The sequence below is a fragment of the Acidovorax sp. GW460-11-11-14-LB4 genome (genome assembly GCF_059423685.1).
The window spans coordinates 1-56,779 of record NZ_JBWKYJ010000011.1 but is presented as its reverse complement, the minus strand read 5'-3'; the positions used below and the strand labels follow the sequence as shown (position 1 = coordinate 56,779).

The following is a 56,779-nucleotide window of genomic DNA, read 5'->3' as shown; positions in this document are numbered from 1 at the left end:
GTCGCACAGGTCGGTCACCACATCCAGGCCAAACGCCTTGATGCTGGCGGTGTCGTCCCCAAACGCCTGCAGCCGCAGGCGGATCCAGCGCGGAATCTCGGCACCGCAGGCATCCGAAAACCGCATCAGCTGCGTGGAGCTGGAAATCGGCATGATGCCCGGAACCACCGGTACGTCGGCACCCAGCTGGTGAGCGTCTTCGACGAAGCGGAAATACGCGTCGCTGTTGTAGAAGTACTGGGTGATCGCGGAGTCCGCGCCCGCACGCACCTTGGTCACATAGGCCTGCAGGTCTGCCTCGGGCGACCTGGCCTGGGGATGCACCTCGGGGTAGGCCGCCACCTCGATGTGGAAGTCCCGGCCGGTTTCGGCGCGGATGAAGGCCACCAGGTCGCTGGCGTACTGGAACTCGCCGCCCGCGCCATAGCCGCTGGGCAGGTCGCCGCGCAGCGCCACCAGGCGCTTGACGCCCATGGCCTTGAGTGTGGCCAGCTGCTCGCGCACCGACTGGCGCGTGGCCCCGATGCACGAAAAGTGCGAGGCGGCACCGACGCCTTCGGACAGGATCTCACGCACCGTGCCGAAGGTGCCTTCTTGCGTGGAGCCCCCTGCGCCATAGGTCACCGAGCAGAAGTCGGGGTGCAGGGCATACAGCTGCTGGCGTGCCACGCGCAGCTTGTCGGCACCTTCAGGCGTCTTGGGCGGAAAAAACTCGAAACTCACCGGGAACCCGGTGCCTTGCGCGTGGGCTGCATTCATGCGGCTCTCCTTGCGTGTACAAAAAATTCTCGGTTGCCATCGCCGCCCTGGATGGGGCTGTCAATCCACGCCAGCACTTCCAGGCCCAACGTGGCGCAGCAATCGCTGATGCGCTGCTCCACCACCGCATACAAGGACTCGTCGCGCACGATACCGCCCTTGCCCACCTGCCCGGGTTGCAGCTCGAACTGCGGCTTGACCAGCATGACCAGGTCGCTCTGGGGTGCCAGCAACGGCACCAACGCAGGCAACACCAGGGTGAGCGAGATGAAAGACAGGTCACCCGTCACCAGCGCAAAACTGGGGGTGATGTCCACATCAGCGCACTCGGGCCGGCGGCGGCGCTCCACCGGCAGCGTTCCCTGGGCGCGCTGCGCGCGCTCGGACTTGAAGGCCTCGATGTCCTGGTCCTTGGCGTCGTCGCTGTCGTCGTACGCCTCGTCCACCAAGCCGCCATTGCGCATCCAGCTGTAGGGGGCCTCGGGTTGGGTCTCGTTGTCTTCTTCGGGCACGATGACTTCGGACAAGGCCATCTCACAAGCCTGCACCAACGCATCGGGCGTGAGCGAGCGGGCATTGACGCCCTCCACACACACCACACGCAGATCGCTGCGCAGCCGGTCGTGCAACTGGGCGTGGCCCACGTCCACCCCAATCACCTGGGCGGCGCCCTGCTGAAGCAGGCAGTCAGTAAAGCCGCCTGTGCTCTGCCCGACATCCAGGCACCGCAGGCCAGCCACCGACAGGCCCAGCGCCTTGAGCGCGCCTTCCAGCTTGAGCCCGCCGCGCGAGATGTACTTGGCTTCTGCATCGTCCAGCAGCTGCACCTCGGCCACCGACGGAATGTCGTCGCCGTTCTTCACCACCTTCTGCCAGGGCGCCAGCGGCGACAGGCGCCACTGCACGCCCGAGGCAATCAGGCGCTGCGCCTGCGAGCGCGTGGCAGCGTGGCCACGCTCCACCAAAAATACGTCTGCGCGCATCGCGCCCATCCTTTTAGAGTCAAATCGGCTGGTAGCGCTAGTGAATCATGCGCCAGCAGCTATCAATTAGAGAGCAATCAGACATTGCTCCGCGCAACGGCGCCAGACCACCGTGCGCGCGCCCCGTCGCCGGGGCGCGCTGCACAGGGATCAGTAGCGGTAGGTGTTGGCCTTGTAGGGGCCTTGCTTGGACACGCCGATGTAGGCGGCCTGCTCGTCAGTGAGTTCGGTCAGCATGGCGCCCACCTTCTTGAGGTGCAGGCGCGCCACTTTCTCGTCGAGGTGCTTCGGCAGCACATAGACCTTGCCAGCCTGGTACTCGTCCTGCTTGGTGAACAGCTCGATCTGCGCGATGGTCTGGTTGGCGAAACTGGAACTCATCACGAAGCTGGGGTGGCCAGTGGCGCAACCCAAGTTCACCAAGCGGCCCTTGGCCAGCAGCGTGATCTTCTTGCCGTCAGGGAAGATGACATGGTCCACCTGGGGCTTGATCTCGTCCCACTGCAGCTTCTCCAGCGAAGCCACATCGATCTCGTTGTCGAAGTGACCGATGTTGCACACGATGGCTTCGTCCTTCATGGCGGCCATGTGCTCGTAGCGGATCACGTTCTTGTTGCCGGTGGCCGACACGAAGATGTCGCACTTGTCGGCAGCGTATTCCATCGTCACGACCTTGTAGCCTTCCATTGCGGCTTGCAGGGCATTGATGGGGTCGATCTCGGTGACCCACACCTGGGCGCTCAGGGCACGCAGAGCCTGGGCAGAGCCCTTGCCCACGTCACCGTAGCCCGCCACGCAGGCGACCTTGCCGGCGATCATCACATCGGTGGCGCGCTTGATGGAGTCCACAAGCGATTCGCGGCAACCGTACAGGTTGTCGAACTTGCTCTTGGTCACCGAATCGTTCACGTTGATGGCACGGAACATCAGGCTGCCCTTGGCGGCCATTTCGTTCAGGCGCAATACGCCGGTGGTGGTTTCTTCGGTCACGCCGATGATGTGGGCGCTCTTGCGGCTGTACCAGGTCGGATCCACGGCCAGCTTGGCCTTGATGGCGTTGAACAGGCAGGTTTCTTCTTCGCTGGTCGGGTTGGCGATCAGTGATGCATCCTTTTCGGCGCGCTTGCCCAGGTGCATCAGCAGCGTGGCATCACCGCCGTCGTCCAGGATCATGTTGGGACCTTCGCCCTCGGTGCCGGCAGCGCCGAAGTCAAAGACGCGGTGGGTGTAGTCCCAGTATTCCGCCAGGGTTTCGCCCTTGATGGCGAACACGGGCGTGCCAGCGGCAGCAATCGCGGCCGCGGCGTGGTCTTGTGTGGAGAAGATGTTGCACGATGCCCAGCGCACTTGTGCACCCAGCGCCTGCAGGGTTTCGATCAGCACGGCGGTCTGGATCGTCATGTGCAACGAGCCGGTGATGCGCGCACCCTTGAGCGGCTGCTTGGCGGCGAATTCTTCGCGGATGGCCATCAGGCCAGGCATTTCCGTTTCGGCGATGCGGATCTCTTTGCGGCCCCATTCGGCCAGGCCGATGTCGGCAATGATGCAGTCGGTGTTGACGGGGGCGTTGACGCGTGCGTTCATGATGGTTTCGTGCTCCAAAGCATGTTTGAAAAGCCACTGCGCGAAGGGGATGGTCGATACGACTCACCGCACGCGAAGTGGATGAGCGTCGTTGCTAGATGACTCCGAGCCTCACGCCCCGCCTGTGCTGGGGACGCTGCAACGCTCCTCGGATCGGCGGATTATAAAAGCAAGTGCTCGCCCGGCGCTACGCCAGCGGGGCAATCCATCCCCGAGCCTTGCACGGAACAGTAAAATCCCGCGACTGCAGACCTCGTGGCCTCCCCGCAGGCCCTGCCCCCAGATTCTTGTGCAGGGCACGCTGCCCCGCTCCATCCCATTCAGGAACCCCTGTGTCCTACGCCCCAGAAACCCGGCGCCGCCGCACCTTTGCCATCATCTCCCACCCCGATGCGGGTAAGACCACGCTGACCGAAAAGCTTCTGCTGTTCTCGGGCGCGATCCAGATCGCCGGCGCCGTGAAGGGCCGCAAGGCCAGCCGCCACGCCACGTCAGACTGGATGGAAATTGAAAAGCAGCGCGGCATCTCAGTGGCCTCGTCGGTCATGCAGATGCTCTACCGCGAGCACGTGATCAACCTGCTCGACACACCCGGCCACAAGGACTTCTCGGAAGATACCTACCGCGTGCTCACCGCCGTCGATTCGGCGCTGATGGTGATCGACGCCGCCAACGGTGTGGAAGCGCAGACGCGCCGCCTGATCGAAGTCTGCCGCCAGCGCGACACGCCCATCATTACCTTCGTCAACAAGATGGACCGCGAAGTGCGCGACCCGCTGGACATCATGGACGAAGTGGAGCGCGAGCTGGGCATGCCCTGCTGCCCCATGACCTGGCCCGTAGGCCAGGGCAAGGCCTTCGGCGGCATCATCAACCTGCGCACCAAGACCATGACGGTGTTCGAGTCCGGCAGCGAACGCCGCCCGCAGGACTTTGAATCCATACCTCTGTCGGATGAAACCACACTGCGCGCGCGCTTCGGCGCCGAGTTTGACGCCGCGCTGGAGAGCATGGAGCTGGCCGTGGGCGCATCCCCCGCATGGGACCACGAGGCCTTCCTGGCCGGCAAGCTGACCCCCGTGTTCTTTGGCTCCGGCGTGAACAACTTCGGGGTAATGGAGGTGCTGGACGCACTGGTAGACATGGCACCGCCACCCGGCCCGCGCGTGAGCACGCTCGAAGTCAACAAACAGCCCGTGGTCAAGACCATCCAGCCCGAAGACGAAGGCTTTGCTGGCGTGGTGTTCAAGGTGCAAGCCAACATGGACGCCAACCACCGAGACCGCATCGCCTTCGTGCGCGTGGCGAGCGGCAAGTACACGCCGGGCATGAAGCTCAAGGTGCAGCGCACCGCCAAGGAACTGCGCCCCACCTCGGTCGTGACCTTCATGTCCCAGCGCCGCGAGGCCGTCGAAGAAGCTTATGCAGGCGACATCATCGGCTTCACCACGCACGGCGGCGTGCAGCTGGGCGACACCATCACCGACGGCGCCAACCTGCAGTTCACCGGCCTGCCGTTCTTCGCACCCGAGATGTTCATGACCGTCGTGCTCAAGAACCCGCTGCGCACCAAGCAGCTCCAGCAGGGCCTGGCCCAGCTGGGCGAGGAAGGCGCGATCCAGGTCTTCAAGCCCGATGCCGGCGGCAACATGCTGCTGGGCGCCGTGGGCCAGTTGCAGTTTGAAGTGGTACAGCACCGCCTGAAGGCCGAGTACGACGCCGATGTGCGGCTGGAGGGCTGCCAGTACACGGGCGCGCGCTGGATCACGGCCGACAATGCCGCCGACCTGCGCGCGTTCACCGACGCCTACCCGCTGCGCCTAGCGCACGACGCGGCCGACACACTGGCGTACCTTTGCACCTCGCCCTACGACGTGCGGCTGGCGCAGGAGCGGTTTCCGAAGATCCATTTCCATCCTCTGCGGGAGCATGCGGGGTTGGCTTTGCAGGCCAGCGCATGAGCGCCCCGAGTTCCATGAAGGCCCACACGGGGGTGCCATCCCCAGCCACCCACCCGGGTAACAACTTCGACGCGATCCGCATCGTGGCCGCGACGATGGTGCTGTACAGCCACCACTTCGCGCTCACCGGCCAAATGGAGCCGTCTTTCTTTGGCATCCACAGCCTAGGCGGACTCGCGGTCACCGTCTTCTTCGTGCTCAGCGGCTATCTGGTCAATGCAAGCTGGCAGAGAGACCCCCATCTCTGGCGATTCGGTCTTCGACGCTTCTTGCGCATATGGCCAGCCCTTACCGTCGCTGTTGTACTGACCGCCTACGTGTTGGGGGCCTTGGTCACTCAACTTCCGCTGAAGGAATACCTGACACACCGCGCAACGGCCAACTACCTGCAGGCACTGGGGATGAAGATCCACTTCGTACTGCCGGGCGTGTTTGAAAACAACCCCTACCGCCTGGGCGTGAATGGATCGCTGTGGACCATTCCCATCGAAGTGCGCTGCTACATCGCGCTGGGCCTAGCGGGGTTGATTGGTCTGTTGAAGTACCGACCCGTGCTGCTTTTGAGCATTGCGGTTCTTATCGGCTGGTTTCTCACCCGTAGCAATCCCGACGTGACCGGCACGGTTCACCACGGTCGTGAGCTGAGTGCGTTCTTCTTGGCCGGCGCCGCGCTCTACACCTTGGAGCCGTACTGGCGCCGTCGGCCTGTGCTGTGGGGCGGAGCCATCGCCCTTGCAACTGCCTCCGTGTGGATGGCGGGCTGGCGGCATAGCGCTTTGCTGCTCGGGCTGCCGTTTTTCATCATTTATTCCGGAACGCAAACCACGGCATACATCCGGCGCGCTGGCCGGTGGGGAGATCCTTCGTATGGCATTTATCTGTTCGCATTTCCCATCCAGCAAACCGTCATTCAGTATGGCTGGCCCCAGCTGGGATTCACAGGAACGCTCTGCATATCGCTTGCCATTACCGTGGTGCTGGCCTACGCCAGTTGGCATCTGGTGGAGAAGCAAGCTTTGAGATTCAAGCCGTCGTCCTCGCAGGAGTGGTTTGGCGCGTCTGCCGTGCGCGCCGTCAAAACCCGCTTTCTGGCGCTGTCCGAACTGCAGTACTTCGCCTTCGTCTTGGCGTTGATTGGCGTCGTGTATGCCGCCTGGCTCGTCGCCTCCTGGCCCGGAATTCTGGGGCAAGACAGCCTTGCCATCATGCTGGAGGTCGATACCGATCGCGTGCACCAAGCCAACAAGCCGGCATTCTGGTATCTCTATGCGCTGCTCACCTACGGCGCAACAGGGCGGGTCGAGGTTCCGATCGCTTTGCAGATGCTGATTTGTGCAGCAGTGTGCGCACGCATACTGGCCTGGATGCTGGCGCGCCGCATGTGGAAGAGCTTTGCCTACTGCCTCATCTTTGTCGCACTGGCGCCCAGTGTCGTGTACTACTCCAGCAGCTTCTACTCGGACGGTATCTATGCGATTGCGCTCAGCGGCATGATGTTCGAAGTGTGGAGGAGCATCCGCAACCGCAGCGTGAATCTATCGTCGTTGCTGATCTTCTTCGTCACCATACCGTTTGCAATCTTCGGGCGACCCAACGGCGTGTTGAATCTAATACCGCTTGCGGGATTGACCTGGGTACTGTCCAAGCCCTACAGAATCCGCATGAGCTTGGTCATCGTCCCTTGGCTTATCGTCGGCTTTGGCAGCCAGTTCATCTACAAGTACAAGAACCCTATCGGTTCGATATTCCCGCTCGCACTGTATGAAACGGTGGGTTTCCTGGAGCACCGGCCTATGGGACTGTGGGAACACGACCAACCGCGCGTCACAGCCAAAACAGTCGATGCGCTGACCTCTACGGGCCAATCGCTGGACAAGATCCGCGAGTTCTACGACCACTACTACTGGGACCCATTGATCTTCTTTCCCACGGGCCCCGCTCTTATGTCGCTCTCAGACAAATCGAAAAGAACCATCCTCAAGGAGTTCTTCAAATACAACCTGTGGCACAACTTCCCCGCCTTCATGGCCAGCCGTGTCAATATCTTTCTGTACGCGGCGATGGCCAATGGCGGCATCCCCGGCCCCTCCGAGACCGGCAAGATACTGCCATACACCAAATCCATATCCAGTGTCCAGCCCTTGAAGTTCTCGCTGCGCAAACATCTCCATGCCTGGTATGACTTTTCCATCCAGCATCGCGCAATCCTGTGGACACCCTGGGGCGGGCTCGTATTGTTGGCAGTGGCGCTTCGCCGCACGATGAAACAACGCGACAAGGTCGTTGCACTGATTGCAGGAACATATGCCCTGCAACTGGCCGCCGTTTTCATTTTTTCGATCGCGGGAGAATACCGGTACCTTCTGGCGTTTTTCACTGCACCGCTGGTTTTGCTCCCCATCATTTGCCGGACATCGGAGCAAGAAAATGCCTAACGTCACCATAGCGCTCACGCTGCTCTGCGTGCTGTCCATCAGCGTTGGGCAAATCCTGTTCAAGAAAGCGGCCGGAGCGTTCTCAGCGCCGTTGACATGGCAGGCGTTTGTCTTCAATGGCTGGCTCATCGCGTCGCTGGTTCTATACGGCCTCACAACGCTGGGCTGGGTATGGATTCTGCGCAATGTACCCCTGCATCTTGCCTACCCCTTCATGGCCCTGGCATTCCTCATCGTTCCAACGCTGGCCTGGATGTTCCTTGGCGAGCCTCTGCATTGGCGCACGCTGGCTGGCGGTGCGCTGATCATGGCAGGCGTGGCGTTGGCTTCCACCAGCTGAGAAAACGAAAATGCGCATTGCTGTCGCCATTCCCTGCTACAAGGTATTGCAGCATATCCTCGGGGTCATCTCCGCCATTGGGCCCGAAGTGAACGTCATCTACGCTGTAGACGACGCTTGTCCTGACGGCAGTGGCCGCTTTATTGAAGAACACAACTCGGACCCTCGCGTCCGCGTACTTTACAACCCCGAGAACCGGGGCGTGGGCGGTGCCGTAGTAACGGCCTACGAAGCCGCTATCGCCGATGGGATGGACATCGTAGTCAAGATTGACGGTGATGGACAAATGAATCCAGCGCTGCTGCCATTGTTCGTACGACCCCTCATACGCAGGCAAGCCGACTACACAAAGGGCAATCGCTTCTATCGGCCCGAATCCCTGCGCGGCATGCCCCCAGTGCGGCTGTTTGGCAACGCGGTGCTATCTTTGATGACCAAGTTCAGTTGCGGCTATTGGTCTTCAATGGATCCGACCAATGGCTACACCGCTATTCATACAGCGGTTTTACGCCAACTACCGCTTGCGAAACTGGAGCGCCGGTATTTTTTCGAAACAGATATGCTTTACCACTTGAATACCATTCGAGCGGTCGTACACGACGTTCCCATGGATTCAGTCTATGCATCCGAAGAGTCGAATCTAAAGGTCTCCAAAATACTGCCTGAATTTTTGGGCAAGCATATTTCTCGGCTTATCAAGCGCTACGTGTACCTGTATCTCCTGCGGGATTTCAATATCGGTAGCCTATACAGCGTCCTAGGCGGATTGTTGTGCCTAATAGGCATCACCTTCGGTGGCTTTCATTGGCTCCACGGAATGGCCACCGGAGTTCCCGCTTCCAGCGGAACTGTGATGTTCGCCGCGCTGCCACTCATTATCGGCATTCAGTTTTTGATTGCTTTTTTGCACTATGACGTGAGCAACGTGCCGCGCGAGGCTCTCAGTCCCGAGTTATCCGATGAGGACTGATACCGCTGTCAAAACCGACCTGCACTGGATCCAAGCCCTGCGTGGCATTGCTGCGCTGATGGTGCTCTTCTTCCACATGCACCCTCATTGGGATCTGTCGCCGATATTGTCTGCAACCAGCACGATCACACGGTGGGGCTTCTCAGGGGTAGACATTTTTTTCACACTCAGCGGGTTCGTGGTCTACCGCTCGGCCCTGCGCACCATTCCTGAGAGCGGCATCAAGCCTTTCGCGATGAAGCGGTTGCGACGCATCTATTTGGGTTATTGGCCCGTCCTGCTGCTCATCGCACTGACGACAGTCTGGACATACCAGGAGAGCCTGCCACCACTGCAGAAGATAATTTTCAGCACACTGCTGCTGTACCCCAACATTTGGGACAACTGGCTGCCTCCAGCATGGTCGCTGACGATGGAAATCTACTTCTACCTGTGGATCATTCCCATTGCAGTCGTTCCGACGCGATATCGGATTAAAGCCATCATTTTGATAATGCTGGTACTCGCGGCTTGGGGCATCGCATGGGTCACCATCGACCCGCAACGTGTGTTTGAAGGCAACCAACCGCTACGGTATGGGCTCACCGGACTGGGGCTGGAGTTCCTGGCAGGAGCACTGGTCGCCCACGCCTATGACAGGCGCGCTCCAATCTTTCGAACACATCAAACCACCATCCCGCTGTGCCTCCTGCTGATAGCCTCGGGCTTTGCGGTAGGTTCCATGTCGCCGTTTTTTGATCGTGTCGAAGTCATGCGGGCGGCGAGCTTCGGGGTGGTGGGCGTTGCCACTCTGGTCATTGCCCTATGCCTCGAGCAAACCAGGTTTTCACCACCCGCTTGGCTGGTCGCAGTGGGCGATGCTTCCTACAGCTTGTATTTACTTCACACCTTCCTGCTGGACGCCAGTGGTCGAATGCGCATGTCCCTTGGTATTTCGGAACCCCATTCGTTGCTGTTTTTCCTGCTAGGTCTGCCCATTGCAATTGTTGTCATCAGCATGCTGTGGTTCCGCTGCATCGAGAGGCCCCTCCTGCAAGCTGCGCGCTGATCATCGGACCAGAACACTTTCTGCATCTGCCACATGCTGCCCCTGCCTCACTGGAATTTGGCCGCTCGCTCCACCATCGCGGGAATATTCACCGACATCGACGACACCCTGACCACCGAGGGCGCCATCACGCCCGACGCACTGCAGGCGCTGGCTGACCTGAAGGCGGCGGGCCTGGTGGTCATTCCCATCACCGGACGGCCGATTGGCTGGTGCGAGCCTTTCATGGCGGGGCCAGCCGGTTCGACCTGGCCTGTCGATGCCATGGTGGCAGAGAACGGTGCCGTGGCATTTACCCGCAGCTCTGGCGCTCAACCAACCCTGGTCAAGCGCTACCAGCAAGACACCACCACGCGCAGCGCGAACCAGGCGCGCATGCGTGAGATCGCCGCCCAGGTCGCTGCGGAAGTGCCAGGCGTCGCCCTCAGCCGCGACAGCGCCGGGCGTGAGACGGACCTGGCCTTTGATTACGCAGAGTTCGACCGGCACGCGCCCGACACCGTGGAGCAGGTGCTGGCTGTGCTGCAGCGCGCTGGCATGCAGACCACGGTGAGCAGCATCCACATCCATGGCTGCTTTGGGGACTTCAATAAATGGCAGGGTGCCAACTGGATCGTGCGTGAGCTGCTGGGCCGCGACCTGGCGCAGGAGCTGGACCGCTGGGTGTTTGTAGGCGACTCGGGCAATGACCAGGCGATGTTCCAGCACTTCACCCACAGCGTGGGCGTGGCCAACATCGCGCGGTTTGCCCCGCAGCTCACACATCTGCCACGTTATGTGACGCAGGGCGAACGGGGCGCGGGGTTTGCCGAAGTGGCGCGGGCGATCCTGGCGGGGCGCTGACTGTCAGCGAAGCAAGCGCAGCAGGCAACAGGGCGCAGTCGCCACAGCCCCTGGCTGATCGACGCAACGGGGCCAACGCCCCCGTGACGGGACAGTACACACAAGACCGCCAGAAAGCAGTTTTGACGGAAAACGCCTGCTTGCGCCAGTGGAATATACCGTGATAGCTATTATTTCAATAGCACGGCCATCAAGCCTTGAGGAAGATATCGGTATCCGGCGCAAAACACGCATGCAGCGGCAGCAGCGCTCCGCCCAGCGCGCGGGCGTCCGAGCCCATGGTGCCCAGCTCCAGCCGGGGGGGCTGGTGCAGGCCTTCCCAGTTGTAATCGGCCAGCGCGTGGCGAGCGCCCTCGCACAAGGCCTGCAGCAGTTCGGGGGCGGCAGCGCCATCGACCACCACGGCATCCAGATCCAAAAACGCCGTGGCCGAGACGATGCAATGCGCCAGGCCGGCCGCAGCGCGCGCAATCCAGCCCCGGCTGTGTTCCAGCCACGGGGCCTGCAGCACACGCTTGTCGTAGGCGGCCATGGGGTCGAGGCCGTGTTCGCGAAAGCGCTGCTCCAGCTCCCACAGCGAGGCCTGGCTGATGAGCTGCGCGGGCGCCTGGCCCGGCTGGGCGGGTGACAGCGGCAGCGAAGCCACCGCACCCGCGTTGCCATGCAGACCGCGATGCAGGTGCGAGTTGATAACCAGCCCGCCGCCCACAAAGGTGTCCATGAACAGGTACAGAAAACTCGGGATGTCGCGCCCGCGCCCCTGCAGCAGCTCGGCCACGCAGGCGGCGGAGGTGTCCTTGGCAAAACTCACGGGCAGCTCGGTCATCTGCTGCACCTGCTCGGCCAGGTCGATGTTGTTCCAGGCTTCCGACTGCGCCTCCGTGAGCCCCAGCATGCGGTGCCAGCCGCCGAGCTGGAACGGCGCTGCCACGCCCACGCCCACCACGCGCGAGCGCAGCGGGCCCAGGCCGTCGAGCAGCTGGTTCAGGTGCGTGCGGATCGCGGGCAGCAGCACGTCGATGTCGGGGAAGGCATAGTCGAGCACGATGCGCTCGCGCACATGGCCGGTGAAGTCCACCAGCAGCCAGTCGGCGCTGCGGCGGCCGATCTTGATGCCGATGGCGAACGCGCCGTCCGGGTTCAGGCCGATGGGCACCGAGGGCTGGCCCACACGACCGCGCACGGGCGCTTCGCGGCGCAGCAACTGATCTTCGTCGAGCCGGGCGGTGATGAGGCCGATGGTCTGCGCCGTGAGGCCGGTGACGCGCGCCATCTCTGCCTTGGCGAGGCTGCCGTGGGTGCGCAGCGCCTGCAGCACCACACGCTCATTGAACTGGCGCAGCCCCACGTGGTTGGAGCCGCGCTGGCGCAGCAGCGCGGGGCTTGCGGCAGCGTTGTCAACGGCGGAGGGAGAAGCGTCGGTGTCCGGCATGGTGATGAAACAGTCAGGCGCTCAGAGTGTCGCCGATGACGCCCTTGCGCAGCAGGAAGTTGCCCCAGGGCTGCAGCTCGCCGGTGACGACGATGGCATAGGCTTTTTTGACGCGCTCGTAGAACGCAAAACGCTCCACGCCCTCGGCCTGTTCGCTGGCCACGCCCTCGCGCGCCAGCACGTCCATGGTTTCGCGCTGCAGGGCCGAGCGGTAAGGCACCTCGGTGCCGCCCACCTGCATGTAGGCCACGGGGTGGGCCACGTCCTGCGCCAGAGGCAACACGCTGACCACCGCTTGCACGGCGCGCGCCATGCCAATGCCGGGCAGGCGCAGCACGGGCTTGCCCGCGCCCAGACTCATGGCGGTGAAATTGGCATCGGCCAAAACAATGGCGTCGTCATGGCCCATCTCGGCCAGCACCTTGAGCAGGTCGGGGGTCAGCAGGGGGTCAATGTTCTTCAGCATGGGGGCGTTTCAGGCAAGGCATTCAGCGGGCAGGTCGGACGCCGCCATGGCACCGGTCATCACGGCCACGGTGTCGCTCATGCTGATCTTCTTGGGGTTGACTACGGCGGCGCGCTTGCCCAGGCGGGCGATGTGGATGCGGTCGGCAATCTCGAACACATGGGGCATGTTGTGGCTGATGAGGATGACGGGCAGGCCCTTGTCGCGCACGCGGCGGATCAGCTCCAGCACCATGTTGCCCTCCTTCACGCCCAGGGCGGCGGTGGGCTCGTCCATGATGACCACATGGCGCGCAAAGGCTGCCGCGCGCGCCACGGCCACGCACTGGCGCTGGCCACCCGAGAGTGTCTCGACCGCCTGCGTCATGGAGCGGATGCCGACCTTCAGCTCGGCCATGCGGGCCACGCTTTCTTCCAGCATCTTCTTCTTGTCGAGCATGCGCAGTGCGCTGCCCAGCAGTCCGGGGCGGCGCAGTTCGCGGCCAAGGAACAGGTTTTCGGCAATCGTCATGGCCGGGGCCACGGCCAGGTCTTGGTACACGGTTTCGATGCCCGCGCGGCGCGCATCGATGGGGCTCTTGAACTGGATGCGCTGGCCGTCGAGCAGGATCTCGCCTTCGTCGGGCACGGTGGCGCCCGACAGCGCCTTGATCAGGCTCGACTTGCCCGCGCCGTTGTCGCCGATCACGGCCAGGATTTCACCGGCGCGCAGTTCAAAGTCGGCGCCATCCAACGCGGTGACCTGCCCGTAGCGCTTGACCAGGCCCTTGGCCTGCATGACCAGCGGGGCGTTCGTGGTGTGCGGGGAGGTGGTCATGATCAACGCACTCCTTTGCGCGAGAGTTGGTCAGTGGCCACGGCCAGGATCACGAGGATGCCGGTGACCAAGATTTGATAGACCGACGACACGCCCATGAGCGTGAGCCCGTTGCGGAAGACGCCCACAATCAGCGCACCCACCAGCGTGCCCAGGATGACGCCACGCCCGCCAAACAGACTGGTGCCGCCCAGCACCACGGCGCTGATGGCGTCGAGGTTTTCGGTCTGGCCCGCATTCGGGTCACCCGCGCCAGTGCGCGCCACCGACAGCAGCGACGCAATACCGTAGAACAGGCCCGCCAGCACGTACACGCCCAGCAGCACCTTGTCGGTGGCAATGCCGGTGAGTCGTGTTGCCTCGGGGCTGTTGCCCACGGCGTACACGTGGCGGCCGGGAGCGGTCTCGCGCAGCGCAAACCAGGTGACGAGGTACAGCACCAGCATGAGCACCGCGCCCCAGACGATGGCGGTCTGCCCCAGCTGGAAGGTGTTGCCCAGTGCGGTCATGCCAGCGGGGATGTCGGTGATGGTCTGCGCGCCCGAGTACAACTGCGTGGCGGCAAACGCGATGTTGAGCGTGCCCAGCGTCACGATGAAGGGCGGCAGCTTGATCTTCGTGACCAAGAGGCCGTTGATCAGGCCGAACAGCATGGTCACCGCCATACCGCACGCAATCGCCACGGGGGCCGAGAGGCCGTAGTCCGCCGCCATCTTGGTCATCACGATGCCGCCCAGCGCCATCACCATGCCACACGACAGATCAATGCCCGCCGTGAGGATGACCAGCGTCTGGCCAATGGCGATGACCGCCACCACCATGACCTGCTGCAGGATGAGTGCGAAGTTCTGCGCCGACAGAAAACGCTCGCTCTGCGTGGCAAAAAAGGCGCACGCCAGGATCAGCGCGATGAACGGCCCCAGCGTGGCCAGTGGCGGTAGTTTGGAAGCGGTCGAGGACATGGCGGCTCCGTGCGGGTGGACAAAGGGGGCGCTCAGGCAGGCCCGTTGCAGCTTGCCTGGCGCCAATTCAGCAGAGGCGGCTTACTTGGCGCCCCAGCACAGGTCGGTGCCGGTCTTCACATCCTTGCTGTCCACGCCCGCCATGGGCTTGGCAGCGATCAGCGTCACGCCGGTGTCGGTGTAGCCGCTGACCTTCTTGCCGGTCTTGGCGTATTCCACGCCTGCCGCCACGCCCATCGCGGCCATGCGCAGCGGGTACTGCTGGCTGGTGGCAGCGATCACACCCTTGCCCACGTCGGCGATGCCCGCGCAGCCACCGTCCACCGAGACGATGAGCACGTTCTTCTCCTTGCCTGCGGCCTTGAGCGCGTTGTAGGCACCGGCAGCGGCGGGCTCGTTGATGGTGTAGACGATGTTGATGTCGGGGTTCTTCTGCAGGCAGTTTTCCATGCCGGTCTGGCCCTTGGCGCGGTCACCAAAGCTGTCGGCCATGCACACCACTTCGGCGGGGCGCGACAGCTCATTGCTCTTGGCGTCATTCGCCTGCAGGCCAAAACCCTTCAGAAAGCCGTTGTGCCGCTGCGCACCCACGGGGTGTCCGGGGAACAGGTCCAGCGTGGCGATCACGGGCTTCCTGCCTGCAGCCGCGGCCTTGGCGTATTGGCCGATCAGCTCGCCCGCCTTGTAGTTGTCGGTGGCAAACAGCGCATCCGTCGCATCCATGGGCTCGGTGGGGCTGTCCAGCGCAATCACCATCACGCCGCGTGCCTGCGCCTTCTTGATGGCGGGCACGATGGCCTTGGCGTCGCTGGGGGTGATGAGGATGGTCTTGGCGCCTGCGGCGATCAGGTTCTCCATGGCCGTGACCTGGCCCGCGTTGTCGCCGTCGGTCTTGCCTGCCGCCGACACCAGCTTGGCGCCCAGCTTCTTGGCCTCGGCCGTGGCGCCCTCTTTCATCTTCACGAAGAAGGGGTTGGTCTCGGTCTTGGTGATAAGGCCGATGACGGGTTCGGACGTCTGTGCCTGGGCCAGGCCACAGGCCAGGGCGCCGGTGAGGGCAAGGGCAGAAAGCGCGAAAGCGGGGGTGCGTTGCATGGCGTTGTCTCCGGGTTTTGGGATGGCAGATTCCTGTCGGCCCCGTGCTGCGCGGCTGGCAGGTGAACCACTCTTGTCGGGTGGATGGGATCGAACTATAGTGGCCGACAAGTTAATAAATCAAGTGGATTTAATTATGGTTTTCCCTATCCAGTCCGCCGACTCCAGCCCCGCCCACACCGCACCGCCGCTGCGCGTGGCCACGGCGGGCGAGGCATTGTTTGACCTGATCGAAGAGCCCGATGGCCGCCTCAAGCCCTGCGCGGGCGGCGCGGTGTACAACCTCACGCGAGCGCTGGGTTTGCAAGGGGTGGGCACGCTGTACCTCAACCCGCTGTCGGGCGACATGCTGGGGCGACAACTGGCACGCGGCCTGCACGATGCGGGCGTGGCCCTGGCCTCCCCCACGCCGGTGCGTGCGCCCAGCGCGCTGGCGCTGGCCGCACTGGATGCCGAGGGCAAGGCCAGCTACAGCTTCTACCGCGACGGCGTGGCCGACCGCCAGGTGACGGCCGCCGCGCTGACGGCTGCTTGCGCCGCATTGCCAGAGCTGCAAGTAGTGGCCACGGGCTGCCTGGCGCTGGTGGCGCAAGACGCCACCATCTACCTGCCCTGGCTGGCGGCGCAACGCACAGCGGGCCGCATGGTGGTGGTCGATGCCAACCTGCGCCTGTCGGCCATGGACGATGCGGAGGCCTACCGCGCCAATGTGATGGCCGCCCTGCAGCACGCCCACCTCATCAAGGTGAGCGACGATGACCTGGAGGCGCTGGCCGTTCCGGGCGCCAACGCATTGGAACGCGCCCACTATTTGCAGCAGCAAACACAGGCGCAATGGCTCGCCCTGACCCTGGGGCCGGAAGGTGCCTGGCTGCTGCAGCGCGACGGCTTGGCCGTGCATGCGCGCGAAGAAGCGCCGATCACGGTGGTGGACACCGTGGGTGCAGGCGACTGTTTTCTGGCGGGTTTGATCACCGCCTGGCTGGCAGGGCCTGAGCGGGGCGAAGAAGCGCTGACCTTGCGCCCGGGTGGCCTGACGGCGCCCGTTGCGGAGGCCCGGCTGCGCGCCGTGCTGCACCATGCGCTGGCCAGCGCCAGCCACTGCGTGGAGCGGGCGGGCTGCACGCCGCCCCGCTACGAAGAAGTGCAAGAGCGGCTGGCGTTGCGGCGCTCAGCGACCGCAGCCGGCCAATAACACTTACTCGGCGGGTTTGGCGGCCGGCTTGCGGGCCCGGCTGCGTGGACGGGGAGCGGCCGCCTTGGTGGGATCCGCGTCTTGTGCCTCAGCGGCTGGTGCGTCGGCCACAGAAGCCGATGCCTCGGCAGCTGTAGCACCGCCCGCATCCGCCACGGCACGCGCGCCACGCGCTCGGGGCGCAGCAGCAGCCTTGGGGGCGCTGGCAGCTGGCTTGGCACCGCCTCCACTGCGAGCGCGGCTGCGGCGAGGGGCTGCAGGCTCGGCACCATCGTTCTCAGCAGGCATCTGCGCTGCCGGGGCCTCGGAGCCATCCAACGCTTCGGCGCGCGCATCCTGCTCAGGGCTGCTGTCGATCACCCGCTCCAATGGCCCGGCCTCGTGGGCCACCGGCTGGCTGAAATAGCGGCTGGCCGGGCGCTCTGACGGCACATCCGCCTGCTCGGACGCCTGTGGCTCCTGGTTCGAGTCATTGCGCGGCTCGCTGCGCTGCGTGGAGCGGGTGTCGGGGCGGTCTGCGCCCTCACCGCGACGCCCCCGGCTGCGGCCCGGCGCGCCCTGCCCTTCGCCACTGTCAGAACGCAGATCGGGTGCCGTCGCCACCGCATGAAAGTCATGCCGCGTGGCGCCGCCCTGGCTGGCTCGCTCACCGGCTCCTTCAGGCCGCGCGGGCGCGGCGGCGGCAGTCGGCCCACCGTGGCTGCGGAACACATACGCACCCGATTTTTCATCGCGCCCAAACTCCAGCAGCCCACGCGCCTGCGCTTCCTCCAGCAAGTTGCCAAAGGTGCGAAAGCCGTAGCGGCCTTCGCTGAAATCGGGCTTGCGGCGCTTGATGGCCTCCTTGAGCACCGAGGCCCAGATCTTGCCGGTGTCGCCGCGCTCGGACAGCAGGGCTTCAAACGTTTCGGCCGCCAGCTCCACGCCCTGGGTGCGGCGTGCGTCCTGGCTTTCCTTGCGGCTGCGCTCCTCCTCGGGGCTGCGACGGGGTGCTGGTGGCGGGTTGCTGCCAGGGCTCTGGCGGCGGGCCTGGGCCCGCTGGTTTTCGCGCACCAGGTCGTCGTAGAAGATGAATTCATCGCAGTTGGCAATCAGCAGATCGGACGTGGACTGCTTCACGCCCACGCCGATCACCTGCTTGTTGTTCTCGCGCAGCTTGGACACCAGCGGCGAAAAGTCCGAGTCGCCGCTGATGATGACGAAGGTGTTGACGTGCGACTTGGTGTAGCAGAGGTCCAGCGCGTCCACCACCAGGCGGATGTCGGCCGAGTTCTTGCCCGACTGGCGCACATGGGGGATCTCGATCAGCTCGAAATTCGCCTCGTGCATGGTGGCCTTGAAGCCCTTGTAGCGCTCCCAGTCGCAATAGGCCTTCTTGACCACGATGGAGCCCTTGAGCAGCAGGCGCTCCAGGATGGGCTTGATGTCGAACTTTTCGTACTGCGCATCGCGCACGCCCAGGGCGACGTTTTCAAAGTCGCAAAACAGGGCCATGCTGATGCTGTCGGAGGGGGATGCCATATCGTGTGTGAGTTCCGTTCAATGCTGCGGATCATCACACGGAACGCATTGCCCCCTCCGAAGGGAGTGGCCTCAGGTGGGTTTGGCCAAGCCCAGCTTCTCCACCAGCGCCTTCTCGCGCGTGAAGGTGTCCTGCGCAAACTTCTTGTACGCCGACGTGCTCATGTACATCGGCACCATGTCGTAGCGTGCCAGCGCGGTCTTGTAGCTCTCCTGCTCCATGGCCTGCTTGAAGGCATCGTGCAGGCGCTTGACCACCGCATCGGGCGTGCCCTTGGGGGCGCCAATGCCAAAGGGCGAGTTCTGTACCAGGTTCAGCCCCAGCTCCTTGAGCGTGGGTGCATCGGGGAACTTGGCGAGGCGCTCTGCGCCCCAGGTGTTGAGCACGCGCAGCTTGCCCGCCTCGACCTGCGGCGCAAAACCGGTGGAGTCGGCCGCCGCCATGATCTGCCCGCCCAGGATGGATTGCATGAGGTCGGCGCTGCCCTTGTAGGGCACGTGCAGCAGCTCCAGGCCCAGCTGCTGCGCGATCAGCTCCATGGTCAGGTGCGGGCTGGTCATGGTGCCGGTGGAGCCGTAGCTCAGCTTGCCGGGGTTGGCCTTGGCCCAGGCCACGAAGTGCGTCCAGGTCTTGAGCGGGGAGTCGGCAGGCACCACCAGGCCAAACGCGTAGCCGGTGACGTTGAGCACGTAGCTGATGTCCTTGACCGGGTCCCAGTTGATCTTGGTGGTGTAGGGCAGGCGGAACACGCCCAGCGGAATCTGCGCCACCGTGTAGCCATCGGCGGGAGACGTTTGCAGCTGCTGTGCGGGCAAGGTGCCGCCGGCTCCGGGCTTGTTCTCCACGATCACGGGCTGGCCCAGGATCTTGCTGGCGTTGTCGGCCAGCGACCGCATGGTGATGTCGGTGGGGCCTCCGGCCGGAAAGGCGATGACCAGCTTGATGGGCTTGCTGGGAAAGCTCTGGGCCTGCGCCAGGAACGCGGGGGCGGCGAGGCTGGCGGCTCCCCATTGGATAATCTGGCGACGTTGCATGGCGAGGCTCCTGAAAATGCAAAAACAAAGACTTCACCATTGGACTGCAGGCCGCGCTGCGAGGGCATGCGGAAACCCCCTAGCCGCTGTCGCCCAGGCGCCAGCGCGCAGCCCTTGCGCTGGTGCACCGCCGGGGCCGCATCACGCCTTGTAGGTGGACAACAAGATACTGGTTTCGGTGTTGCCAATGCCGGGCGTGAGGCGAATGCGGCCCAGCGCGGCGTCAAACGCTTCCAGGCTCTCGGCACGCACCTCGGCCACGATGTCCCAGCGGCCATTGGTGGTGTGCAACGTCCCCACCGTGGGCTCGCCGCGCAGCGCGCGGATGACGGCGGGGGCGGCATTGCCTTCGACCGCAATGCTCATCCACGCACGGATGCGCTGCGGCTCGGAATCAGGGCGCAGGCGCACGGTGTAGCCGGTGATGACGCCGCTCTCTTCCATCTTGTGCAGGCGGTTCTGCACCGTGCCGCGCGATACGCGCAGCTTTTGCGCCAGTGTGGCCACAGGGGTGCGCGCGTCCGCACGCAAGATGCTGATGATTTCGCGGTCGGTGTCGTCGAGCTTGGTCATAGTGGGCTTCAGAACTGGCAGAACGGCAATTTATCAGCCATTTTGACCAGTTATGAGGCTAGAGGATAGCAGGGGCTGCCAAGAAAATTCTGGGACTTCTTCGCTCTTCTTTCACACCCAGCCCCGCCATGCACGTCTCAGTACAAGCCCCCAGCGCCGTTGTGATGGTGCGCCCGCACCGCTTTCACCCCAACCCCGAAACCGCCGCCGACAACGCCTTTCAGGTGCGCACCGCGCAGCCGGCGGCCCGTGACACCTCGCGCCGCGCGTTTGCCGAGGTCACTGCTGCGGCAGAGCGCCTGGAGGGCGCGGGGGTGCGCGTGCACCTGTTCGACGCCCCCGGCGAGCACGACACGCCCGACGCAGTGTTCCCCAACAACTGGTTCTCCACCCACGCGGGCGGCCATGTGGCGATCTACCCCATGTACGCCAGGAGCCGGCGGCGAGAGCGGCGCAGCGATGTCATCGAGTTGCTCAAGGCCGAGTACCGCGTGCAGGACGTGATCGACTACTCGGGACTGGAGGCCGATGGCATGTTTCTGGAGGGCACCGGTGCGATGGTCCTGGACCACATCGGCCGCATTGCCTACACCGCGCAATCGAACCGCGCCGACCCCGTGGCTCTGGAGCGCTTTTGCACACACTTCAACTACGAGCCCATGGTCTTTGCCACGGCAGACGAGGAGGGCCAGCCCTGCTACCACACCAACGTGATGCTCTGCATCGGCACCGCGTTTGCGCTGGGTGGCTTTCACATGATCACCGATCCTGCGCGCCGTGCAGCCGTGTGCGAGCGCCTGCGCGAGACGGGCCGCGAGGTCATCGCCCTGAGCCCCCACCAGATCAGGGGATTTGCCGGCAACGCGCTGGAGCTCTCGGGCGCCCAGGGCCGGGTGCTGGCGCTGTCGGCGCGCGCCGCTGCCAGCCTCACACTGGCGCAGCGTGCCACCATCGAGCAAAGCGCCCGCTTGCTGCCGTTGGACGTGCCAACCATCGAACTGGCGGGTGGATCGGTGCGCTGCATGCTGGCGGGCGTGCACCTGGCTCGGCGCAGTGCGGGGGGCTGAAATTTCAGTCCAATTCACTGCTTGCGCTAGTCGAACATGCCCGAATAGCTATTGAATTTATAGCGGGCTACTTCAGCTGGTTGTCTGGTGGCGGACCCTGCACGTCCAGCCGCGCATCACAACCCACGCCCGATGCGATCCAGCGCCGCGCCAGAGCCGACATGGCGCGCACTGCCCAGGGGTGGGTGAGCCCCGTCACCCCGGCCGGATCGGCCACCATGCCGCACCAGTAGCGCTGGTCCACATCGCTCCAGCGAAGGGCTACGCAGGCGCCACGGCGGCGGCGCGAGACCAGTACACCCAGCGGACAGGGTTCCGCCAGGCAACACAGACCACAGCCATTGCAGGGCGCTCCCTCGGCCGGCTTGGCAGGTGCTTCGGGGTGCAGCCACACCACGGTGGTTGGGTGAGGGGGTGGTACGGGCATGGACGATGGGTAGCGTGCAGCGCGGCCACAGCGCCGCAAGCACACCGATGCATTGTGCCGCCAGCAAACCGCTGCGCGCACCGGGATCGCAGGTGCACAGGTTCGCCCAGCCCTGCGCCGCAACCCGAGGGAGAGCGGTGTGCACCCGCCCCGCGCACGCCCCCAAAAAAAAGCCCCTGCCGCTATCGCAGCTGGGGCTGAACCGGCCGAAGGGACCGGGGAGGGAGACAAGCAATCAGATCTTGAACCGAGTCTCAGAGGCGCAAAACGCGGACTCAACAGCCCGAAGGACGGTTGGGGCGCATGGGCACGATGCCGCTGACGCGCAGCGTGGCGCCAGATCCATCCGACGCCGTCAGCGTCTTGCCGCTGAAGCGCACCTGGTCGCTTTCGCGGACCACGGCAGTGTCGGTGGGTTCGCCGCTGCCGTATTCCTTGCCATCGAACGTCAGGAACACCTGGTGCAGGCTGGTGGCGTCGGGGCGGTAACGGATATCGCCAAAGGCCGTGGCCGATGAGCCCACCTTGTTGGCGCCATCAAACCGGAAGGTGCACAGCTCCGGCACCGAACCGACAGGGTTCTTCTTGTCGACATCGGTGAGGTTGAGAGCGCCATTGCCATACACGCCATTCAGGCCGTCGATGGTGGCGTTGCTGACTGTCAGCACACCGGGCTCGTTGCTGGGAGATGGGTCGTCGTTATTGCCACCGCCGCAGGCCACCAGCAACACGGAGGTGGCCGTCAGAGCGGTACAGGTCTTGAGGAATTTGAATGCGTTCATGGTGATGGGCGTCCTTGAAATGTGGATGGAAGGTGGGGAGCCGATCCCCTGCAATCCATCGTAGGAAGCCCATCCCATGCAGCGCGTGCGCCATGTTCTGCGCAGTGCGTAGGACAGAGGCCGACAGGGCTGTGCGCCAACCACCAGGCTGGCCCAGCCTCCTGCCGTCAGCCCTGCACGCCTCAGCGGGCCAGCACGGGCGCGAGGGCCTTGCCGGTGTGGGTCCCCGCCGCCACCACGTCTTCGGGCGTGGCCGCCGCCACGATGCGGCCGCCTGCGCCACCGCCCTCGGGCCCCAGGTCCAGAATCCAGTCGGCCTCAGCGATCACGTCGAGGTCGTGCTCGATCACGATCACGCTGTGGCCGCCGTCCACCAGGCGGTGCAGCACGCGGATGAGCTTGTCCACATCGGCCATGTGCAGCCCCACCGTGGGCTCGTCCAGCACATACAGCGTATGCGGCGCCTTCTGGCCCCGGCGGCCGACCTCGTCGCGCACCTTGGTGAGTTCGGTCACCAGCTTGATGCGCTGGGCCTCGCCACCACTCAGCGTCGGTGACGGCTGGCCCAGCGTGAGATAGCCCAGGCCCACGTCCTGCAAGAGCTGCAGCGGATGCGCAATGCTAGGCATGGTGGCGAAGAAGCCCACGGCCTCGTCCACCTCCATCTGCAGCACGTCGCCAATGCTCTTGCCGCGCCAGGTGACGGCCAGCGTTTCGGGGTTGAAGCGCGCACCGTGGCAGGTCTCGCACGGCACCTTCACATCGGGCAAGAAGCTCATCTCGATGGTGCGCACGCCCGCGCCTTCGCAGCTGGGGCAGCGGCCTTCGCCGGTGTTGAAGCTGAAGCGCCCTGCGGCATAGCCACGGGCCTTGGCCTCCAGCGTTTCAGCAAACAGCTTGCGGATGGTGTCCCAGAAGCCGATGTAGGTGGCGGGGCATGAACGCGGCGTCTTGCCGATGGGCGTCTGGTCCACTTCGAGCACGCGGTCGATGCTCTCGAAGCCCGACAGGCCCGTGCAACCGACCAGTGGCGGCGCCTTGCCCGCGTCCATGGCATCACGCCCGGCCTTGGTACTGCGCTGTTGCACCCAGGCCTGCACATTGGCCAGCAGCACGTCACGCGCCAACGTGGACTTGCCCGAGCCACTCACGCCCGTCACTGCCACCAGGCGGTGCAGCGGCACGGTGGCCGTCACGTTCTGCAGGTTGTGCAGCTGCGCGCCGTGCACCGTGAGCCAGCGCATGGCGGCGCGCTCCTTGGCTTCATTGAGGGCGTCAGCGGCCAGCGATGCAGCCTGCGCCGCACGCTTCTTGACGGCCGCACTCTGCCGGCCGGTGGGCGCTGCCGCCTCGGCCTGTGCAAAGGCGGCTGTGGCCTCAGCGCTCACCTCGGTAGCCGACATGCTGCGGCGCAGTTGCAGCGGGTGCTTCATGGCATGCAGCAGGTAGCGGCCGGTTTGCGAATCCTCCGCGCCCGTGATGTCGGCCACGCTGCCCTGCGCCACCAGGCGCCCGCCACGTTTTCCCGCGCTGGGGCCAATGTCGATGATGTGGTCGGCACGGCGGATGGTGTCCTCGTCGTGCTCCACCACCACCAGCGTGTTGCCCTTGTCGCCCAGCTTATGCAGGGCGTTGAGCAGAATCTGGTTGTCGCGCGCATGCAGGCCGATGGTGGGCTCGTCGAGCACGTAGCACACGCCCTGCAGGTTGCTGCCCAGCTGCGCGGCCAGGCGGATGCGCTGTGCCTCGCCACCGCTGAGCGTGGGCGCGCCCCGGTCCAGCGTGAGGTAGCCCAGGCCCACTTCTTCCAGAAATTCGAGGCGGCTCTGGATCTCGGGCACCAGGTCGCGGGCAATGTCGGCCTCGCGCTGGGTCATGCCGCCTTCAATGCGCAGGGTCTCGATCCAGCGGCGCACATCGGTCACCGACAGCGCGGCGATGTCAGTGATGCCTACACCGGCAAATCGGACCGCTCTTGCTGTGGCATTCAGCCGCGTGCCGCTGCAGCTGGGGCAGGCGGTGTCGGCCAGGTCCTCCACCTCGGGCTCGGCAAAGGTCTGCTCGCGGCCTTTTTCCTTGTCGTCCTGCACCGAGTCGTCAAACACCTTGCGCTGGTCCTTGGTGAGCTTGACGCCGGTGCCGACGCAGTCGGGGCACCAGCCGTGCTTGCTGTTGTAGCTGAACAGGCGCGGGTCCAGCTCGGCATAACTGGTGGCACACACGGGGCAGGCGCGCTTGGTGGAGAACGCCTGCAGCGTGCCAATACCGGCCGTGGGCTGGCCGCCCTCCATGGCTTCGCGCAGGCCTGTGATGCCCCAGAGAACATGCACCACGCCCTTGCCGTGCGTGAGTGCGTCGGCCAGCGCGGTGCGCAAAGCCGCTTCGTTCTCGGGCGACACATCGAGGCTGGCCACGGGCAGCTCGATGGTGTGTTCCTTGAAGCGGTCGATGCGCGGGAAATTGGTGGTGGGCAAGAAGTTGCCGTCCACGCGCAGGTGCGTGTAACCGCGCGGGCGGGCCCAGTCGGCCAGCTCGGTGTAGACGCCCTTGCGGTTCATGACCAGCGGCGCGAGCAGGCCGATGTGCTGGCCGCGGAACTGCGTGAGCAGCTGCGCGGCGATGCTCTCGGGCGTCTGCGGCTGCACGGCGGCGCCGTCCTTCACGCAGTGCTGCGTGCCGAGCTTGACGTACAGCAGACGCAGGAAGTGCCATACCTCGGTGGTGGTGCCCACGGTGGACTTGCGCCCGCCGCGCGACAGGCGCTGCTCGATGGCGACGGTGGGCGGAATGCCGTACACCGCATCCACCTCGGGCCGGCCTGCAGGCTGCACGATGGAGCGCGCATAGGCGTTGAGGGATTCGAGGTAACGACGCTGGCCCTCGTTGAACAGGATGTCGAACGCCAGCGTGGACTTGCCCGAGCCGCTCACGCCCGTCACCACATTGAACTTGCCACGCGGGATGTCCACGCTCAGGTTCTTGAGGTTGTGTTCCTTCGCATTGACGATTTCTATGGCGTTTTTGGCCGCAGGCGCTAGATCCATATGCGCAAGGCGCTCTGATTTTCGTAGCGCCGCAGCCTTTTCGTGCACCGAGTGGCCGCCCACGCCCAGCGCCAGTTCGTAGTCGCGCAGTGCCTGCCCGGTGTGAGAGGTGGCATGGGCCCGCACGTCTTCGGGCGTGCCCTCGGCCACGATGAGGCCACCCGCATAGCCGCCTTCCGGCCCCAGGTCGATCAGCCAGTCGCTCGCACGGATCACGTCCAGGTTGTGCTCGATGACGATGAGCGAGTGCCCTGCGTCGATGAGCTTGCGCAGTGCGCGCATCAGCTTGGCGATGTCGTCAAAGTGCAGGCCGGTGGTGGGTTCGTCGAACAGGAACAGGGTGCCCTTGCGTGCCACCGTCTGGCGCGATTTGCTTTGTACGCGTGCAGCCTCGGCCAGAAAGCCTGCGAGCTTGAGGCGCTGCGCCTCACCGCCCGACAGGGTGGGCACGGGCTGGCCCAGCGCCACGTATTCGAGCCCCACGTCCACGATGGGCTGCAGCGCGCGGATCACGTCGCGGTCGTTCGCAAAGACGGCCGCAGCTTCGGCAACGGTCAGCGCCAGTGCATCCGCCACATTCAGCGATTTGCCGCCGCGCTCAATGGTGATCTCCAGAATCTCGGGCCGGTAGCGCTTGCCGTCGCAGTCAGGGCAGCGCAGGTACACGTCGCTCAGAAACTGCATCTCCACATGCTCAAAGCCCGAGCCGCCGCAGGTGGGGCAACGCCCGTCGCCGCTGTTGAAGCTGAACTTGGCGGCGGTGTAACTGCGCTGCTTGGACAGCGGCGCCACGGCGAAGAGTTCGCGGATGCTGTCCCACGCGCCCACGTAGCTCACGGGGTTGGAACGTGCGGTCTTGCCGATGGGCGACTGGTCCACGAACACCACGTCCGACAGGTGGTCGGCGCCCAGCATGCGGTCGTGCGCGCCCGGTGCATCCGTGGCCTTGCCGAAGTGGCGCAACAGCGCGGGGGCCAGTACATCCTGGATCAGGCTCGACTTGCCCGAGCCGCTCACGCCCGTCACGGTGACCAGGCGCTGCAGCGGAAATTCGACCGTCACATCCTGCAGGTTGTGCTCGCGCGCGCCTTCCAGGATGAGGCGTGGGGTCGATTCCGTCACCATGCGCTTGAAGCCAAAGCCCACATGCTTGCGCCCGCCCAGGTAGGCGCCCGTGAGCGTGTCGGCCTTGCGCAGGTCGGCGGTGGTGCCGTCGAACACGATCTGCCCACCCAGGCGGCCCGGGCCGGGGCCCATGTCGATCATGCGGTCGGCCGCCAGCATCACGGCGGGGTCGTGCTCCACCACCACCAGGGTGTTGCCCGCGTCGCGCAGGCGCAGCATGGCCTCGGTGATGCGGTGCATGTCGCGCGGGTGCAGGCCGATGCTGGGCTCGTCCAGCACAAACAGCGTGTTGACCAGGCTGGTGCCCAGCGCCGTGGTCAGGTTGATGCGCTGCACCTCACCGCCGCTGAGCGTGCGGCTTTGGCGGTCGAGCGTGAGGTAGCCAATGCCCACATCGCACAGGTACTTGAGGCGCGTGGTGATTTCTTCGTGCAGCAGCTTCAGCGCCTGGGCATCGCCGCCTTTGGCGTCATCACCCACCGGCAACTGCATGCGCGCAAAGAACTGGCGCAGACGGTCGATGGGCAGCAGCATCAGGTCGTGCAGGCACAGGCCGGGCAACGCTTCGAGTTGCTCGCGCGACCACTGCACACCCTCGGGCATGAACCGTTTGCCAGGCTCCAGCACCGCATCGGCGTCTTCCTTGCGGCCGATGCGCCACAGCAGGCTTTCGGTCTTGAGGCGCGCACCGGCGCAGGTGGGGCACGGCGTGTAGCTGCGGTACTTGGACAGCAGCACGCGGATGTGCATCTTGTAGGCCTTGCTTTCCAGGTACTCGAAGAAGCGCTTGATGCCATACCACTGCTTGCTCCACTGGCCGTCCTTGTAGCCGGGCGCGCCGCCGATGACCCAATTCTTCTGATCGTCCGTGAGCTTGTTCCAGGGCGTGTCGCGCGGGATGCCTGCCGCCTCTGCGTGGCGCATGAGGTCGTCCTGCGCTTCCTTCCATGCCGGCGTCTGGATGGTCTTGATGGCACCGGCGCGCAGGGTGAGCTTGTCGTTGGGGATGACCAGGCCGTAGTCCACGCCGATCACGCGGCCAAAGCCCCGGCAGCTGTCGCACGCGCCCACGGCGGAGTTGAACGAGAAGGCCGAGGGGATGGGGTCGCTGTAGCGCAGATCGCTGTCAGGGCAGTGCAGGCCGGTGGAGAAGCGCCAGAGTTCGGCGTCACCTTCGTCAACGAGACGATAGACATTCAGCCGCCCCGTGCCGCGCTTGAGCGCGACCTCGATGGCTTCGATCACGCGCGCCTTCTCGGCGTTGCCCAGGCGGAAGCGGTCGGCCACCACATCCAGCACCTTGCGTGGACCCGTGGGCGTGGCCACTTCGCGCTCGGCCTGCACCTTGGTGAAGCCACTGGCAGACAGCCATTGCTCAACCTGCTCGGCGCTGGTGTTGGCAGGCAGCTCCACGGGGAACGTCAAGACGATGCGCGGGTCGCCCGCTGCGGCGCTGCGCTGCTGTAGCTCCGCATAAATGGTCTCGGGCGTGTCATGCCGCACCGGCTGCGCCGTCTGCTTGTCGAACAGCTGGCCGGCACGCGCGAACAACAGCTTCAGGTGGTCGTTCAGCTCTGTCATCGTGCCCACGGTGGATCGGCTGGAGCGGACCGGGTTGGTCTGGTCGATGGCAATGGCCGGGGGCACACCCTCGACCTTGTCCACGGCGGGCTTGTCCATGCGGTCGAGGAACTGGCGCGCATAGGCGCTGAAGGTCTCCACATACCGGCGCTGGCCCTCGGCATAGAGCGTGTCGAACACCAGGCTGGACTTGCCCGAGCCACTGGGGCCTGTGACCACCGTGAGTTCTCCGGTGCGGATGTCCAGATCCAGGTTCTTGAGGTTGTGCTGGCGTGCGCCGCGGATACGGATCAGTCCCTGGGTCATGGAAGCGGTCTTTCGGGTGTGAGGCGGGACATTCTAGGGACGCACCCGGCGTTTGCGCCTGCGCGCGCCGATTACCCCCGAGGCGCGCTGCGGTGCTTTGACCGTGGACAAAGCACAAGCAATGGAGCAACGGCGGGCGAAAAGCGGGTGTTCTGGCCCGAAACATCGGTTTAGACTGCGGCCTTTCACACAAAACAAGAGGAGACCGCCATGACAAAACAATGGCAACTGCGAGCGGCTGGCCTGGTCCTGGCGCTTGCGGCCAGTGCAGCCAGCCATGCCCAGATCCTGATCGGCCAGACCGCAGGTTTCAGCGGCCAGGTGGCAGCGGGCGTGAAAGAGACCACCGATGGCGCGCTGCTGTTCATCGACGCCATCAACGCCAAGGGCGGTGTCAATGGCCAGAAGATCGAGCTGATCTCCCTGGACGACAAGTTCGACCCCAAGCTGGCGGCGGAAAACGCCCGCACGCTGATTGAGGACAAGAACGTGTCGGCCCTGTTCCTCAACCGGGGCACACCCCACACCGAAGCCATCCTGCCACTGCTGGATAAACACGGCGTGGTGCTGGTGGCACCGTCTACCGGTGCCATGGTGCTGCACCAGCCGGTGCGCAAATACATCTTCAATGTGCGCGCCACCTACCAGCGCGAGGCCGAAAAGGCAATCACCCACCTGGCCTCCATGGGCATCACCCGTGTGGCGCTGGTGTACGCGGACGACAGCTTTGGCGCCGACGGCATCCAGGGCGCACAGAAGGGCCTCGCGGCCGCCAAACTGACGGCGGTGGTGTCTGAAAAATTCGACCGCGCCAAGCCCGACTTCGCCCCCATTGCCGCCAAGGTGGCCAAGGCCGATGCGCAGGCGGTGCTGATGGTGGCCTCGGGCTCTGCGGTGGTGGATGCCACCACCGCACTGCGCACGGCGGGCTCGGCCGCGCAGATTGTGACGCTGTCCAACAATGCCTCCAGCGGCTTCATCAAAAGCCTGGGGGCCAACGCGCGGGGCGTGATCGTGACCCAGGTGTTCCCCAACGAACGGGCCGTGACCTACCCGATGGTGAAGGAAGCCCAGGAACTGGCCAAGACCAAGGGGCTCACCGAAATCAGTCCCGCCATGCTGGAAGGCTTTGCCGCCGCCAAGGTGCTCGTGGAAGGCCTCAAGCGCGCGGGCCCCAAGCCCACCCGCGAGAAGATCCAGGTCGCGCTGGAGAGCATCAAGAAGCTGGACCTGGGCGGTCTGGAGGTGAACTTCAGCCCCGAGGACCACACCGGGCTGGACTTTGCCGACCTGGCCATCATCGGCACGGACGGGCGCTTCCGCCGCTGAGCGCCCGCCTACGCGTTTTTACAGTTGTCCCGCGCGGGGGCGTCCCTACACTCGGGCGCTCCACACGCAGGAGACAACCCCATGAAGAAAACTGGCCTGGCCGGCGCGCTCTGCGTTCTGGCTGCTGCCCTGGGCATCGGTTCGGCCCATGCACAGATCCTCATTGGCCAGACGGTGGGCATCACCGGCTCGGCCGCCGCCACGGTGGCCGAATCCATGCAGGGCGCAGCCCTCTACATCGACCATGTCAATGCCAAGGGCGGCGTGGGCGGGCAGAAGGTGGAGGTGCTGTCGCTGGACGACAAGTTCGACCCCAAGCTGACCCTGGACAACACCCGCACCCTGATTGAACAAAAGGGCGTGATCGGCCTGTTCATGACCCGTGGAACGCCCCACACCCAGGGCATCATCCCGGTGCTGGAGCAGCATGGCGTGCCGCTGGTGGGTCCGTCCACCGGGGCGATTGCGCTGCACCAGCCGGTGAGCAAATACGTGTTCAACGTGCGGGCGCCCTACCAGCGCGAGGTGACCAAGGCCATTTCGCACCTGCACACGCTGGGCATCCAGCGCATTGGCGTGGTGCATGTGGACGACACGTTTGGCGCCGACGGGCTGGCTGGTGCACAGGCCGGGTTCAAGGCCAACAACATCGAGGCGCTGTTCATCGAAAAGTTTGACCGTGCCAAGCCCGACTACAGCGCCATCGCCCCGCGCGTGGCCGGCAAGCAGCCCCAGGCCGTGATCTTCATCGGCACTGGCGCTGCGGTGGTCGACGGCATCAAGGCCTTGCGCGCCGCGGGCGTTGCCGGACAGATCGTCACCCTGTCCAACAACGCGTCGGGCGGGTTTGTGAAGGCCCTGGGCGACCAGGCCCGGGGCGTGGTGGTGACGCAGGTGTTCCCGTCCGAGCGCTCGCTCAACTACCCGGTGATCAAGGAGGCCATCGATCTGGCCAAGGCCAAGAACATCGGCGACCTGACGCCCGCCATGCTGGAGGGCTTTGTGAGCGCCAAGGTGCTGGTGGAAGGCCTCAAGCGCGCGGGTGCCAAGCCCGACCGCGCCAAGCTGCATGCGGGGCTGGAGAGCATCCACAAGTGGGACGTGGGTGGGCTGGAGCTGAGCTACAGCCCCACCGACCACAGCGGACTGGACTTCTCCGACCTGTCCATCATCGGCACGGACGGCCGCTTCAAGCGCTGACGCGGCGCAAGCGCCCGCGCGTTACGACACCACAAAAAAAGGCCCTGCCAGCAGTCGCTGGCAGGGCCTTTGTCATGCCGGGCAATGTGCTTATTGCGCGCTGGCAGCCGATGCAGGGGCTGCAGCGGGTGCCGGCGCGGCGGCGGCTGCGGGTGCAGCTGCGCTGGCGGGTGCCTCGGGGGCGTGCACCGCATCGGCACCGTGCTTTTCTCCGCCCATGTCGGCCTTGTCGCCCGCCGTGATGATCACATACATCGACAAAGCGGCAAACAAGACGAAGCCAACAACAATCTTCCACATATCAATATCTCCTGGGATGGGTTTGTTCAATCAAGGGGCCTGGCTGACGCGCAGGGTTGTGGGTTGTACTGGTGCGCGGCACAAGCCCCTTGATGGAACACAGGGCCCGACCCTTGCGGGGCGGGCCCTGTAAACCGGTCAGTAACGATCAGTCGTTGGCGTAGATGTCCACGTCCTTGGTTTCCTTGATGAACAGGCCACCGATCACCACCGTGGCACCGGCGATGATGATGGGGTACCACAGGCCGTTGTACATGTTGCCGGTCTGGGCCACGATGGCAAACGCCGTGGTGGGCAGCAGGCCGCCGAACCAGCCGTTACCGATGTGGTACGGCAGGGACATGGACGTGTAGCGGATGCGGGTGGGGAACATTTCCACCAGCATGGCGGCGATGGGGCCGTACACCATGGTCACCAGCAGCACCAGGTAGGTCAGGATGATGGTGACCATCACCTTGTCGATGCGCGCAGGGTCTGCCTTGGTGGGGTAGCCAGCGGCCTTCAGGTCGTCGGCCACGAGCTTCTTGAACTCGGCGTCCTTCTTCTTGGCTTCATCAGCGCTCAAGCCCTTGCTGGTGTACGAGGGGATTGCGGTTTCGCCAATCTTGATGCTCGCCACCGTACCGGCGGGAGCCACAGCGTTTTCATAGCTCACCGAAGCGCCAGCCAGCACCTGCTTGGCGATGTCGCACGAGCTGGTGAACTTGGTGGTGCCGGTGGGGTTGAACTGGAACGAGCACTCGGCAGGGTCAGCGGTGATCACCACCTTGTTCTTGGCCTGGGCTTCGGCCAGGGCAGGGTTGGCCGCCTTGGTCAGTGCACCGAACACAGGGAAGTACGTCAGCGCGGCCAGCAGGCAGCCTGCCAGGATGATGGGCTTGCGGCCGATCTTGTCCGACAGCGAACCGAACACGATGAAGAACGGCGTACCAATCAGCAGCGACACGGCCACGAAGATATTGGCGGTGGCGCCATCGACCTTCAGCGCTTGCGTCAGGAAGAACAGCGCATAGAACTGGCCCGAATACCACACCACGGCCTGGCCGGCGGTCAGGCCCACCAGTGCCAGGATCACGATCTTCAGGTTCTTCCACTGGCCGAAGGATTCGGTCAACGGTGCCTTGGAGGTCTTGCCCTCGGCCTTCATCTTCTGGAAGGCAGGCGATTCGTTCATCGACAGGCGGATCCAGACCGAAATGGCCAGCAGCAGGATCGACACGATGAACGGAACACGCCAGCCCCAATCACCAAAGGCTTCTTCGCCCAGCACGGTGCGGGTGCCCAGGATCACCATCAGCGACAGGAACAGGCCCAGCGTGGCGGTGGTCTGGATCCAGGCGGTGTAGGCGCCGCGCTTGCCGTGCGGTGCGTGCTCGGCCACATACGTGGCAGCACCGCCGTATTCACCGCCCAGTGCCAGGCCTTGCAGCAGGCGCAGGGCAATCAGGATGACGGGAGCGGCCACACCGATGGACGCGTAGGTTGGCAAGATGCCCACGATGAAGGTGGACAGGCCCATGATCAGGATGGTGACCAGGAACGTGTACTTGCGGCCGATCATGTCGCCCAGGCGGCCGAAGAAGATGGCACCGAAGGGACGAACAATGAAGCCCGCCGCAAACGCCAGCAGCGCGAAGATGAACGCCGAACCGGCATCCAGACCGCTGAAGAACTGCTTGGCGATGATGGCTGCGAGCGAGCCGTACAGGTAAAAGTCGTACCACTCGAAAACGGTGCCGAGCGACGAGGCGAAGATGACCTTCCTCTCTTCGGGCGACATCGGCCGCGGTGCGGGATGAACAGTTGCCATGGTGTGTGTCTCCTATTGGTGTTACAGACCGCACTGCGGCGGGCTGCACGCATTCTTGGAGATGGCACTGACCACCCTCTGACGCGAAACCAACAAGAGCTTTCATCAAACTGACCGCTCTCTGACAACTTAGGGTGAAACCCGCAGCACCCCTTTCAGCATCCGGAAATTGCTCAGGGCTTGCCGGGTAAACCCGAGGGGAGCTGGCTGACGGCGTCCCAGGCGGGGCCGTCGAACCAGGCGTCGCCGTCGAGGTAGGCACGCAGCATGGGCAGGCCGTCCAGCCCCCAGAACAGCTTGCCGTCCACCCCAAACGCGGGTACGCCAAACACACCGGCTGCTTGCGCGGCTTCGGTGTTGGCGCGCAGCAAGGCCTTGGTGCCGTCGCTGTTCACGTCCTGCCCGGGGCGCACCTGCTCCGCCAGCGCCTCGGCCAGCGTGGCCAGGCGCGCAGGGTCCAGCGCGTCGGCGCCGCCTTGCCACACGTGCCGCAACACCGTGCCCGCCACGTAGCGGTTGATGCTGCCGTCGTCGCTGCAGGCCAGGGCCTGGCGCAGCAGGGGCAGCGGGTTGAACGGGTGGCGCGCAGGCATCTGCAGTGGCGTGCCTTGCGCATGGCCCAGCCAGGTCACATGGCGGTAAGTCCAGTCGCGCTTGGGGGCAATGCCCGCAGGGCCGGGGTTGCCGTGCTGCTGCAGCAGGGCACCCAGCAGCACGGGCTGGTAGGTCACGCTATAGGTCAGCCCTTCCAGCACCTCGGGCAAGCGCTCAAACGCCAGCCAGGCATAGGGAGAAATGAAGTCCAGGTAGAACGTGATGCGCTTCATGCCTCGGTCTCCGGCACGGGCCAGGCAATGCCGGCGCGTTGCAACAACTGCGCCCAGATGGCGCGCCGCTGCGGAGCGTCGGCACGCGACCAGGCGCGGATTTCATCCAGCGTGCGAAAGCAGCCTTCGCAGTGGCTGCGGTCGGGCGTCATGCGGCACACCGAAATGCAGGGCGAAGGCACTGGCTCGGCATTTTTGGGGTCAAATTGGCCGGTAGCGCTAGTCTCTTTTGCCTTGGCAGCTAGCAAATCGATAGCATTCATGCGGCCGCCTGGGGCGCAGACGCGTCCGCCACCGGTGCTTGCACCACGTCCACCACGGGTGCGCCCGTCAGACGCTGCAGGTCGGTGGGGTGCAAGGGGAACACGCCATGGGGGTGGCCTGCTGCGGCCCACACCACGTCAAAGCGCAGCAGGTCCTGGTCGATGAGCGTGACGGGCGGCGTGGCATGCGCCACGGGCGACACGCCGCCAATCGAGAAGCCGGTGCGCGATTTCACAAACTCGGCATCGGCCCGGCCGATCTTGCCGCCCACATGGGCTTCCACCTTTTTCTCGTCCACGCGTCGGTCGCCCGAGGTGACCACCAGCACCGCAGCATCGTCGCTCTTGCGCCGGAAGATGATGCTCTTGGCCACCTGCCCCACCAGGATGCCCAGCGCATCGGCGGCCTGCTGCGCGGTGCGTGCGGCATCGTCCAGCATCTGCGGCAGGTGCGGGTGGCCGCGCCGCTGCAGCTCGGCAGCCACACGCTGTACGCCCTCGGGCAGGTTCTTCAGTTCGGCTCCACACATTCGCGTTGTCTCCAGCAGGTCCACAGGGGGCGTGATTCGGTCGGGTCTCCCTCCATTTTGCCGCGCGCCATGGCCTCCCTCGCACCCCGGCCCGCATGTCCCTGCGCGGCGCTCCGGCACCCGGGCCAAACCCGGCCACTTTACAAACAGGAAATGTGTGCGCCCCACAATGCGCCGAACCTTCCCAACCCAACCGCTCCCACGCCCATGAACGATGCTGCGTTGTCCCCGCTGTGCCCGAGCCTGCCCGCGACCTCCCCTGCCAACACTGTGCCGGGCCGCCCCGCCCTCGGGGCATTGCCATGCCGGGGAGCGTTGCTGGGGCTGCTGCTGACCGCGGGCATCTTGTCCGGCTGCAGCAAACCCAACGAGGCCCCCGCACCGGCCAAGGCCGCCCCCGAAGTGGGCGTGGTCACGCTCAAGCAGCAGAGCCAGCAGCTCGAAGCCGCCCTGCCCGGCCGCACCCGCGCCTCGCTCACGGCCGAGGTGAGGCCCCAGGTGTCGGGCATCCTGCAAAAGCGCCTGTTCACCGAAGGGATGCTGGTGCGCCAGGGCCAGCCGCTGTACCAGATCGATGACGCCTCGCTGCGGGCCACCGAAGCCAGCGCGCAGGCAGCCCTGGCCAAGGCCGAGGCCACAGCGCGCACCCAGGAGGCAACGGCCAAGCGCAATGCGGAGCTGGTGAAGATCGACGCCATCAGCCAGCAGGCCTTTGAAGAAAGCCAGGCCGCCGCAGCCCAGTCGCGCTCCGACGTGGCCGTGGCCCAGGCCAACCTGGCCACCGCCCGCATCAACCTCAAGTACAGCCGCATCGAGGCACCGATCAGTGGACGCATCAGCCTGTCCAACGTGACGCCGGGAGCGCTGGTCACAGCCAACCAGGCCGATGCGCTGACCTCCATCGTCCAGCTTGACCCGATGTACGTGGACTTCACCCAGTCCACCACCGAGCTGATGCAGTTGCAGCGGGACTGGGACGCTGGCCGTTTCCAGAAGGTCGAGGGCGACAAGATCCCCGTGCGCATCCGCCTGGACGATGGTACCGAGTACGCACAACGCGGCCAGCTGCAGTTTGCCGGCGTGATCGTGAACGCCACCACCGGCACCGTCACGCTGCGCGCCGTGGTGCCCAACCCCAAGGGCACGCTGATGCCCGGCATGTACGTGCAGGCGCTGCTGCCCACCGGCCTCGCGCCCGAAGCCCTGCTGGTGCCCCAGCAGGCCGTGACCCGCGACCTCACCGGCAAGCCCAGCGTGCTGGTGGTCAAAGACGGCGATGTGGTGGAAAAACGCCCGATCAGCATCGACCGGGCGGTGGGCAACCAATGGCTGCTGCAAGGCGGGCTGGCTGCCGGCGAGCGCGTTGTGACCGAAGGGTTCCAGCGCGTCAAACCCGGCGACAAGGTGCGCGCAGTGGAAGTGGACCCCAAAGCACCCACCAAGGGCCGCAAGGGAGCCCCAGGCGCCGACGCGCCGCCCGCTGCAGGTGCCGCGCCCGCCTCGGCCCCTTCCCCAGCGGCATCCCGCTGAGCACGAAGGACGCAGCACATGGCTCAGTTCTTCATCAACCGGCCCATTTTTGCCTGGGTCATCGCCATCATCATCATGCTGGGCGGTGCGCTGTCCATCGTCACGCTGCCGCTGGAGCAGTACCCCGACATCGCTCCGCCACGCGTGACCATCGGCTCGCAATACACCGGCGCCTCGGCCGAGACGGTCGAAAACTCGGTCACGCAGATCATCGAGCAGCAGCTCAAGGGCATCGACAACATGCTCTACATGAGCTCGACCTCGGATGCCTCGGGCCGCTCACGCACCACGCTCACCTTCGCGCCCGGCACCAACATCGATGTGGCGCAGGTGCAGGTGCAAAACAAGCTGCAGGCCGCCACCAACCGCCTGCCCGACGCCGTCAAGAGCCGGGGCGTGTTCGTGAACAAGGGCGGGCAGGACTTCCTGGTCACTTACAGCTTCTTCTCCAAAGACCCCTCCATGAGCGCCGTGGACATCGGCGACTTTCTGACCAGCAGCCTGGTGGACGTGATCGGCCGCATCGACGGTGTCGGTGACGTCACGGTGTTCGGCACCAACTACGCCATGCGCATCTGGATGGACCCGGCCAAGATGGAGAAGTACGCGCTGATGCCGTCGGACCTGGTCAATGCGCTCAACGCCCAGAACGCCCAGGTATCTGCCGGCCAGCTGGGCGCCCTGCCCGCGGTGTCCGACCAGCAGCTCAACGCCACCATCACCGCCCGCACCAAGCTCAAGACGGTGGAGCAGTTCGAGGCCATCGTGCTCAAGTCGGCGCTCGATGGCTCAGTGGTCACCGTCAAGGACGTGGCCCGCGTGGAGCTGGGTGCCGAGAACCTGACTGTGAAGGCCAAGCTCAATGGCATGCCCGGCGCGGGCATGGGCATCGTGCTGGCCGACGGCGCCAACGCCATGCAGGTGGCCGATGCCATTGCCGCCAAGCTGGCTGAACTCAAGCCCTACTTTCCCAACCAGATCGACTACTTCGTGAGTTCGGACTCCACGCCCTTTGTGCGCGCCTCCATCAAGGAAGTGGTCAGCGCACTGGGCGAAGCCATGATCCTGGTGGTGATCGTGATGTTCGTGTTTTTGCAGAACTTCCGCGCCACGCTGATCCCCGCCATTGCCGTGCCGGTGGTGCTGCTGGGCACCTTCGGGGTGCTGTCGCTGGCGGGGTATTCGATCAACACGCTGACCATGTTTGCCATGGTGCTGGCCATCGGCCTGCTGGTGGACGATGCGATCGTGGTGGTCGAAAACGTCGAGCGGGTGATGCACGAGACCGGCCAGTCGGCCAAGGAGGCCACCCGCCAGTCCATGCGCGAAATCACGCCCGCCCTGGTGGGCATCGGGGTCACGCTGTCGGCGGTGTTCGTGCCCATGGCGTTCTTTGGCGGCTCCACCGGCGTGATCTACCGGCAGTTCTCCATCACCATCGTGGCAGCCATGGCGCTGTCGGTGTTTGTGGCGCTGACCCTCACCCCGGCGCTGTGCGCCACGCTGCTCAAGCCAGCAGCCGCGTCTGCCGGGCATGACCGGCCCATCCGCCGCGGCCTGCTGGGCCTGAACGACCGGTTCTTCCGCTGGTTCAACCACCATTTCGACGCCACCTCGGCACGCTACCAGGGCACGGTGGCCTACACATTGCGCCGCACCAAACGCATGGTCCTGATCTTTCTGGCGGTGTGTGGCGTGGTGTGGCTGCTCATGGCGCGCCTGCCCACATCCTTCCTGCCCGACGAAGACCAGGGCTTCCTGTACGTGAACGTGAACCTGCCCTCGGGCGCCGCCGATGCGCGGCTGCAGAGCGTGCTGGACCAGGTGCGCGACTACTTTGCGCAGCAGCCCGATGTGCTGAGCTTCTACCAAGTCTCGGGCATCAACGGAGACCAGGCCTCGGCACGTGGCTTTGTGCGCCTCAAGCCCTGGGAAGACCGCACGCTGCCCAACCAGGCCGCCGCACAGATCGCCTACAAGGCCACGCGCGACCTGGCCTCCATCCGTGACGCGCGGGTGCTGGTCGTCATGCCGCCGGCCGTGCGGGGCCTGGGCTCCAGCTCGGGCTTCAACTTCGTGATCAAGGACATGAACGGCCTGGGCCACCAGGCGTTGCTGGCGGCCACCAACACCTTCCTGACCGAAGCGCGCAAGCGGCCCGAGCTGACCAACCTGCGCATGACCAACCTGGAGGACGCCAGCGAGCTGCGCCTGGAGATCGACGACCGCAAGGCCGCCGCGCTTGGGCTGTCGTACAACGACATCAACAGCGTGCTCTCCAGCGCCATTGGCGGCACCTACGTGAACGACTTCCTGAACAACGAACGGGTCAAGCGCGTGTACATCCAGGGCGACGCGCCAGCGCGCATGCTGCCGCAGGACGTGGCCCGCTGGAGCGTGCGCAACAGCAAGGGCGAGATGGTGCCGTTTGGCGCGTTCTCCACCAGCTACTGGGCCTACGGCTCGCCGCAGCTGCTGCGCTACAACGGCAACCCGGCGTACGAGCTGGAAGGCCGCGCGGCACCAGGCGTGAGCTCGGGCGCAGCCATGAAGATCGTGGAAGACATCCTGCGCACACTGCCTCCCGGCATTGGCTACGAGTGGACGGGCGCCTCGCTGCAGGAACGCCAGTCGGGCGCCCAGGCCCCCATGCTGTACGCGATCTCGATCCTGTTCGTGTTCCTGTGCCTGGCAGCCCTGTACGAGAGCTGGACCGTGCCGCTGTCGGTGATCCTGGCCGTGCCGCTGGGTGTGGTGGGCGCGCTCGCGGCCACCTACACCCGGGGCCTCACCAACGACGTGTACTTTCAGGTGGGGCTGCTGACCACGGTGGGGCTGGCGTCCAAAAACGCGATCCTGATCGTGGAGTTTGCGGTGCAGCTGCAGGAGCAGGGGAAGAACCTGTTTGACGCCATCGTCGCGGCCGTGCGCCTGCGCCTGCGGCCCATCCTGATGACCTCGCTGGCATTCGGCTTCGGGGTGATCCCGCTGGCCATCGGCACCGGCGCGGGTGCAGGCGGGCGGGTGGCCATCGGTACCGCCGTGCTGGGCGGCATGCTGGCTTCCACGATGCTGGGCATCTTCCTGGTGCCGGTGTTCTTCCTGCTGATCCGCCGCTGGTTCAAGAGCCGGTCGCGCAGCGAAGACAACGCACCGCCACCGCCAGCCACCACCCTACCGCACCCCACTCAGGAGAGCGCAGCATGACGCGCCCACCCTTTTCGCCACGCCGCCAGCGCCGGCCTGCCGCCATCGCTGCAGCCCTGGCCACCACCGCACTGATCGCGGGCTGCAGCCTGGCCCCCATGCACCAGCCCCCCGCCCTGCCGGTGCCTGACACCGTGGGCACTACCAGCGGACAGTCGGCCGTGCCCAGCGACGCCAGCCTGCAGGCGGCAGCGGCGCTGGGCTGGGTGCAGGCCCAGCCGCTGCGCGATGTCATTGCCCTCGCGCTGTCGAACAACCGCGACCTGCGCGTGGCCGTCGAGACCATCGAACGGGCCCGCGCCCAGTACGGCATCACCCGCGCCGACCTGTTGCCCAGCGTCACCGCGCAGGCTCAGGCCAGCCGCGCGCGCACCGCCGCTGGCATGAGCAGCGCCACAGCCCCTGCGCAGGTGGCCACGCAGTACACGGCACAACTGGGGTTTGCCAGTTACGAGATCGACTTCTGGGGCCGGGTGCGCAACCTCAATGAGGCAGCGCTGCAGCAGTTTCTGCAGAGCCAGCAGAACCAGCGCAACATCCAAACGGGCCTGATTGCAGATGTGGCCAACGCCTGGCTCACCCTGGCCGCCGATGAAGCCCGGCTGCAGCTGGCGCGCGACACCCTGGCCAGCCGCGAAAAGGCCTATGCGCTGACCGAACGCATCCACGCCATCGGCTCCACATCGGGACTGGTGCTGGCCCAGGCGCAGACCACGGTGGACGCGGCACGCGGCGATGTGGCGACCTACCTGGCGCAGGTGGAGCGCGACCGCAACGCACTGCAATTGCTGGTGGGAGGCCCGGTGCCTGCGGCCCTGTGGCCCACCGCCAGCACGCTGCGTGCAGACGCGCAGGCCCCGGCGGCGTTGCAGCCCGTACCGGTGCCGCTGGCCTCCAGCGTGCTGCTCGCCCGGCCCGACATACAGGCCGCCGAAAACGCCCTGCGCGCCGCCGAGGCGAACATCGGCGCTACGCGGGCGGCCCTGTTCCCCACCATCAGCCTCACGGCCAACGTAGGCACCGGCAGCCGCGAGCTGGACGGCCTGTTTGGTGCGGGCAGCGGCACCTGGAGCTTTGTGCCACTGGTCCGACTGCCCATCTTCGACGCCGGCCGCAACCGCGCCAACGTGCAGGTGGCCGAGGCCAACCAGCGCATCGCGGTGGCCCAGTACGAAAAGGCCGTGCAGACCGCGTTCCGCGAGACCGCCGATGTGCTGGCCGACCGCGCGCAATGGGACGAGCGCATCGCCGCGCAGACGCGGCTGGTGGCCTCCACCCAAAAGGCGTTCGACCTGTCGGAGGCGCGGTTCAAGGCCGGGGTGGACAACTACCTCACGGTGCTGGATGCACAACGCAGCCTGTATGCGGCACAGCAGACCCTCATCGGCCTGCGCCAGGCCGAGCAGGTCAACCGCGTGACGCTGTGGAAGGTGCTGGGCGGCACCCCGGACGCCGGTTGACGGCGGCCGGGTGGAGCTGATTTGCAGTCAGCCCGCGCGCTTGGTCAACAAGGCATTGGCCGCGCGTGAGTTGGGCTTGCGGTCCAGAAAGCCGCTGATGTAGGCGCCTGCGTCGATGAGCAAGTCCAGGTCGATGCCGGTCTCGATGTCCATGCCCTGCAGCATGTAGACCACATCTTCGGTGGCCACGTTGCCGGTCGCGCCCTTGGCATAAGGGCAGCCGCCCAGCCCAGCCACGGACGACTGGAAGTTCCACACGCCCAGCTCCAGCGCCGCCAGCGTGTTGGACAGTGCTTGGCCGTAGGTGTCATGAAAGTGGCCCGACACCTCGTCGATGCCAAAGTGCTGCAGCGTGGCCTCCAGCGCTTTCTGCACCTTGCGCGGGGTGCCCACGCCAATGGTGTCGGCCACATCCACGCGCTGCACCCCAATGCCCTTCAGCAGGCCCGCAAGGTACGCCACGCGTTCGGGCGGAATGTCGCCCTCGTACGGGCAGCCCACGGTGCAGCTCATGGCGCCACGCACGCGGATGCCAGCGGCCAACGCGGCCTCTACCACCGGGGCAAAACGCTCAATGCTTTCGGCAATGCTGCAGTTGATGTTGCGCTGGCTGAAGGCCTCGCTGGCGGAGCCGAAGACAACGATCTCGTCAGGCTGGTCCAGCACGGCCGCCTCAAAGCCCTTGAGGTTGGGCGTGAGCACCGAATACGCCACACCGCTCTGGCGGGTGATGCCCGCCATCACTTCGTGGTTGTCGGCCATCTGCGGCACCCACTTGGGGCTGACGTAGCTGGTGACTTCGATCTCTTTCAGGCCGGCCTGCTGCAGGCGGTGCACCAGCTCGATCTTGACGGCGGCGGGCACCGGGGTCTTCTCATTCTGCAGGCCGTCACGGGGGCCAACGTCGATGAGGTGGACGCGGGAGGGAATGCTCATGGGGCTACCAAGGGTGGATCAAGGAATGCCGCCATTGTCTCGCCACCGCCTCCACAGGGCCACCCCATATCGTGCCAGACCATTCGCCGGACGCGCCATCAGCCCGTACGGGCGCCATCACCCGCCACCTCTTGCCGCAGCAGGGCCACCATGGCCTGCGCCGCCAGCGACAGCGGCCGCCCCCGGAGCGTGATCAGCCCGATGGGCCGGTGCAGCACGGGCGCCTTGAGCGCTCGCGTGACCACCTCGGGCCTGCGCACCACCTGGGCCGCCAGTTCGGGCAGCGCGCTCACGCCCAGCCCCGCAGCCACCATGGCCGCGATGGTGGCCAGGTGTTCCACCTCATAGCGCGGCGCAAAACGGATGCGGTGAGTCAGCAAGGCCTCTTCCGCATACTGCCGCACGCTGGTACCTGCGGGCATGGAGATGTGCGGCAGCTCGGCCACATCCGCCCAGGCAATGGCGCTGCGCCCTCGGGCCAGCGGGTGCGTGCGCCCCATCAGCAGCACAAAGCGGTCGGACACCAGCGGGGTGTAGTCCAGGTCGGCATAGGCGGGGTTGGCAGCGGTGAGTGCAAAGTCCACGCGCCCGGCGCGCACCATGTCAAACGCCGGGCCGGCCAGGCTGTCAAACAGCTCCAGCTGCACGCCCGGATGCTGCACAGCAAACCGGGCAAACGCGCGCGGCACGGCCCCGGCGGCCAACGACGGCAGCGCCGCCAGCGCAATGCGGCCCACCTGCAGCTGCGCCACCTCCTGCACGCGGCGCACGGTCTCCTCCATCTGGTGGCGCAGAAACCGCGCCTGCTCGGCAAACACCTCGCCCGCCAGCGTGAGCTGCACGGTGCGCGTGGTGCGCTCGAACAGGCGCACGTCCAGCATCTCCTCCAGCCGAGCCACCGTGCCCGACACCGCCGACTGCGACAGGTGCATCTGCAAGGCCGTGCGCCGAAAACTCAGCGTCTCGGCCAGGGAGAGGAACACATCCACCTCGCGGGCGGACCAATTGATCTTCATAGCTGATCAGTCTATCGAAAAAGACGTCTGGACCGCGCAATGCGAGCCCCCTAGACTGAATTCAACGCAAGCACACCGCTTGAGCAGATTGAGAGCCACAAGGAGACACGATGGAGAACAGTTCGCCGCGCAACGCACGCACCGTGGTGGTAGGCGGAGGCACCATGGGGGCCGATGTGGCCGTGGTCCTGGCCCGGGGCGGCGCGCAGGTCACGGTGGTGGACCCCCACGCCGCCCGCCGCGACCACTTGCTGCCCCACATTGCGCAGGAGCTGGCCGCTGCCGGCCAGGCCGCCCACGCCGGCCCGGTGCAGGTGTGCGCCAGCCTGCAGGACGTGGACTGGAGCGGCGTGGTGCTGGTGGTGGAATGCATCACCGAGCAACTGGCAGCCAAACAAAAGCTGTTTGCCGAGCTGGAAACCGTCGCCCCCCCCAACGCCGTGCTGGCCAGCAACAGCTCGGGCTTTCCGATCAGTGCCATTGCCCAGGGGCTGACCACGGCGCAGCGCATGCTGGGCCTGCACTTCTTCATGCCCGCCCACCTGGTGCCGCTGGTGGAGGTGGTGCTGGGCGAGCGCAGCAACCCGGCCCTGGGCACCTGGCTGCACGCCTTCATGCGCGGCTGCGGCAGCGTGCCGGTGCTGGTCAAGAAGGACAAGCCCGGCTTTCTGGCCAACCGCATGCAGCACGCACTCTCGCGCGAGGCGTTTGCGCTTATCGACGAAGGCATTGCCTCGCCGGAGGACGTGGACGCCGCCGTGCGCTTTGGTTTTGGCTTCCGCTTTCTGGCGGCCGGGCCAGTGCTGCAGCGCGACCACGCAGGCATTGAGGTGCACACCGCCGCAGCCGCCACCATGTACCCCACGCTGTCAAACACCGACGTACCCGCCCAGGCCCTGCGCGACAAGGTGGCGCAGGGTCAGCTCGGCATGAAGACGGGCAAGGGCTTTTTTGACTGGCCCGAAGACCGCAAGCGGGCCGAACGCACGCGCTACGACACCCTGCTGCGCCAGGGCCTGGCGCTGCTGGCCGGCGAGTTGCCCACCATCGAGCCCCCCACCGACACGTCACAGACGGACACCCCAACGACCACTGGAGCCCGCGCATGAGTGCATCGCCCGCATCACCCACCATTGCCAGCCAGTGGGTTGACCCACTGATCGTGACCGTGGCGCCCAACGGCGCCTACAAGCAACCCGCCGACCATCTGGCCGTGCCCATCACACCGGCCACGCTGGCCACCACGGCCAAGGCCTGCCTGGACGCGGGAGCGGCCATGCTGCACATGCACATCCGCGACGCGCAAGGCCGCCACAGCCTCGATGTCGAAGGCTACCGCGAGGCGCAGCGCGTGGTGCGCCAGGCCGTGGGCGACGCGATGGTCATACAGATCACCAGCGAAGCCGCAGGCGTGTACCAGGCCCCCGCGCAGATCGCCATGGTGGAGGCCCTGCAACCCGAGGCCGTGTCCATCGGACTGCGCGAAGTAGACAAGCCCGAGATCGGCGAAGCCGGACTGCAGCGCTTCTTCACCGGCCTGGCCCAGCGCCGCACCATGGTGCAGGTCATCCTGTACGACGTGGCCGACCTGCGCCGCTGGCAGGCACTGCGCGCCAGTGGCGTGGTGCCGGATGCGCCTTGGTTCCTGCTGTTTGTGCTGGGCCGCTACAGCGCGGGCCAGACCTCCAGCCCGCGCGACCTGCTGCCTTTTCTAAACGCCCATGACGGCAACGAGCCCTGGGCCGTGTGCGCCTTCGGGGCGGCAGAGAACGCCTGCGTGGCCGCCGCCGCCGCGTTGGGCGGCCACGCCCGCGTGGGGTTTGAAAACAACCTGCTGTGCAAGGACGGCAGCGTGGCCCCCGACAACACCGCGCTGGTGCGCCAGGCCGTCGAAGCCGCAGCCGCGCTGGGCCGCCCGCTGGCCACCGCCGCCGACATCCGGCAGCGCTTTGGCGCAGGCTGATCGGCACCGCTCCATCGCGCTCCCCATCCATTGACATCAACCCGCAGCAGACGGGCTTTATCCATCCCACAGGAGACAGACATGCACCACCGCCACCTTTACTCATCCACGCCTCGCACCGCCCGGCGCGCCGTGCTGCACGCAGCCCTTGCCGTGCCCCTGGCCCTGGGCATGGCAGGCCATGCTGCCGCGCAAACAGCGGCCACCGCCTTCCCCAGCAAGACCATCCGCTTTGTGGTGCCCTACCCGCCCGGCGGCCCCACCGACCTGATGGCCCGCATGCTGCAACCCGAGCTGCAAAGCCGCCTGGGCGTGCCTGTGGTGGTGGACAACAAGGGCGGCGCCGGTGGCAACACCGGCAGCGCCGAGGTGGCCAAGCAGGCGCCAGCGGACGGCCACACGCTGCTGCTGGCCGCCAGCGGCCCGATGGCGGTCAACCCCTCGCTGTACGCCAGCATGCCGTTCAACCCGCTGTCCGATCTGGTGCCGGTGATCCAGCTGTCGGCATTTCCGCTGGTGCTGGAGGTGCATCCCTCCCTGGGCGTCAAGACACTGGCCGAGTTCCTGGCCATGGCCAAGGCCGGAAAGCCGGTGCTGAGCTACGCGTCGGCCGGCAACGGCACACCGCAGCACCTGGCGGGCGAGCTGTTCAACACCACGGCGGGCGTGAAGATGGGGCACATCCCCTACCGTGGCGCTGGCCCCGCGCTCAACGACCTGATCGGCGGACAGGTGAACGTGATGTTCGACATCGTCGGTAGCTCCCTGCCCCACATCCAGGCGGGCAAACTCATTCCGTTGGCCGTCACATCCAGCGAACGCGCCAAGGTGCTGCCCAATGTGCCCACCATGGCGGAGGCCGGCATTGCGGGCTACCAGATCACCGGCTGGCACGGCATTGCAGTGCGCGCTGGCACCCCGCAAGCCACCGTCGACAAGCTCAACGCCACGGTGAATGCGATCTTCAAGGAACCCGCCTTCCGCACCAAATGGGAAGCCATTGGCACACCCGTGGTGGGGGGCACGGCGGCCGACTTTGGGGCGCTCATCAAGGCCGACGCGCAGCGACTGGGCAAGCTGGTGCGCGATGCCGGCGTGACGGTGGATTGAAAAGGCACACCCTCTGTGCCCGCGCACAGAGGGCTATGCGACAGACCTGGGGCGCAAGCGCAGCAACAGCCAGCCCACAGCCATACCGATGGCGCTGGACAGCAGCATCACTGCACCGATCACGATCTTCACGGTGGTTGAACTGCGGATTTCCGCCTGCACCGGGTCCTTGGCAGAGTAGCGCACCGAAACAGTCTCACCCACCTTGTGGATGGCCTGCTGCTGGCGTGCGACCGAATCCGTGAAGCTGTAGGTTCGCCCATCGCCCGCCACAAACTCCACAATGCTCTTCTTGGCAAGCCCCCGGCGGTGGGATGGGCCTGTCATGATTTCTTCATGCGCCACCACCCGGCCCTTGGCGGTGTGCGTGTCGCCCAGCATGTTCATGCCAGAGGCCAATAACCACGCCGCACCCAGCGCGGTCAAGGCGCTGGGCACCAGCAGGACCCAGCCCAAAAGACCAAAGAAACGACGGAACGTGGATGTGCTCATGCCCGCCATTTTCTACGCTCGCGAGCGCGTGGACCGGCGACTTCAGTAGCCTCGCGCGGGGTTCACGATGCCCGCCACCGCCTCGCCGTGCTCCAGCGCCACCATCTTGCGTGCGATCTGGGCAATGCTCTCGTCGCGCAGCGTGCGCGCCGAGGTGTGGGGCGTGACGGTGATGCGAGGGTGCGTCCAGAACGCATGGCCTGCTGGCAACGGCTCGGTGCGGAACACATCGAGCGTGGCTCCAGCCACGTGGCCGCTGTCGATGGCGGCCACCAGGTCTTCGTCCACCAGGTGCGCACCGCGCGCCACATTGATCACATAAGCGCCGGGCAACAGGCGGCCCAGCGTGTCCTTGTTGATCACGTTGGCCGTATCGGGCGTGAGGGGCAGCAGGTTGACCAGCACGCGGCTCGCGGCCAGAAAGTCATTGAATTGATCTGCGCCCGCAAAGCCGCGCACGCCGTCGATGGCCTTGGGGCCACGGCTCCAGCCGTTGATGGGAAAGTCAAACTGCGCCAGCGCCTTGGCAACCCGCTCGCCCAGCACGCCCAGGCCCATCACACCGACGGGATAGTCGCTGCGCAGGCGTGGCTTGCGGTAGCCCCAGCGGCCCGCCTGGGTGTCGGCCTCATAGCCATCAAACTCGCGGAAGTGGCGGATGACCGCGTGGCACACATATTCAGCCATCTGCACGGCCATGCCCGCATCATCCAGCCGTACCACCAAGGCCTGGGGCGGCAAGCGCAGCTTGAGCAGGGCATCCACCCCTGCACCGATATTGAAGAGCGCCTTGAGGCCAGGCTGTTCGTCCATGAACTGCTGGGGTGGTGCCCAGACCACGGCGTAGTCGGCCTGCGGGGCGCCGGGTTGCCAAACAGAAATCTCAACGCCGGGCAGCGCGGCGGAAAAGCCCTGGAGCCAGGGCTCGGGCTTGGCATCGGTACAGCAAAAGGTGATTTTCATGGGGCCCAAGCGTAGCCGCATTGGGCCCCCTGCGCTGTCACCTGCAGACGACTCGGGACACTACTTGGCTCAGGCCTTGTCGGCGGCTACCAGCTTGAGCAGCTCTGCCCCCTCGGTCACCTGGTCGCCTGGCGCGTACAGCAGCTCCTGCACCACGCCATCGGCCGGGGCGGCGATGGTGTGCTCCATCTTCATGGCCTCCATCACCGCCAGTGGCTGCCCCTTGGCAACCTTGTCGCCCGCCTTCACGGCAAACGACACCACCTTGCCGGGCATGGGGGCCGTGAGGCGTCCGCCTTCAGCCGCTGCCTCGCCCGCGTGGGCCAGCAGGTCGATGGCGGTGATCTGCGTGGCGCCCAGCGGGGTGAACACATGGTCCACCTCGCCCTGCGCGTACACGGCAGCGCGCGTGCGCTGGCCGGCGAACTGCAACTCGATGGCGCCCTGGGGCGCTGCGCCAAAGACCAGCGAACCGGACACGGCAGCGTCGCCCTCGCCCACCTTCAAGTGCAAGCCGCCACCGCGCTCGTAAGTCAGCAGCGCCTTGGCGTGTTCACCGCCAAATTCAAATTCAAACCGACGCTGCACCACGCCATGCGTGTGAAAGCCGTCGCGGCGGCTGAACGGGTCCACGCCCTCGCTCGTGCGCTCATTCAGCAAGGCCTGCGCCACGGCCGCCGCAGCGGCCAGGGGCAAGCCCACGGGCTCCTGATGGAACAACACGGCCTGCTCGCGCGGGATCAGCGCCGTGTCCAGCTTGGCTCTGGCAAACGCATCGGTGCGTGCCACGCGGCGCAAAAACTGCACGTTGGTTGCCAGGCCCACGATGTGGGTCTGGGCCAGCGCCTCGTCCAGCCGCGCCAACGCCTGTTCGCGCGTGTCGCCGTGCACGATGAGCTTGGCCACCATGGAGTCGTAGAACGGGCTGATCGCATCGCCCTGTCGCACGCCGGAATCCACGCGCACCGCGCCTCTTTCAAACGTCACGCAATCGGGCAGCGCATACACATTGAGCGCACCGGTCGCGGGCAGGAAGTTGTTGTCCGGGTTCTCGGCACAGATGCGGGCCTCGATGGCGTGGCCTGTGATGCGCAGGTCTTGCTGCTGGAGCGGCAAGGGCTCGCCCGACGCTACACGCAGCTGCCACTCCACCAGGTCGAGGCCGGTGATCGCCTCGGTCACAGGGTGCTCCACCTGCAGGCGGGTGTTCATCTCCATGAAGTAGAACTTCATCTGCTCGGGCGCGTCGTAGCCGCCGGGCTGCTCGACGATGAACTCCACGGTGCCCGCGCCCACGTAGTTCACAGCCTCGGCGGCGGCCACAGCGGCCTCGCCCATGCGGGCGCGCAGCTCTGGCGTCATGCCCGGCGCAGGCGCTTCCTCCAGCACCTTCTGGTGGCGGCGCTGCACGGAGCAATCGCGCTCAAACAGGTACACACAGTTGCCGTGCGTGTCGCCAAACACCTGGATCTCAATGTGGCGCGGGCGCTGCACGTACTTTTCGACCAGCACCGCGTCGTCACCAAAGCTGTTGATGGCCTCGCGCTTGCAGGAGTCGAGCGCCGCCGCAAAGTCCTCGGCCTTGTCCACGGCGCGCATGCCCTTGCCGCCACCGCCGGCGCTGGCCTTGATGAGCACGGGATAGCCAATACGGTCCGCCTCGCGTTGCAGCAGCGCCGGGTCCTGGTCAGCACCGTGGTAGCCGGGCACCAGGGGCACCTGTGCCTGCTCCATGAGGCGCTTGGACTCGGCCTTCAGCCCCATGGCATTGATGGCGCTGGCGGGGGGGCCAATGAAAACCAGGCCCGCGTCGGCACAGGCCTTGGCGAAGTCTTCGTTCTCGCTCAGAAAACCGTAGCCAGGGTGGATGGCCTGCGCGCCCGTGGCCTTAGCGGCCTCGATGATGCGCTCCCAGCGCAGGTAGCTGTCCTTGGGTGCGCTGCCGCCAATGTGCACGGCCTCGTCGCACACGGCCACATGTTTGGCGTTGGCGTCGGCGTCGGAGTACACGGCGACGGTTTTCACGCCCAGGCGCTTGGCGGTCGCTGCGACACGGCAAGCGATCTCGCCACGGTTTGCAATAAGGATCTTGTTGAACATGTTTAAGCCACCTTGGCAGAACCAGAAAAGAAAGAGGACAAGCGCCGCACGACGGCGCGCAGAAACTTGAACAGCACCACCAGCAGCAGCACCGACACGACCACCATCACCACCAGCGCGATGCCAAAGGCCACCGGGTGCTGCGTGGCCAGCCAGACCACGGCCACGACCAGGCCGTCTTCAAAGAACGACAGCCCCCAGTTGGAAAACGGCTCGGGCGAGGTGTTCACGGCGGCGCGGGTGGTCATCTTGGTGGCCAAGGCCGTGGCAGAGAGCGAGCCGCCCAGCAGTCCCGCCACCACGGCCATGGTCGCGTTGTCGGCACCGAACACGCCGTAGGCCAACGCAGCGCCCGCAGGTACGCGGATGAAGGCATGGATGGCATCCCAGGCGCTGTCCACCCAGGGCACCTTGTCGGCAAAAAACTCCACCATCAGCATGAAGCCGCTGACCATCAGCACCAGCGGGTGCTGCAGCATGACCAGGCCTGGCGGCAGGGGCATCCAGCCCAGCACACCCATCATGCCGACCAGGAACACCACGGCATACAGCCGGAATCCGCTGGCCCAGCCCAGTGCGGCGGCCAGCGCCAGCAGGCTGGGCATGTCGAGCTTCGCAGTTGCTGTGGCTGCCGCGTCGCCCACGGCGCGCGCGGTGCCGCCATCCACATGCAGCCCCAGCGTGTGGAGCCACTGCACGATGTTGAACCAGAGGGCGTCCATGGCCTGCTTGTACTGATCAGCCCAACCAGGCGGGTTTGCGCTTGTTGAGGAAGGACTGCACGCCTTCCTTGCCCTCATCGCTGGCGCGGATGTCGGCAATGCCCTGCACCGTGGCGGCAATCAGCCCGGCATTGATTTCGCGCTCAGCCACATCCATCACCAGCTTCTTGCAGACGCGCACAGCGTTGGGGCTGGCGCTGGTCAGGGCCTTGAGCAGTTCGTCCACCTTGGTGTCGAGCTGGTCAGCCACCACGACCTCATGCACAAAGCCAATGCGCAAGGCTTCAGCCGCACCAAAACGCTCGGCCGTGAGGAAGTAGCGGTGCGCAGCGCGTGCGCCCATGGCACGGATCACATAGGGACTGATGGTGGCGGGGATGAGCCCCAGCTTCACCTCGCTGAGGCAAAAGCCTGCCGTGTCCACGGCCACGGCCATGTCGCACGCGGCCACCAAGCCCATGCCGCCTGCATATACATCGCCCTGCACGCGGGCAATCGTGGGCTTGGGGCATTCGTAGATCACGCGCAGCATCTCGGCCAGCTTGCCTGCATCGGCGATGTTTTCATCGCGCGTGTAGTCGGCCATGCGGCGCATCCAGTTGAGGTTGGCACCGGCGCAAAAGGCAGGGCCTTCTGCGGCGAGCACCACGGCGCGCACGTCAGCACGCCCTCCGACTTCCAGAAAGGCCGCAGTGATCTCGGCAATGACCTCATCGCTGAAGGCGTTGCGAATCTCAGGCTGCGTGAGCGTGATGCGCGCCACGGCGCCGGTTTGGGTGATGGAAAGGTTCTGGCTGCTCATGGCTTGGACGGGTTTTGCAGAAAGTAGACGAAGTCCAGCTCGGGACAGGGCTGGTCCAGCGCGGTCAATGCCGCAGTGATCTGACCCCGGTGGTGCGTTCCGTGGTTGAACACGTGCGCCAGCGTGGCCGCAAACGGCAGCGATGCCGCCGTGCCACGCATGGTGGTGTAGTCGAGCGTGCCGCTCCAACGACCAGGAGCGAACGAAGCTATCAGCGGTGCCCAGCGAGCCGCTCCTTCGCGCAGGCGGGCATCGAGTTGCGCGCGGTCGGGTTCCAGCTCGGCGTCCAGCGCCACCTTGGGCGAGGTGCCTTCGGCAAAGCGCACGAACCACAGATGGTGCTCGCCCACCAGCAGGTGGTTGAGCGTGCCGTGGATACTTTTGAAGAACAGGCCCACATCGCGCCGGTAGTCGTCCCCTGGTACCTCCGCCACTGCGTCGAGCAGGCGAGCAGTGGCCCACTGGTTGTAGCGTGCGAGTTGGGTGAAATGGTCGGTGGCGTTCATGGCGCGGTCGGGGTGCCCAGCACCCGTTTCCAGAAGGATTGCAGCGCGGCCAGCGACTGAACGCGCGCTGTGGGGTTTCCGCCCTGGTGCACACCATGGGCCGACGTGCCATTGGGCACATCGCCGCGCAGGCGCAAGGGCGCGGTGCCATCAAAGCCGTGGTAGCTGCTTTCGTACACGTGCACCGTCACGTCGCTGCCAGCGCGGGCCTTCAGCGTGCCGGCCCAGTCCACGCAGGGTTGGGCTGGGGTCCAGTCGTCCAGCGCACCCAGCTGCATCAGCAGCGGAACACTTTCTGCCACGGCCTGGTGTTTGAGCAGGGGCCCGCAGCCGGGGTAGAAGACCGCCGCACCGGCCAGTGTCGGCTCGCCCTCGCGCGGGCGGGTGAGCCGCTGCACCAGCAAATTCAACGTGGTGGTGCCGCCGTTGGACCAGCCCATCACGCCGATGTGCCGCGCATCCACGCCGGGCTGCGCGGCCAGCCACACCAGGGCCGCGCGCGCGTCTTGCACGCGGTCGTTCACGTTCAGGCTGCGGTCGCTGTAACGGGTCTGGCACACATCACGCAGCCCGCGCGATCCGAAACTGTCCGGCATCAGCACGGAATAGCCTGCGGCGTGCAGCGTTTCGGCCGTTTCACGGTAGCGGGAAGACAACACGCCCGCCTTGGCAAACAGGCCTCCACAGCCATGCAGCGCCAGAACGGCCGGCTGTACAGACGCACTGGCCTGCGCGGATGATGGCTGGGGCGCTGGCCACCAATGGGCACGCAGCACGGTACCGGAAGGCAAAGGCAACTCCACCTGGTGCAGCGCCGCAGGCTCTCCAGCGGGCGACTGGGCCCATGCGGCGCCAGTGCAGACGCCAACGCAGGCGACAACAAGAGCCAACGCGGCGAAGGCCTTGCGAGGAGAGAGGTAGATGGCGAACGTCATGGCAGACAAGTCAACGCGCAACGGCGGCGGGAAACCCGTTCGCATCCAGAAACTCGGACACTGCGGGCTGCCACACCTGCGGGAAACGCGTGAAGAGGGAATGCCCGTCCTCGCCATGGGGCGGGAACTGCACAAAGCTCGCCTTGCCGCCCGCCTTGGTGAACGCAGCGTGCCACTGGCGTGGCAACTGGGGGCCGAAGTACATGTCATTTTCGGTGTAGATCCACAGCATGGGCACCTTGGCCTGCGCACCGTAGACCTGAAAAGTGCGCTCCAGCGCTGGCTGCGAGCAGGGATTCTGGGGCCGGCCCTTGGGGTCGCCGCCACTGCCGCCTGCAAAGTTGATGGCCGCAACCACTCCGGGCGGATTCATCGCGGCCAATGCCACCGTGCTGGCGCCACCGAACGACTGCCCGACCACCAGCACCCTGTCGGTCGCCACGTCAGGCCGCTGGCGCACAGCGTTCATCGCAGCCAACATTTGCACGGCTGCGGCGTCGAACCCTGGCGCGTAGTTGCGGTTGTTGCACGCCCCCGTGTCCTCCACGTCCTCGCCACCGCTCACGCCATAGCCCACGCGGGTCGGCACGGCCACCACAAAGCCACGGCGCAGCAGGTAACGCGACGCATCGGTGTAGCGCGCCCGCCCCAGGCTGGCCCGGCCTTGCGCATCCGGTGCGCGACCGTGGTTGATGAGTGCAATCGGCGCGGGCCGCGGGTTGGTGTCGTCGGACCAGACCGTCACGCGGATGTCTTGGGCGATCTGCTTGCCCCAGGGGTTTTTGACCTGCACGGGCACATCGATCTGCTCCTCCACCACCCGTGCATGCGCGGCACCGGCCAGCACCGCCAAAGCCACCCCCCAAGACAGTCCACAAGACACGCGCATCTCTGCAGCCCCTTACATGCGGAACAAGCCGAACTTGGTGTCTTCGATCGGCGCATTGCGCGTGGCGGCCAGCCCCAGCGCCAGCACACGGCGGGTGTCGGCGGGGTCGATCACGCCGTCGTCCCACAAGCGCGCCGTGGCGTAGTAAGGGTGGCCCTGGTCTTCGTATTGACGGCGGATGGGGGCCTTGAAGGCTTCCTCCTCCTCCATGCTCCACTGGCCGCCCTTGCCTTCGATGCCGTCGCGCTTCACCGTGGCGAGCACGCCTGCGGCCTGCTCGCCACCCATCACGCTGATGCGCGCGTTGGGCCACATCCACAGGAAGCGGGGCGAGTACGCGCGGCCGCACATGCCGTAGTTGCCTGCGCCAAAGCTGCCGCCGATGATGATGGTGAACTTGGGCATGCTGGCCGTGGCCACGGCCGTCACCATCTTGGCGCCGTTGCGGGCGATGCCTTCGTTCTCGTACTTGCGGCCCACCATGAAGCCGGTGATGTTCTGCAGGAACACCAGCGGGATCTTGCGCTGGCAGCACAGCTCGATGAAGTGCGCACCCTTGAGCGCCGACTCGCTGAACAGAATGCCGTTGTTGGCGATGATGCCGACCATCATCCCTTCGATGCGTGCAAAGCCCGTGACCAGTGTGGTGCCGTAGCGCGCCTTGAACTCGTCGAACTCGCTGCCGTCCACGATGCGCGCAATGATCTCGCGCACATCGAACGGCTTGCGCGTGTCCACGGGGATCACGCCGTACAGCTCTTCTGCTGCGAATTTAGGAGCTACCGGTGCATGATCTGCGGGCACCTGCGGCTTGTTTTTATTCAAATTGCGCACTGCATTGCGTGCCAGTTGCAGCGCGTGCATGTCGTTCTGCGCCAGGTGGTCGGCCACACCCGACAGGCGGGTGTGCACGTCACCGCCGCCAAGGTCTTCGGCCGTCACGACCTCGCCCGTCGCGGCCTTGACCAGCGGCGGGCCACCCAAAAAGATGGTGCCCTGGTTCTTGACGATGATGGACTCGTCACTCATGGCCGGCACATAGGCGCCGCCCGCCGTGCACGATCCCATGACCACCGCGATCTGCGAGATGCCCATGGCGCTCATGTTGGCCTGGTTGAAGAAGATGCGGCCGAAGTGGTCGCGGTCGGGGAACACCTCATCCTGGTTGGGCAGGTTGGCGCCGCCGGAGTCCACCAGGTAGATGCAGGGCAGGTGGTTCTGCTGCGCCACCTCCTGCGCGCGCAAGTGCTTCTTGACGGTGAGCGGGTAGTAGGTGCCGCCCTTCACCGTGGCGTCGTTGCACACGATCATGCAATCCACGCCGCTCACGCGGCCAACGCCCGCAATGAGCCCCGCGCTGGGCGCGTCGTTGTTGTACATGTTGAGCGCGGCCAGCGGCGCCAGTTCGAGGAACGGCGTTCCCGGGTCCAGCAGCATCTGCACGCGCTCGCGCGGCAGCAACTTGCCCCGCGCCGTGTGCTTGGCGCGGGCCGCCTCACCGCCGCCCTGGGCGACCTTGTCGAGCTGCGCGCGCAGGTCATCCACCAGTGTGCGCATGGCGGCAGCGTTGGCCAGAAAGTCCGCCGAGCGGGCATTGAGTTGGGTGTCGAGAATGGTCATACGTTGTGGCTCTTTCAAGCGGTTTTCTGTTCTTCCAGGCCCAGCTGGTCCTTCATCTCGTCGCGGATCTTGAACTTCTGGATCTTGCCCGTCACCGTCATCGGAAAGCTGGTGACAAAGCGGATGTAGCGCGGCACCTTGTAGTGCGCAATCTGGCCCTTGCAGAAGGCGCGGATGTCGTCCTCGGTAGGCTGCGTGCCGGGCTTGGCGATGATCCAGGCACAGAGTTCTTCGCCGTACTTCTGGTCGGGCACACCCACCACCTGCACGTCCTGCACCTGCGGGTGGCGGTACAAAAATTCTTCGATCTCGCGCGGGTAAATGTTTTCGCCGCCACGGATCACCATGTCCTTGATGCGGCCGACGATGTTCACGTAGCCCTCGGCATCCATGGTGGCCAGGTCGCCGGTGTGCATCCAGCCGCCGTCGTCGATGGCCTCGCGGGTCTTGGCCTCATCGCCCCAGTAGCCGTGCATGACGGAATAGCCCTTGGTGCAGAACTCGCCGCGCTGGCCGATGGGCACGATGGCGCCCGTGTCAGGGTCCACGATCTTCACCTCCAGGTGCGGCTGCACCTGGCCCACGGTCGATACGCGCTTGTCCAGCGGCGTGTCGGTGCTGCTTTGGCAGCTCACGGGGCTGGTCTCGGTCATGCCGTAGGCGATGGTGATTTCGCGCAGATTCATCTGCTCCACCACACGCTTCATCACCTCGGTGGGGCAGGGCGAGCCCGCCATGATGCCGGTGCGCAGGGTGCTGAGGTTGAACTCGGCAAAACGCGGGTGGTCCAGCTCGGCGATGAACATGGTGGGCACGCCGTGCAGGCCGGTGCAGCGCTCGTCCTGCACCGTCTGCAGCACGGTGATCGGGTCGAATCCGTCATTGGGGTACACGATGGCAGAGCCATGCGTGAGGCAGGCCAGGTTGCCCAGGACCATGCCAAAGCAGTGGTACAGCGGCACGGGGATACACAGCCGGTCTTCGGGCGTGAGCTTCATGCATTCGCCAATGAAGAAGCCGTTGTTCAGGATATTGCGGTGCGTGAGCGTGGCCCCCTTGGGGAAGCCCGTGGTGCCGCTGGTGAACTGGATGTTGATGGGGTCGGTGGCCTTCAGCGCCGCTGCGATGTGCGCCAGGCGCGGGTCGGCCGCGTTGCCGCGTGCCAGCAGGTCCGAAAACCGCAGCAGGCCGGGCTCGTCGGCGCCCTGCCCCGCCTCATCGATCCACACCACGGTGTTCAGGTGGGGCAGCTTCACGGAGCCCAGCTGGCCTGGCTGCTGGTGGTGCCACTCGGGCGCCAGCTCGCGCAGCATGCCCAGGTAGTCGCTGGTCTTGAAGCGGGCCATGGTCACCAGCAGCTTGCAGCCCACCTTGTTGAGCGCGTAGTCCACCTCAGACGTGCGGTACGCCGGGTTGATGTTGACCAGCACCAAGCCCACCTGGGCGGTGGCCAGCTGCATCAGCACCCATTCGGCATTGTTGTGCGACCAGATGCCCACGCGGTCTCCGGGGGTGAGCCCCATGCCCAGCAGCGCGCTGGCCAAGCGGTGGGCTTCAGCCTGCAACTGAGCGTAGGTGTAGCGGCGGCCCTGGTGCACACTGACCAGCGCCTCGCGCTCGGGCTGGCGGGCCACCATGTCGGCAAAGAAGGCGCCGATGGTCTGCTCGATCAGGGGAACATCGGTGGCGCCACGGGCGTAGCTCTCCACCAGTGGTGCGGATTGTGTTGCGGCTGCAGTCGTCACGGGTTTGTCTCCTCGGTCATCCGGCCAGCGCAGGCAGAACGCGCACGGCGGGCGGGCAATTAGCAAGCTTGGGCAAGCATAGAAGCCCACGCCCCGGCCGGGTTGCCACAATGGTTGCAAATCGTGCCACGGCTGGCACACTCTGTGGCGTGAAACCGCCCGCCCCACCCGCTC

At 65.6% G+C, this 56,779-nt stretch carries 47 protein-coding genes and 1 riboswitch (1 of these 48 cut by a window edge); of the genes, 16 read left to right on the top strand and 31 right to left on the bottom strand.

What is annotated here, in order from left to right:
• The 3 genes from metF to ahcY all read right to left on the bottom strand — a co-directional run.
• Positions 1-759 carry the 5' portion of a methylenetetrahydrofolate reductase [NAD(P)H] gene (gene metF / locus AC07X4_RS06825; protein WP_121941056.1) on the bottom strand. The gene continues 93 nt to the left of window position 1, outside the view, so 759 of the gene's 852 nt are visible here — the first part of the coding sequence; the start codon lies at positions 757-759; its stop codon lies beyond the left edge, outside the window.
• Positions 756-1,742 carry a TlyA family RNA methyltransferase gene (locus tag AC07X4_RS06820; protein WP_494739626.1) on the bottom strand — a complete coding sequence of 329 codons (987 nt, stop codon included), beginning with the start codon at positions 1,740-1,742 and terminating at the stop codon, positions 756-758. Before AC07X4_RS06820 ends, metF begins: the two co-directional genes overlap by 4 nt.
• Positions 1,743-1,892: 150 nt before the next feature.
• On the bottom strand, positions 1,893-3,326 hold the full coding sequence (ahcY, locus tag AC07X4_RS06815) for an adenosylhomocysteinase (protein ID WP_494739625.1): 1,434 nt from the start codon (positions 3,324-3,326) through the stop codon (positions 1,893-1,895).
• 76 nt (positions 3,327-3,402) lie between these two features.
• Positions 3,403-3,482, bottom strand: a riboswitch (S-adenosyl-L-homocysteine riboswitch).
• Positions 3,483-3,658: 176 nt separating this feature from the next.
• Between ahcY and AC07X4_RS06810 the strand changes: the two genes are divergently transcribed.
• From AC07X4_RS06810 to AC07X4_RS06785, 6 genes are read left to right on the top strand one after another with little or no spacing between them, the layout of a single operon-like run.
• Positions 3,659-5,287: a peptide chain release factor 3 gene (locus tag AC07X4_RS06810; protein ID WP_056057939.1), complete on the top strand. Its 1,629-nt coding sequence runs from the start codon at positions 3,659-3,661 to the stop codon at positions 5,285-5,287.
• A 14-nt stretch (positions 5,288-5,301) separates the two neighbouring features.
• Complete coding sequence (locus AC07X4_RS06805) at positions 5,302-7,722, top strand: acyltransferase family protein (protein ID WP_494739624.1); 2,421 nt, start codon at positions 5,302-5,304, stop codon at positions 7,720-7,722.
• Positions 7,715-8,062: a DMT family transporter gene (locus tag AC07X4_RS06800; RefSeq protein WP_494739623.1), complete on the top strand. Its 348-nt coding sequence runs from the start codon at positions 7,715-7,717 to the stop codon at positions 8,060-8,062. The genes AC07X4_RS06805 and AC07X4_RS06800 overlap by 8 nt, the downstream gene beginning before the upstream one ends.
• A 10-nt stretch (positions 8,063-8,072) precedes the next feature.
• Complete coding sequence (locus AC07X4_RS06795) at positions 8,073-9,032, top strand: glycosyltransferase family 2 protein (protein ID WP_494739622.1); 960 nt, start codon at positions 8,073-8,075, stop codon at positions 9,030-9,032.
• Complete coding sequence (locus AC07X4_RS06790; protein WP_494739621.1) at positions 9,022-10,080, top strand: acyltransferase family protein; 1,059 nt, start codon at positions 9,022-9,024, stop codon at positions 10,078-10,080. The genes AC07X4_RS06795 and AC07X4_RS06790 overlap by 11 nt, the downstream gene beginning before the upstream one ends.
• 33 nt (positions 10,081-10,113) lie before the next feature.
• Positions 10,114-10,923: an HAD-IIB family hydrolase gene (locus AC07X4_RS06785; RefSeq protein WP_494739620.1), complete on the top strand. Its 810-nt coding sequence runs from the start codon at positions 10,114-10,116 to the stop codon at positions 10,921-10,923.
• Between the two features lie 190 nt (positions 10,924-11,113).
• Here AC07X4_RS06785 and AC07X4_RS06780 read toward each other — a convergent pair whose 3' ends face one another.
• From AC07X4_RS06780 to AC07X4_RS06760, 5 genes are all read right to left on the bottom strand, one after another.
• A complete protein-coding gene (locus tag AC07X4_RS06780) occupies positions 11,114-12,355 on the bottom strand; it encodes an ROK family transcriptional regulator (RefSeq protein ID WP_494739619.1) in 1,242 nt (413 codons plus the stop codon).
• Positions 12,356-12,368: 13 nt separating this feature from the next.
• Entirely contained in the window at positions 12,369-12,821 is a 453-nt protein-coding gene (locus tag AC07X4_RS06775) for an RbsD/FucU family protein (protein ID WP_494739618.1), read from the bottom strand.
• A 9-nt stretch (positions 12,822-12,830) separates the two neighbouring features.
• On the bottom strand, positions 12,831-13,637 hold the full coding sequence (locus AC07X4_RS06770; RefSeq protein ID WP_055393072.1) for an ATP-binding cassette domain-containing protein: 807 nt from the start codon (positions 13,635-13,637) through the stop codon (positions 12,831-12,833).
• Between the two features lie 2 nt (positions 13,638-13,639).
• Entirely contained in the window at positions 13,640-14,599 is a 960-nt protein-coding gene (locus tag AC07X4_RS06765; protein ID WP_094291658.1) for an ABC transporter permease, read from the bottom strand.
• Positions 14,600-14,680: 81 nt separating this feature from the next.
• Positions 14,681-15,694 carry a sugar ABC transporter substrate-binding protein gene (locus AC07X4_RS06760; RefSeq protein WP_056057916.1) on the bottom strand — a complete coding sequence of 338 codons (1,014 nt, stop codon included), beginning with the start codon at positions 15,692-15,694 and terminating at the stop codon, positions 14,681-14,683.
• Positions 15,695-15,830: 136 nt separating this feature from the next.
• On the opposite strand from AC07X4_RS06760, the gene AC07X4_RS06755 reads away from it, so the two are divergent.
• Positions 15,831-16,889, top strand: a complete 1,059-nt coding sequence (locus AC07X4_RS06755; RefSeq protein WP_056057914.1) for a PfkB family carbohydrate kinase — start codon at positions 15,831-15,833, stop codon at positions 16,887-16,889.
• A gap of 3 nt (positions 16,890-16,892) precedes the next feature.
• On the opposite strand, the gene AC07X4_RS06750 is transcribed toward AC07X4_RS06755, so the two are convergent.
• The 3 genes from AC07X4_RS06750 to AC07X4_RS06740 form a co-directional block, all read right to left on the bottom strand.
• The gene (locus AC07X4_RS06750) at positions 16,893-18,410 is read right to left on the bottom strand and encodes an NYN domain-containing protein (RefSeq protein WP_494739617.1); all 1,518 of its coding nucleotides are present in this window, start codon (positions 18,408-18,410) and stop codon (positions 16,893-16,895) included.
• Positions 18,411-18,482: 72 nt separating this feature from the next.
• Complete coding sequence (locus AC07X4_RS06745; RefSeq protein ID WP_108498456.1) at positions 18,483-19,445, bottom strand: Bug family tripartite tricarboxylate transporter substrate binding protein; 963 nt, start codon at positions 19,443-19,445, stop codon at positions 18,483-18,485.
• A gap of 141 nt (positions 19,446-19,586) precedes the next feature.
• Positions 19,587-20,018, bottom strand: a complete 432-nt coding sequence (locus AC07X4_RS06740; RefSeq protein ID WP_056057905.1) for an Lrp/AsnC family transcriptional regulator — start codon at positions 20,016-20,018, stop codon at positions 19,587-19,589.
• Positions 20,019-20,146: 128 nt separating this feature from the next.
• On the opposite strand from AC07X4_RS06740, the gene ctlX reads away from it, so the two are divergent.
• Positions 20,147-21,085, top strand: a complete 939-nt coding sequence (gene ctlX, locus AC07X4_RS06735) for a citrulline utilization hydrolase CtlX (RefSeq protein WP_494739616.1) — start codon at positions 20,147-20,149, stop codon at positions 21,083-21,085.
• 67 nt (positions 21,086-21,152) lie between these two features.
• Here the strand turns inward: ctlX and AC07X4_RS06730 are convergent, their stop codons facing one another.
• The 3 genes from AC07X4_RS06730 to uvrA all read right to left on the bottom strand — a co-directional run bounded on the left by AC07X4_RS06730 (position 21,153) and on the right by uvrA (position 28,350).
• Positions 21,153-21,512 (bottom strand): hypothetical protein, encoded by a 360-nt coding sequence (locus tag AC07X4_RS06730; RefSeq protein WP_056057899.1) that lies wholly within the window; start codon positions 21,510-21,512, stop codon positions 21,153-21,155.
• Between the two features lie 275 nt (positions 21,513-21,787).
• Positions 21,788-22,294 (bottom strand): hypothetical protein, encoded by a 507-nt coding sequence (locus AC07X4_RS06725; RefSeq protein WP_108498453.1) that lies wholly within the window; start codon positions 22,292-22,294, stop codon positions 21,788-21,790.
• A gap of 182 nt (positions 22,295-22,476) precedes the next feature.
• Positions 22,477-28,350 carry an excinuclease ABC subunit UvrA gene (gene uvrA, locus AC07X4_RS06720; protein WP_494739615.1) on the bottom strand — a complete coding sequence of 1,958 codons (5,874 nt, stop codon included), beginning with the start codon at positions 28,348-28,350 and terminating at the stop codon, positions 22,477-22,479.
• A gap of 210 nt (positions 28,351-28,560) precedes the next feature.
• Here uvrA and AC07X4_RS06715 point away from each other — a divergent pair, with 210 nt between their 5' ends.
• Positions 28,561-29,679, top strand: coding sequence for an ABC transporter substrate-binding protein (locus tag AC07X4_RS06715; RefSeq protein WP_192422265.1), 1,119 nt, complete (start codon positions 28,561-28,563; stop codon positions 29,677-29,679).
• Between the two features lie 81 nt (positions 29,680-29,760).
• The gene (locus tag AC07X4_RS06710) at positions 29,761-30,879 is read left to right on the top strand and encodes an ABC transporter substrate-binding protein (protein WP_494739614.1); all 1,119 of its coding nucleotides are present in this window, start codon (positions 29,761-29,763) and stop codon (positions 30,877-30,879) included.
• A 90-nt stretch (positions 30,880-30,969) separates the two neighbouring features.
• Here AC07X4_RS06710 and AC07X4_RS06705 read toward each other — a convergent pair whose 3' ends face one another.
• The 5 genes from AC07X4_RS06705 to AC07X4_RS06685 all read right to left on the bottom strand — a co-directional run bounded on the left by AC07X4_RS06705 (position 30,970) and on the right by AC07X4_RS06685 (position 34,609).
• Positions 30,970-31,179, bottom strand: coding sequence for a hypothetical protein (locus AC07X4_RS06705; RefSeq protein WP_056057887.1), 210 nt, complete (start codon positions 31,177-31,179; stop codon positions 30,970-30,972).
• A gap of 148 nt (positions 31,180-31,327) precedes the next feature.
• Entirely contained in the window at positions 31,328-32,989 is a 1,662-nt protein-coding gene (locus AC07X4_RS06700) for an MFS transporter (protein WP_056057882.1), read from the bottom strand.
• 173 nt (positions 32,990-33,162) lie between these two features.
• Positions 33,163-33,816 carry a 2-hydroxychromene-2-carboxylate isomerase gene (locus tag AC07X4_RS06695; RefSeq protein WP_099729231.1) on the bottom strand — a complete coding sequence of 218 codons (654 nt, stop codon included), beginning with the start codon at positions 33,814-33,816 and terminating at the stop codon, positions 33,163-33,165.
• Complete coding sequence (locus AC07X4_RS06690) at positions 33,813-34,079, bottom strand: DUF1289 domain-containing protein (RefSeq protein ID WP_099729230.1); 267 nt, start codon at positions 34,077-34,079, stop codon at positions 33,813-33,815. The genes AC07X4_RS06695 and AC07X4_RS06690 overlap by 4 nt, the downstream gene beginning before the upstream one ends.
• Complete coding sequence (locus AC07X4_RS06685) at positions 34,076-34,609, bottom strand: YbaK/EbsC family protein (protein WP_099729229.1); 534 nt, start codon at positions 34,607-34,609, stop codon at positions 34,076-34,078. Before AC07X4_RS06685 ends, AC07X4_RS06690 begins: the two co-directional genes overlap by 4 nt.
• 207 nt (positions 34,610-34,816) lie before the next feature.
• Here AC07X4_RS06685 and AC07X4_RS06680 point away from each other — a divergent pair, with 207 nt between their 5' ends.
• From AC07X4_RS06680 to AC07X4_RS06670, 3 genes are read left to right on the top strand one after another with little or no spacing between them, the layout of a single operon-like run.
• Positions 34,817-36,139 carry an efflux RND transporter periplasmic adaptor subunit gene (locus AC07X4_RS06680; protein ID WP_494739613.1) on the top strand — a complete coding sequence of 441 codons (1,323 nt, stop codon included), beginning with the start codon at positions 34,817-34,819 and terminating at the stop codon, positions 36,137-36,139.
• A gap of 18 nt (positions 36,140-36,157) precedes the next feature.
• The gene (locus AC07X4_RS06675; RefSeq protein ID WP_494739612.1) at positions 36,158-39,346 is read left to right on the top strand and encodes an efflux RND transporter permease subunit; all 3,189 of its coding nucleotides are present in this window, start codon (positions 36,158-36,160) and stop codon (positions 39,344-39,346) included.
• Complete coding sequence (locus AC07X4_RS06670; RefSeq protein WP_494739611.1) at positions 39,343-40,806, top strand: efflux transporter outer membrane subunit; 1,464 nt, start codon at positions 39,343-39,345, stop codon at positions 40,804-40,806. The genes AC07X4_RS06675 and AC07X4_RS06670 overlap by 4 nt, the downstream gene beginning before the upstream one ends.
• Positions 40,807-40,833: 27 nt before the next feature.
• Here the strand turns inward: AC07X4_RS06670 and AC07X4_RS06665 are convergent, their stop codons facing one another.
• Both AC07X4_RS06665 and AC07X4_RS06660 read right to left on the bottom strand, forming a co-directional pair.
• Complete coding sequence (locus tag AC07X4_RS06665; protein ID WP_494739610.1) at positions 40,834-41,742, bottom strand: hydroxymethylglutaryl-CoA lyase; 909 nt, start codon at positions 41,740-41,742, stop codon at positions 40,834-40,836.
• 98 nt (positions 41,743-41,840) lie between these two features.
• On the bottom strand, positions 41,841-42,758 hold the full coding sequence (locus AC07X4_RS06660) for a LysR family transcriptional regulator (protein WP_494739609.1): 918 nt from the start codon (positions 42,756-42,758) through the stop codon (positions 41,841-41,843).
• Positions 42,759-42,868: 110 nt separating this feature from the next.
• Between AC07X4_RS06660 and AC07X4_RS06655 the strand changes: the two genes are divergently transcribed.
• From AC07X4_RS06655 to AC07X4_RS06645, 3 genes are all read left to right on the top strand, one after another.
• A complete protein-coding gene (locus AC07X4_RS06655; RefSeq protein WP_494739608.1) occupies positions 42,869-43,867 on the top strand; it encodes a 3-hydroxyacyl-CoA dehydrogenase family protein in 999 nt (332 codons plus the stop codon).
• Positions 43,864-44,721 (top strand): beta-keto acid cleavage family enzyme, encoded by an 858-nt coding sequence (locus AC07X4_RS06650; protein WP_494739607.1) that lies wholly within the window; start codon positions 43,864-43,866, stop codon positions 44,719-44,721. Before AC07X4_RS06655 ends, AC07X4_RS06650 begins: the two co-directional genes overlap by 4 nt.
• Positions 44,722-44,802: 81 nt before the next feature.
• Positions 44,803-45,831, top strand: coding sequence for a Bug family tripartite tricarboxylate transporter substrate binding protein (locus tag AC07X4_RS06645; RefSeq protein WP_494739606.1), 1,029 nt, complete (start codon positions 44,803-44,805; stop codon positions 45,829-45,831).
• Between the two features lie 33 nt (positions 45,832-45,864).
• On the opposite strand, the gene AC07X4_RS06640 is transcribed toward AC07X4_RS06645, so the two are convergent.
• The 10 genes from AC07X4_RS06640 to AC07X4_RS06595 all read right to left on the bottom strand — a co-directional run bounded on the left by AC07X4_RS06640 (position 45,865) and on the right by AC07X4_RS06595 (position 56,605).
• The gene (locus AC07X4_RS06640; protein WP_494739605.1) at positions 45,865-46,323 is read right to left on the bottom strand and encodes a DUF3592 domain-containing protein; all 459 of its coding nucleotides are present in this window, start codon (positions 46,321-46,323) and stop codon (positions 45,865-45,867) included.
• A gap of 42 nt (positions 46,324-46,365) precedes the next feature.
• The gene (locus AC07X4_RS06635) at positions 46,366-47,286 is read right to left on the bottom strand and encodes a 2-hydroxyacid dehydrogenase (protein WP_440597404.1); all 921 of its coding nucleotides are present in this window, start codon (positions 47,284-47,286) and stop codon (positions 46,366-46,368) included.
• A gap of 69 nt (positions 47,287-47,355) precedes the next feature.
• A complete protein-coding gene (locus AC07X4_RS06630) occupies positions 47,356-49,386 on the bottom strand; it encodes an acetyl/propionyl/methylcrotonyl-CoA carboxylase subunit alpha (RefSeq protein WP_494739604.1) in 2,031 nt (676 codons plus the stop codon).
• A 2-nt stretch (positions 49,387-49,388) separates the two neighbouring features.
• Complete coding sequence (locus AC07X4_RS06625; protein ID WP_395456417.1) at positions 49,389-50,108, bottom strand: DUF4126 domain-containing protein; 720 nt, start codon at positions 50,106-50,108, stop codon at positions 49,389-49,391.
• A gap of 16 nt (positions 50,109-50,124) precedes the next feature.
• Positions 50,125-50,910 carry an enoyl-CoA hydratase/isomerase family protein gene (locus AC07X4_RS06620; protein ID WP_494739603.1) on the bottom strand — a complete coding sequence of 262 codons (786 nt, stop codon included), beginning with the start codon at positions 50,908-50,910 and terminating at the stop codon, positions 50,125-50,127.
• A complete protein-coding gene (locus AC07X4_RS06615; protein ID WP_494739602.1) occupies positions 50,907-51,416 on the bottom strand; it encodes a DinB family protein in 510 nt (169 codons plus the stop codon). The genes AC07X4_RS06620 and AC07X4_RS06615 overlap by 4 nt, the downstream gene beginning before the upstream one ends.
• Positions 51,413-52,351, bottom strand: a complete 939-nt coding sequence (locus AC07X4_RS06610) for a dienelactone hydrolase family protein (protein WP_494739601.1) — start codon at positions 52,349-52,351, stop codon at positions 51,413-51,415. The genes AC07X4_RS06615 and AC07X4_RS06610 overlap by 4 nt, the downstream gene beginning before the upstream one ends.
• A gap of 10 nt (positions 52,352-52,361) precedes the next feature.
• Positions 52,362-53,234 carry an alpha/beta hydrolase family protein gene (locus AC07X4_RS06605; RefSeq protein WP_494739600.1) on the bottom strand — a complete coding sequence of 291 codons (873 nt, stop codon included), beginning with the start codon at positions 53,232-53,234 and terminating at the stop codon, positions 52,362-52,364.
• Between the two features lie 18 nt (positions 53,235-53,252).
• Positions 53,253-54,860, bottom strand: coding sequence for a carboxyl transferase domain-containing protein (locus AC07X4_RS06600; RefSeq protein WP_494739599.1), 1,608 nt, complete (start codon positions 54,858-54,860; stop codon positions 53,253-53,255).
• A 14-nt stretch (positions 54,861-54,874) separates the two neighbouring features.
• Positions 54,875-56,605 (bottom strand): AMP-binding protein, encoded by a 1,731-nt coding sequence (locus AC07X4_RS06595; RefSeq protein WP_494739598.1) that lies wholly within the window; start codon positions 56,603-56,605, stop codon positions 54,875-54,877.
• Between the last annotated feature and the right edge of the window lie 174 nt (positions 56,606-56,779).

Coding starts and splice junctions, on each gene's coding strand:
- AC07X4_RS06820 (WP_494739626.1), bottom strand. CDS start 1,742: ATGCGCGCAGACGTATTTTTGGTGGAGCGTGGCCACGCTGCCACGCGC.
- ahcY (WP_494739625.1), bottom strand. CDS start 3,326: ATGAACGCACGCGTCAACGCCCCCGTCAACACCGACTGCATCATTGCC.
- AC07X4_RS06805 (WP_494739624.1), top strand. CDS start 5,302: ATGAAGGCCCACACGGGGGTGCCATCCCCAGCCACCCACCCGGGTAAC.
- AC07X4_RS06800 (WP_494739623.1), top strand. CDS start 7,715: ATGCCTAACGTCACCATAGCGCTCACGCTGCTCTGCGTGCTGTCCATC.
- AC07X4_RS06795 (WP_494739622.1), top strand. CDS start 8,073: ATGCGCATTGCTGTCGCCATTCCCTGCTACAAGGTATTGCAGCATATC.
- AC07X4_RS06790 (WP_494739621.1), top strand. CDS start 9,022: ATGAGGACTGATACCGCTGTCAAAACCGACCTGCACTGGATCCAAGCC.
- AC07X4_RS06785 (WP_494739620.1), top strand. CDS start 10,114: ATGCTGCCCCTGCCTCACTGGAATTTGGCCGCTCGCTCCACCATCGCG.
- AC07X4_RS06780 (WP_494739619.1), bottom strand. CDS start 12,355: ATGCCGGACACCGACGCTTCTCCCTCCGCCGTTGACAACGCTGCCGCA.
- AC07X4_RS06775 (WP_494739618.1), bottom strand. CDS start 12,821: ATGCTGAAGAACATTGACCCCCTGCTGACCCCCGACCTGCTCAAGGTG.
- AC07X4_RS06770 (WP_055393072.1), bottom strand. CDS start 13,637: ATGACCACCTCCCCGCACACCACGAACGCCCCGCTGGTCATGCAGGCC.
- AC07X4_RS06765 (WP_094291658.1), bottom strand. CDS start 14,599: ATGTCCTCGACCGCTTCCAAACTACCGCCACTGGCCACGCTGGGGCCG.
- AC07X4_RS06760 (WP_056057916.1), bottom strand. CDS start 15,694: ATGCAACGCACCCCCGCTTTCGCGCTTTCTGCCCTTGCCCTCACCGGC.
- AC07X4_RS06755 (WP_056057914.1), top strand. CDS start 15,831: ATGGTTTTCCCTATCCAGTCCGCCGACTCCAGCCCCGCCCACACCGCA.
- AC07X4_RS06750 (WP_494739617.1), bottom strand. CDS start 18,410: ATGGCATCCCCCTCCGACAGCATCAGCATGGCCCTGTTTTGCGACTTT.
- AC07X4_RS06745 (WP_108498456.1), bottom strand. CDS start 19,445: ATGCAACGTCGCCAGATTATCCAATGGGGAGCCGCCAGCCTCGCCGCC.
- AC07X4_RS06740 (WP_056057905.1), bottom strand. CDS start 20,018: ATGACCAAGCTCGACGACACCGACCGCGAAATCATCAGCATCTTGCGT.
- ctlX (WP_494739616.1), top strand. CDS start 20,147: ATGCACGTCTCAGTACAAGCCCCCAGCGCCGTTGTGATGGTGCGCCCG.
- AC07X4_RS06730 (WP_056057899.1), bottom strand. CDS start 21,512: ATGCCCGTACCACCCCCTCACCCAACCACCGTGGTGTGGCTGCACCCC.
- AC07X4_RS06725 (WP_108498453.1), bottom strand. CDS start 22,294: ATGAACGCATTCAAATTCCTCAAGACCTGTACCGCTCTGACGGCCACC.
- uvrA (WP_494739615.1), bottom strand. CDS start 28,350: ATGACCCAGGGACTGATCCGTATCCGCGGCGCACGCCAGCACAACCTC.
- AC07X4_RS06715 (WP_192422265.1), top strand. CDS start 28,561: ATGACAAAACAATGGCAACTGCGAGCGGCTGGCCTGGTCCTGGCGCTT.
- AC07X4_RS06710 (WP_494739614.1), top strand. CDS start 29,761: ATGAAGAAAACTGGCCTGGCCGGCGCGCTCTGCGTTCTGGCTGCTGCC.
- AC07X4_RS06705 (WP_056057887.1), bottom strand. CDS start 31,179: ATGTGGAAGATTGTTGTTGGCTTCGTCTTGTTTGCCGCTTTGTCGATG.
- AC07X4_RS06700 (WP_056057882.1), bottom strand. CDS start 32,989: ATGGCAACTGTTCATCCCGCACCGCGGCCGATGTCGCCCGAAGAGAGG.
- AC07X4_RS06695 (WP_099729231.1), bottom strand. CDS start 33,816: ATGAAGCGCATCACGTTCTACCTGGACTTCATTTCTCCCTATGCCTGG.
- AC07X4_RS06690 (WP_099729230.1), bottom strand. CDS start 34,079: ATGAATGCTATCGATTTGCTAGCTGCCAAGGCAAAAGAGACTAGCGCT.
- AC07X4_RS06685 (WP_099729229.1), bottom strand. CDS start 34,609: ATGTGTGGAGCCGAACTGAAGAACCTGCCCGAGGGCGTACAGCGTGTG.
- AC07X4_RS06680 (WP_494739613.1), top strand. CDS start 34,817: ATGAACGATGCTGCGTTGTCCCCGCTGTGCCCGAGCCTGCCCGCGACC.
- AC07X4_RS06675 (WP_494739612.1), top strand. CDS start 36,158: ATGGCTCAGTTCTTCATCAACCGGCCCATTTTTGCCTGGGTCATCGCC.
- AC07X4_RS06670 (WP_494739611.1), top strand. CDS start 39,343: ATGACGCGCCCACCCTTTTCGCCACGCCGCCAGCGCCGGCCTGCCGCC.
- AC07X4_RS06665 (WP_494739610.1), bottom strand. CDS start 41,742: ATGAGCATTCCCTCCCGCGTCCACCTCATCGACGTTGGCCCCCGTGAC.
- AC07X4_RS06660 (WP_494739609.1), bottom strand. CDS start 42,758: ATGAAGATCAATTGGTCCGCCCGCGAGGTGGATGTGTTCCTCTCCCTG.
- AC07X4_RS06655 (WP_494739608.1), top strand. CDS start 42,869: ATGGAGAACAGTTCGCCGCGCAACGCACGCACCGTGGTGGTAGGCGGA.
- AC07X4_RS06650 (WP_494739607.1), top strand. CDS start 43,864: ATGAGTGCATCGCCCGCATCACCCACCATTGCCAGCCAGTGGGTTGAC.
- AC07X4_RS06645 (WP_494739606.1), top strand. CDS start 44,803: ATGCACCACCGCCACCTTTACTCATCCACGCCTCGCACCGCCCGGCGC.
- AC07X4_RS06640 (WP_494739605.1), bottom strand. CDS start 46,323: ATGAGCACATCCACGTTCCGTCGTTTCTTTGGTCTTTTGGGCTGGGTC.
- AC07X4_RS06635 (WP_440597404.1), bottom strand. CDS start 47,286: ATGAAAATCACCTTTTGCTGTACCGATGCCAAGCCCGAGCCCTGGCTC.
- AC07X4_RS06630 (WP_494739604.1), bottom strand. CDS start 49,386: ATGTTCAACAAGATCCTTATTGCAAACCGTGGCGAGATCGCTTGCCGT.
- AC07X4_RS06625 (WP_395456417.1), bottom strand. CDS start 50,108: ATGGACGCCCTCTGGTTCAACATCGTGCAGTGGCTCCACACGCTGGGG.
- AC07X4_RS06620 (WP_494739603.1), bottom strand. CDS start 50,910: ATGAGCAGCCAGAACCTTTCCATCACCCAAACCGGCGCCGTGGCGCGC.
- AC07X4_RS06615 (WP_494739602.1), bottom strand. CDS start 51,416: ATGAACGCCACCGACCATTTCACCCAACTCGCACGCTACAACCAGTGG.
- AC07X4_RS06610 (WP_494739601.1), bottom strand. CDS start 52,351: ATGACGTTCGCCATCTACCTCTCTCCTCGCAAGGCCTTCGCCGCGTTG.
- AC07X4_RS06600 (WP_494739599.1), bottom strand. CDS start 54,860: ATGACCATTCTCGACACCCAACTCAATGCCCGCTCGGCGGACTTTCTG.